Annotated in this window: 50 protein-coding genes and 2 tRNA genes (1 of these 52 running past the window's edge); 32 read left to right on the top strand and 20 right to left on the bottom strand. The window is 65.5% G+C overall.

What is annotated here, in order from left to right; genetic code table 11:
* The 5 genes from EG850_RS04040 to EG850_RS04020 all read right to left on the bottom strand — a co-directional run.
* A protein-coding gene (locus EG850_RS04040; protein ID WP_124970339.1) for an amino acid ABC transporter permease crosses the window boundary here: on the bottom strand, positions 1-690 show its 5' portion. 117 nt of this gene lie to the left of the window's left edge; 690 of the gene's 807 nt are visible here — the first part of the coding sequence; its start codon is at positions 688-690; its stop codon lies beyond the left edge, outside the window.
* 7 nt (positions 691-697) lie between these two features.
* A complete protein-coding gene (locus EG850_RS04035) occupies positions 698-1,558 on the bottom strand; it encodes a transporter substrate-binding domain-containing protein (protein WP_124970336.1) in 861 nt (286 codons plus the stop codon).
* Between the two features lie 134 nt (positions 1,559-1,692).
* On the bottom strand, positions 1,693-3,342 hold the full coding sequence (locus EG850_RS04030) for a DNA repair helicase XPB (protein WP_124970333.1): 1,650 nt from the start codon (positions 3,340-3,342) through the stop codon (positions 1,693-1,695).
* A 55-nt stretch (positions 3,343-3,397) separates the two neighbouring features.
* On the bottom strand, positions 3,398-5,164 hold the full coding sequence (locus tag EG850_RS04025) for a helicase-associated domain-containing protein (RefSeq protein WP_124970331.1): 1,767 nt from the start codon (positions 5,162-5,164) through the stop codon (positions 3,398-3,400).
* Complete coding sequence (locus tag EG850_RS04020; RefSeq protein WP_124970328.1) at positions 5,161-5,430, bottom strand: hypothetical protein; 270 nt, start codon at positions 5,428-5,430, stop codon at positions 5,161-5,163. Before EG850_RS04020 ends, EG850_RS04025 begins: the two co-directional genes overlap by 4 nt.
* Positions 5,431-5,623: 193 nt before the next feature.
* Here EG850_RS04020 and EG850_RS04015 point away from each other — a divergent pair, with 193 nt between their 5' ends.
* Complete coding sequence (locus tag EG850_RS04015) at positions 5,624-6,007, top strand: cold-shock protein (protein ID WP_124970325.1); 384 nt, start codon at positions 5,624-5,626, stop codon at positions 6,005-6,007.
* Positions 6,000-7,043, top strand: coding sequence for a DUF3027 domain-containing protein (locus EG850_RS04010; protein ID WP_185714935.1), 1,044 nt, complete (start codon positions 6,000-6,002; stop codon positions 7,041-7,043). Before EG850_RS04015 ends, EG850_RS04010 begins: the two co-directional genes overlap by 8 nt.
* An 84-nt stretch (positions 7,044-7,127) precedes the next feature.
* Here the strand turns inward: EG850_RS04010 and serC are convergent, their stop codons facing one another.
* Entirely contained in the window at positions 7,128-8,237 is a 1,110-nt protein-coding gene (serC, locus tag EG850_RS04005) for a phosphoserine transaminase (RefSeq protein ID WP_124970319.1), read from the bottom strand.
* Positions 8,238-8,324: 87 nt separating this feature from the next.
* On the opposite strand from serC, the gene EG850_RS04000 reads away from it, so the two are divergent.
* The 5 genes from EG850_RS04000 (at position 8,325) to EG850_RS03980 (ending at position 13,829) form a co-directional block, all read left to right on the top strand.
* Positions 8,325-9,014 carry a metal-dependent transcriptional regulator gene (locus tag EG850_RS04000; protein ID WP_124970316.1) on the top strand — a complete coding sequence of 230 codons (690 nt, stop codon included), beginning with the start codon at positions 8,325-8,327 and terminating at the stop codon, positions 9,012-9,014.
* A gap of 366 nt (positions 9,015-9,380) precedes the next feature.
* Positions 9,381-10,391: an NlpC/P60 family protein gene (locus tag EG850_RS03995; RefSeq protein WP_124970313.1), complete on the top strand. Its 1,011-nt coding sequence runs from the start codon at positions 9,381-9,383 to the stop codon at positions 10,389-10,391.
* 182 nt (positions 10,392-10,573) lie between these two features.
* Positions 10,574-11,656 carry a C40 family peptidase gene (locus EG850_RS03990; protein ID WP_124970310.1) on the top strand — a complete coding sequence of 361 codons (1,083 nt, stop codon included), beginning with the start codon at positions 10,574-10,576 and terminating at the stop codon, positions 11,654-11,656.
* Between the two features lie 306 nt (positions 11,657-11,962).
* The gene (locus EG850_RS03985) at positions 11,963-12,988 is read left to right on the top strand and encodes a M23 family metallopeptidase (RefSeq protein ID WP_124970307.1); all 1,026 of its coding nucleotides are present in this window, start codon (positions 11,963-11,965) and stop codon (positions 12,986-12,988) included.
* Positions 12,989-13,334: 346 nt separating this feature from the next.
* A complete protein-coding gene (locus tag EG850_RS03980; protein WP_124970304.1) occupies positions 13,335-13,829 on the top strand; it encodes an HNH endonuclease in 495 nt (164 codons plus the stop codon).
* A 10-nt stretch (positions 13,830-13,839) separates the two neighbouring features.
* Here the strand turns inward: EG850_RS03980 and EG850_RS03975 are convergent, their stop codons facing one another.
* Both EG850_RS03975 and EG850_RS03970 read right to left on the bottom strand, forming a co-directional pair.
* Complete coding sequence (locus EG850_RS03975) at positions 13,840-14,364, bottom strand: SRPBCC family protein (protein WP_124970301.1); 525 nt, start codon at positions 14,362-14,364, stop codon at positions 13,840-13,842.
* Between the two features lie 22 nt (positions 14,365-14,386).
* The gene (locus EG850_RS03970; protein ID WP_124970298.1) at positions 14,387-15,055 is read right to left on the bottom strand and encodes an AIM24 family protein; all 669 of its coding nucleotides are present in this window, start codon (positions 15,053-15,055) and stop codon (positions 14,387-14,389) included.
* Between the two features lie 251 nt (positions 15,056-15,306).
* Here EG850_RS03970 and EG850_RS03965 point away from each other — a divergent pair, with 251 nt between their 5' ends.
* Entirely contained in the window at positions 15,307-16,719 is a 1,413-nt protein-coding gene (locus EG850_RS03965; RefSeq protein WP_124970295.1) for an aldehyde dehydrogenase family protein, read from the top strand.
* Positions 16,720-16,816: 97 nt separating this feature from the next.
* On the opposite strand, the gene EG850_RS03960 is transcribed toward EG850_RS03965, so the two are convergent.
* Positions 16,817-16,891, bottom strand: a tRNA-Arg gene (locus EG850_RS03960).
* A 109-nt stretch (positions 16,892-17,000) separates the two neighbouring features.
* Between EG850_RS03960 and EG850_RS03955 the strand changes: the two genes are divergently transcribed.
* The 3 genes from EG850_RS03955 (at position 17,001) to EG850_RS03945 (ending at position 22,848) form a co-directional block, all read left to right on the top strand.
* Positions 17,001-21,176 carry an ATP-binding protein gene (locus EG850_RS03955; protein WP_124970292.1) on the top strand — a complete coding sequence of 1,392 codons (4,176 nt, stop codon included), beginning with the start codon at positions 17,001-17,003 and terminating at the stop codon, positions 21,174-21,176.
* A 90-nt stretch (positions 21,177-21,266) separates the two neighbouring features.
* Positions 21,267-21,521, top strand: coding sequence for a hypothetical protein (locus EG850_RS03950; RefSeq protein WP_124970289.1), 255 nt, complete (start codon positions 21,267-21,269; stop codon positions 21,519-21,521).
* Between the two features lie 22 nt (positions 21,522-21,543).
* Positions 21,544-22,848, top strand: coding sequence for an MFS transporter (locus tag EG850_RS03945; RefSeq protein ID WP_124970286.1), 1,305 nt, complete (start codon positions 21,544-21,546; stop codon positions 22,846-22,848).
* Positions 22,849-22,947: 99 nt separating this feature from the next.
* Here EG850_RS03945 and mscL read toward each other — a convergent pair whose 3' ends face one another.
* Positions 22,948-23,343: a large conductance mechanosensitive channel protein MscL gene (gene mscL / locus EG850_RS03940; protein WP_124970283.1), complete on the bottom strand. Its 396-nt coding sequence runs from the start codon at positions 23,341-23,343 to the stop codon at positions 22,948-22,950.
* Positions 23,344-23,467: 124 nt separating this feature from the next.
* Complete coding sequence (locus tag EG850_RS03935; protein WP_124970280.1) at positions 23,468-24,073, bottom strand: 5-formyltetrahydrofolate cyclo-ligase; 606 nt, start codon at positions 24,071-24,073, stop codon at positions 23,468-23,470.
* Between the two features lie 49 nt (positions 24,074-24,122).
* Between EG850_RS03935 and galU the strand changes: the two genes are divergently transcribed.
* From galU to EG850_RS03890, 9 genes are all read left to right on the top strand, one after another.
* Positions 24,123-25,070, top strand: coding sequence for a UTP--glucose-1-phosphate uridylyltransferase GalU (gene galU, locus EG850_RS03930; protein ID WP_124970277.1), 948 nt, complete (start codon positions 24,123-24,125; stop codon positions 25,068-25,070).
* 50 nt (positions 25,071-25,120) lie between these two features.
* Positions 25,121-25,699: a GNAT family N-acetyltransferase gene (locus EG850_RS03925; RefSeq protein WP_124970776.1), complete on the top strand. Its 579-nt coding sequence runs from the start codon at positions 25,121-25,123 to the stop codon at positions 25,697-25,699.
* 186 nt (positions 25,700-25,885) lie between these two features.
* Positions 25,886-27,217 (top strand): coiled-coil domain-containing protein, encoded by a 1,332-nt coding sequence (locus EG850_RS03920; protein WP_124970274.1) that lies wholly within the window; start codon positions 25,886-25,888, stop codon positions 27,215-27,217.
* 72 nt (positions 27,218-27,289) lie between these two features.
* Positions 27,290-28,204 carry a hypothetical protein gene (locus EG850_RS03915; protein ID WP_124970271.1) on the top strand — a complete coding sequence of 305 codons (915 nt, stop codon included), beginning with the start codon at positions 27,290-27,292 and terminating at the stop codon, positions 28,202-28,204.
* A gap of 81 nt (positions 28,205-28,285) precedes the next feature.
* Positions 28,286-28,361 (top strand) — tRNA-Ala (locus EG850_RS03910).
* 21 nt (positions 28,362-28,382) lie between these two features.
* Positions 28,383-28,943, top strand: a complete 561-nt coding sequence (locus EG850_RS03905) for a DUF7507 domain-containing protein (RefSeq protein ID WP_124970268.1) — start codon at positions 28,383-28,385, stop codon at positions 28,941-28,943.
* 168 nt (positions 28,944-29,111) lie between these two features.
* A complete protein-coding gene (locus EG850_RS03900; RefSeq protein ID WP_124970265.1) occupies positions 29,112-29,576 on the top strand; it encodes a GNAT family N-acetyltransferase in 465 nt (154 codons plus the stop codon).
* Between the two features lie 17 nt (positions 29,577-29,593).
* Positions 29,594-30,904 (top strand): DNA methyltransferase, encoded by a 1,311-nt coding sequence (locus EG850_RS03895; protein WP_124970262.1) that lies wholly within the window; start codon positions 29,594-29,596, stop codon positions 30,902-30,904.
* Positions 30,905-30,913: 9 nt separating this feature from the next.
* On the top strand, positions 30,914-31,804 hold the full coding sequence (locus tag EG850_RS03890; RefSeq protein ID WP_124970259.1) for a hypothetical protein: 891 nt from the start codon (positions 30,914-30,916) through the stop codon (positions 31,802-31,804).
* A gap of 60 nt (positions 31,805-31,864) precedes the next feature.
* On the opposite strand, the gene EG850_RS03885 is transcribed toward EG850_RS03890, so the two are convergent.
* Entirely contained in the window at positions 31,865-32,734 is an 870-nt protein-coding gene (locus EG850_RS03885; RefSeq protein WP_124970256.1) for a glutaminyl-peptide cyclotransferase, read from the bottom strand.
* Between the two features lie 59 nt (positions 32,735-32,793).
* Between EG850_RS03885 and EG850_RS03880 the strand changes: the two genes are divergently transcribed.
* The 3 genes from EG850_RS03880 (at position 32,794) to EG850_RS03870 (ending at position 38,116) form a co-directional block, all read left to right on the top strand.
* The gene (locus EG850_RS03880) at positions 32,794-33,633 is read left to right on the top strand and encodes an oxygenase MpaB family protein (RefSeq protein WP_124970253.1); all 840 of its coding nucleotides are present in this window, start codon (positions 32,794-32,796) and stop codon (positions 33,631-33,633) included.
* A 70-nt stretch (positions 33,634-33,703) separates the two neighbouring features.
* Positions 33,704-36,586 carry an FAD-binding and (Fe-S)-binding domain-containing protein gene (locus tag EG850_RS03875; RefSeq protein WP_124970773.1) on the top strand — a complete coding sequence of 961 codons (2,883 nt, stop codon included), beginning with the start codon at positions 33,704-33,706 and terminating at the stop codon, positions 36,584-36,586.
* 171 nt (positions 36,587-36,757) lie between these two features.
* Entirely contained in the window at positions 36,758-38,116 is a 1,359-nt protein-coding gene (locus tag EG850_RS03870; protein ID WP_124970250.1) for an NAD-dependent succinate-semialdehyde dehydrogenase, read from the top strand.
* A 49-nt stretch (positions 38,117-38,165) separates the two neighbouring features.
* Here the strand turns inward: EG850_RS03870 and EG850_RS03865 are convergent, their stop codons facing one another.
* Together EG850_RS03865 and EG850_RS03860 are read right to left on the bottom strand one after the other, a co-directional pair.
* Positions 38,166-38,552, bottom strand: coding sequence for an HtaA domain-containing protein (locus EG850_RS03865; protein ID WP_124970247.1), 387 nt, complete (start codon positions 38,550-38,552; stop codon positions 38,166-38,168).
* Positions 38,549-39,487: a LysR family transcriptional regulator gene (locus EG850_RS03860; protein WP_235829202.1), complete on the bottom strand. Its 939-nt coding sequence runs from the start codon at positions 39,485-39,487 to the stop codon at positions 38,549-38,551. Before EG850_RS03860 ends, EG850_RS03865 begins: the two co-directional genes overlap by 4 nt.
* Positions 39,488-39,597: 110 nt before the next feature.
* On the opposite strand from EG850_RS03860, the gene EG850_RS03855 reads away from it, so the two are divergent.
* Positions 39,598-42,606 (top strand): cytochrome P450, encoded by a 3,009-nt coding sequence (locus EG850_RS03855; protein ID WP_124970244.1) that lies wholly within the window; start codon positions 39,598-39,600, stop codon positions 42,604-42,606.
* Positions 42,607-42,702: 96 nt separating this feature from the next.
* Positions 42,703-44,103 carry an aldehyde dehydrogenase family protein gene (locus tag EG850_RS03850; protein ID WP_124970241.1) on the top strand — a complete coding sequence of 467 codons (1,401 nt, stop codon included), beginning with the start codon at positions 42,703-42,705 and terminating at the stop codon, positions 44,101-44,103.
* A 23-nt stretch (positions 44,104-44,126) separates the two neighbouring features.
* Here EG850_RS03850 and trxA read toward each other — a convergent pair whose 3' ends face one another.
* From trxA to EG850_RS03825, 5 genes are all read right to left on the bottom strand, one after another.
* A complete protein-coding gene (trxA, locus tag EG850_RS03845) occupies positions 44,127-44,555 on the bottom strand; it encodes a thioredoxin (RefSeq protein WP_124970238.1) in 429 nt (142 codons plus the stop codon).
* A 105-nt stretch (positions 44,556-44,660) separates the two neighbouring features.
* Complete coding sequence (locus EG850_RS03840) at positions 44,661-45,623, bottom strand: PRC-barrel domain-containing protein (protein ID WP_124970235.1); 963 nt, start codon at positions 45,621-45,623, stop codon at positions 44,661-44,663.
* A gap of 119 nt (positions 45,624-45,742) precedes the next feature.
* On the bottom strand, positions 45,743-46,837 hold the full coding sequence (locus tag EG850_RS03835) for a DUF4349 domain-containing protein (RefSeq protein ID WP_124970232.1): 1,095 nt from the start codon (positions 46,835-46,837) through the stop codon (positions 45,743-45,745).
* 107 nt (positions 46,838-46,944) lie between these two features.
* Positions 46,945-48,153 (bottom strand): MFS transporter, encoded by a 1,209-nt coding sequence (locus tag EG850_RS03830; protein WP_124970229.1) that lies wholly within the window; start codon positions 48,151-48,153, stop codon positions 46,945-46,947.
* A gap of 19 nt (positions 48,154-48,172) precedes the next feature.
* Complete coding sequence (locus EG850_RS03825; RefSeq protein ID WP_124970226.1) at positions 48,173-49,741, bottom strand: Mur ligase family protein; 1,569 nt, start codon at positions 49,739-49,741, stop codon at positions 48,173-48,175.
* 406 nt (positions 49,742-50,147) lie between these two features.
* Here EG850_RS03825 and nrdH point away from each other — a divergent pair, with 406 nt between their 5' ends.
* From nrdH to EG850_RS03805, 4 genes are all read left to right on the top strand, one after another.
* Positions 50,148-50,384: a glutaredoxin-like protein NrdH gene (nrdH, locus tag EG850_RS03820; RefSeq protein WP_124970223.1), complete on the top strand. Its 237-nt coding sequence runs from the start codon at positions 50,148-50,150 to the stop codon at positions 50,382-50,384.
* 11 nt (positions 50,385-50,395) lie between these two features.
* The gene (gene nrdI / locus EG850_RS03815) at positions 50,396-50,815 is read left to right on the top strand and encodes a class Ib ribonucleoside-diphosphate reductase assembly flavoprotein NrdI (RefSeq protein ID WP_124970220.1); all 420 of its coding nucleotides are present in this window, start codon (positions 50,396-50,398) and stop codon (positions 50,813-50,815) included.
* Positions 50,816-50,856: 41 nt separating this feature from the next.
* A complete protein-coding gene (nrdE, locus tag EG850_RS03810; RefSeq protein ID WP_214609507.1) occupies positions 50,857-52,956 on the top strand; it encodes a class 1b ribonucleoside-diphosphate reductase subunit alpha in 2,100 nt (699 codons plus the stop codon).
* Between the two features lie 155 nt (positions 52,957-53,111).
* Positions 53,112-54,494 carry an NAD(P)/FAD-dependent oxidoreductase gene (locus EG850_RS03805; protein WP_124970214.1) on the top strand — a complete coding sequence of 461 codons (1,383 nt, stop codon included), beginning with the start codon at positions 53,112-53,114 and terminating at the stop codon, positions 54,492-54,494.
* Between the two features lie 10 nt (positions 54,495-54,504).
* Here the strand turns inward: EG850_RS03805 and EG850_RS03800 are convergent, their stop codons facing one another.
* On the bottom strand, positions 54,505-55,146 hold the full coding sequence (locus EG850_RS03800; RefSeq protein WP_124970211.1) for a hypothetical protein: 642 nt from the start codon (positions 55,144-55,146) through the stop codon (positions 54,505-54,507).
* Between the two features lie 65 nt (positions 55,147-55,211).
* Between EG850_RS03800 and EG850_RS03795 the strand changes: the two genes are divergently transcribed.
* From EG850_RS03795 to EG850_RS13650, 3 genes are all read left to right on the top strand, one after another.
* The gene (locus EG850_RS03795; protein WP_124970208.1) at positions 55,212-56,042 is read left to right on the top strand and encodes a siderophore-interacting protein; all 831 of its coding nucleotides are present in this window, start codon (positions 55,212-55,214) and stop codon (positions 56,040-56,042) included.
* A gap of 140 nt (positions 56,043-56,182) precedes the next feature.
* The gene (gene nrdF, locus EG850_RS03790) at positions 56,183-57,151 is read left to right on the top strand and encodes a class 1b ribonucleoside-diphosphate reductase subunit beta (RefSeq protein ID WP_124970205.1); all 969 of its coding nucleotides are present in this window, start codon (positions 56,183-56,185) and stop codon (positions 57,149-57,151) included.
* Positions 57,152-57,514: 363 nt separating this feature from the next.
* Complete coding sequence (locus EG850_RS13650) at positions 57,515-57,637, top strand: hypothetical protein (protein WP_268878152.1); 123 nt, start codon at positions 57,515-57,517, stop codon at positions 57,635-57,637.
* Positions 57,638-57,671: the final 34 nt, after the last annotated feature.

Below are 57,671 nucleotides of genomic sequence, written 5' to 3'. Positions count from 1 at the left end.
CGAGAGGCGCGCCTCCATGCGTCGAGTGATCTGCTCGACGATGACGGTCATCGCCCAGTAGACGATTGCGGTGGCGAGATAGGCCTCGAAATAGCGGTAGTCGCGGCCACCGAGGATCTTCGCGAAGGCGGTGATCTCGATCACCGAGACGACGAACGCGAGCGACGATTGCTTGAGCATCCCAATGAAGTGGTTGACGAGCGTCGGGAACGCAACGACCGTGGCGTTCGGAATGGTGATGCGCGTGAGCGTTTGCCACGGCGTCATTCCGAGCGACTGGGCCGCTTCGATTTCTCGACGGTCAACCGAGAGCAGGGATGCACGAATCGTTTCGCTCGCGTACGCCGCCTCGTTGAGCGCGAAGGTGAATGTCGCGACGATGAAGGGCGAGAGCGCCAGCGCATCCCAGTTCGTGCCAAAGGTCTGGTTCGACCAGATCACGAAAATCGGCATCGCATTGATGTTGAGCAGCAGCTGCACGAGGATCGGCGTACCACGCAGGTACGAGACGATCACGGCGGCAATCTGGCTCAACACGGGCGTGCGGGCCATCTTGATCAGCGCGAAGACGAGCCCCACGATGATGCCGAAGGCCGTCGCCAGCACCGCCAAGGCGAGCGTGACGGGGATGTACGGGATCAGCTGCAGCGCGTAGCTGCCGATGGCCCCGAAATCGATGATGCTCTCCACCGGTCGATTACTCCTTCGGAGTCATGTCGGCGCCGAAGAACTCCTCGCTCAGCTCCTTGAGCTTGCCATTGGCCTTGAGTTCGGCCAGCGCCGCATTGAAGTCGGCTACCACCTGGTCGACGTTTGGCGTCTGCTTCGAGAAGGCGAGTGCCGAGTTGAGGTTGGTGCCGAAGTTCTCGACGAGGTACTCGCCGGGAAGCGCTGCAAAGGTGATCGAGGGGTCACCTTTGCTGTAGCCCTGGTAGGCGACGCGCTCGACGAAGATGAAGTCGACCTGACCGGCAATGAGGTTATTGAACTGCGATTGCAAGTCGAGCTCGGTGTACTGGATGTTCACCTGCTTGTCGGGGTGCTGCTCGTTGTAGCTTTCGAGCACCTTCGTGAAGTTGAGGCCGGGCTGACCGTAGGTAGTCTGGCCAGCGAGCTCTTCGAGTGAGGCGAACTCGGTCTTGCCGGTGTCGGTCTTCACGACCGCACCGAACTGCGCGGTGATGTAGGGGTCAGAGAAGTCGTACTTCTGCTTTCGCTCTTCGGTGACCGAGAGGTTGTTCGCGACGATGTTGTAGCGGCCCGAGTCAAGGCCAGGGAAGATGCCCTGGAAGTCGGTGGCTTCAAACTTCACTTCGTACTGCGGGAGCATCTCGTCGATCGTGCGGACGATCTCGATGTCGTAGCCGGTGAATTCGCCGTCGTCGCCGATGTAGGTGTAAGGGCGGGGTTCGCCCGCGGTCGCGACGACGAGCGTCTGCACCGCGGCGCCATCAGTGCTTTCGGCGGCTGGGTCAGCGGCCGGAGCGCAAGCGCTGAGTCCGACGATGAGTGCCGCGGCAGTGCCGAGAGCAAGAGAAAAACGGGGAGCGCGTGCCATGTTGGTGTCCTTTCAGAGGAGGAGAACACCGAGCAAGCTACGCGCATTCCAAATTACTTGCACGCGCAAGTAGCGAATGTGACCTTATGCGTCGTAATAGAGACCGACGCTCTGCGTCACAAGCAGCATCGCCGCTACGCGTCGACGTCTGCGAGCACATCCGCAGCGTCGAGAATCGAGTAGGCATACCCCTGCTCCGCAAGGAACCGCTGACGGTTCTGCGCGAAGTCTTGGTCGACCGTGTCGCGTGAGACGAGCGTGTAGAACGACGCGGTCACCCCGGTCGACGAGGGACGCAACAGGCGACCGAGGCGCTGCGCCTCTTCCTGCCGCGAGCCATACGAACCGGAAATCTGAATCGCGACCGAAGCATCCGGCAGATCGACCGAGAAGTTCGCGACCTTCGAGACGACGAGGACGCGCGCATCCCCGTTGCGGAACGCTTCAAAAAGCTCCTCGCGCTCCGCGACCGGGGTCTGGCCAGTGAGCTTCGGCACCCCGAGCTCGGCGGCGATTTCGTCGATCTGGTCGAGGTACTGACCAATGATCAGGATGCGCTCGTCGGCGTGCTTGCGCACGAGCGCCCGCACGACATCGAACTTTGCCGGGGCGCTCGCGGCAATGCGGTAGCGATCCTCATCGGATGCGCTGGCGTACGCCATGCGGTCGTCATAGGGAAGATCGACGCGGATTTCGAAGCACTCGGCGGGGGAGATGAAGCCCTGGCGCTCGATGTCCTTCCACGGCGCGTCGAAGCGCTTCGGGCCAATGAGCGAGAACACATCCGACTCGCGGCCGTCTTCGCGCACGAGCGTCGCGGTGAGGCCGAGGCGGCGGCGGGCCTGCAGGTCGGCGGTGAGCTTGAACACGGGTGCCGGCAGCAGGTGCACCTCGTCATACACGATGAGACCCCAATCGAGCGCGTCGAGTAGCGAAAGGTGCGTGTACTCGCCCTTTCGGCGTGCCGTGAGGATTTGGTAGGTCGCGATGGTGACGGGCTTGATCTCTTTGGTTTCGCCGGAGTACTCGCCGATCTCGTCTTCAGTGAGCGAGGTGCGGCGGAGGAGTTCGGCGCGCCACTGCCGGGCCGACACCGTATTGGTCACGAGGATGAGGGTGTTCGTGTCGGCCGCCACCATGGCGCCCGCGCCAACGATGGTCTTGCCGGCGCCACAGGGGAGCACGACGACGCCCGAACCGCCATCAAAGAATTGCTCGACAGCCTGGCGCTGATAGTCGCGCAGGGCCCAGCCGTCTTCGACGAGCTCAATTTCATGCGGGCTACCGGGGGTGTAACCCGCGTGGTCGTCGGCCGGCCAGCCGAGCTTCACGAGTTGCTGCTTGAGCGAGCCTCGTGCCCAATCGTCGACGCGGAAGCTTGTGTCATCGAGGCGCCCAAGCAAGAGCGGCGCGATGTGCTTGTTCGCCGCGACCTGGGTGAGTACGGCCTCATCATTCGAGCGCAGCACGAGCCCTTCGTCATCACGATCGACGACGAGGCGGCCGAAGCGGCCGACGGTGTCGCGCAGGTCAATTTCGACCGCGTCGGGCACCGGAAACTTCGCGTAGCGGTTGAGCGTCTCGAGCATCTCATCGGCGGTGTGGCCGGCGGCACGGGCATTCCAGAGCCCGAGCCGGGTGATGCGATAGGTGTGGATGTGTTCGGGCGCGCGCTCAAGTTCGGCAAAGACCGCGAGGGCGTGGCGCGCCTCCTCAGACTCTGGATGCGCAACCTCGAGCAACACTGTGCGGTCGCTCTGAACAATTAGGGGGCCAAGAGTCATAACGGACGATTGTAGTCCGGCTGGATTTTCGTCGTGTGCTGAGGCACCCGAAGCATCAGTCGTCAAGCGACACAATCGACGCGAGCGGCAGGGTCCGCTCGACTTCTGCATCCTCATCGCGAGCCCGCACGCGCTGCGGTGAGACGGCAGTGGGCACCAGCCGCAGTGTCTGCGTCTCGTTCTCGCCAACCCGCACGGTCACCGCGATTGCGGTCTTGGCGCGGCGGGCGAGTTCCAGTCGGCGACGCAGCCAAGTGCTGTGATCATCACTCACATCGCTCTCGGCCGCGAGCGTCGCGAGGTCGGCGGCGGCCTTTGCCGCGGTGGGGCCGGGCTCGGCCTCATAGCTCGGGGCGGTGATGAGCGGATGCAGAGGCAGGGCATTGCCGAGCTCATCCTCGGCAACTGCCGGGTAGCGCGCGTCGAGGAGCGTCACGAGCACCGTGTGTGCCGAGACGGTCGACTCGAGCACCTCGCCCGCCGGACGCAGCCCAAGGGCCCGGAGCGAGGCATCGACGCGCAGGGCATCGAAGAGCTTCGGGTCAAGTGCCCGGACGCTGCTGCCAGCGCGGGCCGCGCCGCGCGAGCGGTCACGCACGCGCACGAGTCCGAACCGCTCCACCGTATTGCTGACGAGATAGTCGATGGGTTGCGGGATGCCCGTGAGCGAGATCCGCTCAAGGAAACCGCGAATCTCGGCCTCATTCATCCCCTCGCCGAGCGCGTGCGCAATCGACGCGGCCGTGATGCGGTACTCGCTTGCGAGCGCGCGGCGCTCAAGCGTTGAGATGCGGCGGAGCCCCGCATCGAGATCGCCGGGCAGGGGACCGGGGGCGATGATCGTCTGATCGGGCTGCAGGTAGACCTGCTCGACCTCACGCGGGAAGGCCTCGGCAACAGCGGCCTCAGCCTCATCAACCTTGCCCGCGAGCACGAGCGCACCAGCCGCGGTGAGTTGTCCGCGTTCGGCAAGCCCGAGCAGTTCCGCTTCGAGTGCGCGAGCATCACCATCGCCCGGGAGCGTGATCGCGCTCGTCGCCGAAGTGGGTTCGTCCTCGAACGCGGGGAGGTCGGTCACCACGGCGCCGCTGTCATCGCCGGCCCCGACGTGCTGCTGTAGCGCACGAATATCGCTGAGATTGAGCTCGCTGAGCCAGGCACGGATCAGCACCGACCAGCGCTGCGATGCGGGCAGGTTAATAAATGCGCGCCCGGCCGCCGTCGGATGCCACACCTCATCGAGTGGGGCCATGAGTCCGGCGCGCAGGAGCCAGCGATACATCGAGCCGATGAGGGCTGCATCCTGGTCGAGTTCGATGGCGAGGCGACGCACCTCGACGCCGCTCATGCGCACCCCGCCGCGAGCCGCGCGCACGGCGCGCGGTGCCTCATCGAGGAGCCAGAGCGCATCGTTCGCGAGTACTGCGGATGCGTGTGCCGCGGTGGCACCCGCGGTGGTGCTCTCACTGCCGACGGCAGCGTCGAAATCCGGAAGGACCGGTAGGAGTGCATCGAGCGTCGACTGCACGATCGGCAGGAGCTCCGCATCGCCACCATTCGGCACGGCGAGCATGAGCTCGGTCGCGCGCGTCAGTGCATCCTCGGTACCCGCACGCAGACCCCGTAGCGTCGGCCAATCGAGGCCAATGAGCGTGTCAGTGACATTGCGCGGAGAGTCGAGGAGTTCGGCAAGGTCGAGCAGATCCCCGATGCCGCGCGAAGCCACCCGACGCCCGGCGAGCAGGCTCGCGAATCCGGCCTCATCAAGAGGTCGCAGCGCGGTGAGAATGCGGAGCGAATCGGGAAGCTGGCCCGCCGTCATGCGGCTCGGTTCGCCCGGCGGTTCGCGACCATGCGCATCACGATGAGCGTCACGACCAGGATGAACGCCACCGGGAAGCCGTAGTAGGCGACAGCGAGGAGCGCATCCCAGTACCAGGCCGGCGGATTTCCGAACTCGAAACCGAACGCCGGCACGAGCAAAAGCACGATCAAACTCACGAGCGCGAGCACCGCAATCACCACCGACGAGATGGCGAGAATGCGCTCAAGGCGCGAGGTGGGGGCGTCTGCTCGGGAAATGCTCACCGAACCAGCCTAATCGACGAAGCCCCGCGCACGGTCGCCCGGGTAGGATAAGCGGTGGCGCGCCCACGGGGCGCACGGCATCGGGATGCGGCGAACACGTCATCGCGCACAGGTGCTGGGCGGCGAGGAACGCCGCCAAACCATTGACATTCAGACGACCGCTGCGTGGATCGCGGCACAGAGGAGATATGCCATGCCCACTGGCAAGGTGAAGTTTTTCGACGAGGACAAGGGCTTCGGTTTCATCGCGGGCGATGACGGTCAGGAAGTGTTCCTGCACACGACCGCGCTGCCGCCCGAGGTGAAGAACCTCAAGCCCGGCACCCGGCTTGAGTACGGCATCGCCGATGGCCGCCGCGGTGCCCAGGCGCTGTCAGTGCGCGTCATCGAGGCGCCGAAGTCGGTGGCAAAGCTGCACCGCAAGCCCGCCGACGATATGGCGATCATTGTGGAGGATCTCGTGAAGCTGCTCGATCGGGTGGGCGGCGACTTGCGCCGCGGCCACTACCCGAAGGCGCAGCAGGGCAAGCAGATTGCGGCGATGCTGCGCCGCGTGGCGGATGAGCTCGATGCCTGAGACGACCGAACAGCACGACGCCGAGGCCGTGAACGACTCCGAGGCCGAGCTCGAGGTGCTCGACCTCACCGAAGACGAACTCGACGAGTTGCCGCACGAGGTGCGCATCATCGAGTCGTCGGCAGTGACTCTTGCGCCCGCGCCGCTCGAGGCGGCGCCAGCTGACCCGGAACTTGCCACGGCCATCCGGGTAGCCGAGGCCGCGCTCGATGAGGTGACCGCGCCGACGAACGTCGGTGCTTTTGTCGATGTGGTGGATGAGGGCGAGGGCGTGTTCTCGTTGCGCTTCGCCACCTCGAGCCCCGGCCACAGCGATTGGTTCTGGACCGTCACCATGGTTCGCCTCGCGGATGCGGAGGAACCGTCGGTGCTCGAGTGCGAGCTGTTGCCGGGCAGCGACTCGCTCCTCGCCCCGGCCTGGGTGCCGTGGGCCGAGCGGCTTGCTCAATACCGCGCCACGCACGACCGCCACGGCAATGTCATCGTGGCAACGGATGCTGAGGCGGGCGAGGCAGAAGGCACCGAAGGTGAGACGGCGGCATCCCGCGAGTCGGTGCGCGCGAGCGGCCGCACCCGCACCCGTCGCCGCCTGCGCCGTGACCGCGAGCGGGCAAATGGCGAGGATGCGTCGGCAGACGACTCAGCCTCCGACGACGCAGCTGACACCACCGCCGCCGACGCGCCGACGAACGACTCGGCTGCGGCGCCGCCAGCCACGGAGCCCGAGGCTGACGCACCCGCGGCCGACAGCGCATCCGAGAAGAAGCGCAAGAAGCCCAAGGTCGACAAGGTCGACAAGAAGAAGTCGGCCAAGAAGAAGTCTGACAAGTCTGACAAGGCTGACAAGTCTGACAAGGCTGACAAGTCTGGAAAGCCAGATAAGAAGGCCGACAAGCACAACAAGCAGCGCTCGCGGCTTGAAGTTACCGAGGTCGTCGCGCCCCACTCATTGCCGGTTGCCGCTGACATTCGCGAGTACGCCGACGATATGGACGATGTGCTCGACGGCGTCGAGTTCGAAGACGACGCCAGCTAGCGCGGCACTTCGAGAGCCTCAGTGCACATTCGTGTGCTGAGGCGCTTGGCGCTTTAGTGTGCTGAGGCTCTCGAAGCACGTCCCCTAGAGGCGCTCGACGACGTAGTCGATGCTCGCGGCGAGGCGGCGCACATCCTCGGGTTCGACCGAGGCGAAGGTGCCGACGCGCAGCTGGTTGCGGCCGAGCTTGCGGTACGGGTCGATGTCGACCACACCATTGGCGCGCAGGGCCGCGGTGACCGCAGTACCGTCGATCGCCTCATCAAGATCGATGGTCACGACCACCTGCGAACGGTGCTCGGGGTTGGCCACATAGGCCGAGGCCCAGGGCGTGCGCTCGATCCAGTCGTAGAGGATGCCCGAAGACTCGCGGGTGCGCGCGTCGACGGCGGCGAGACCGCCGAGTTCATTCATCCAGCGAATCTGCGATTCGAGCAACGAAAGCGTCGCGAGCGCAGGCGTGTTCAGCGTCTGTTGCTTACGTGAGTTCGCGACGACATTGGTGAGATCGAGGAAGTCGGGCACATAGCGGTCCGAGGCACCGATGCGCTCGATGCGCTCGATGGCGGCGGGCGACACCAGCGCCAGCCAGAGGCCGCCATCAGCACCAAAGTTCTTCTGCGGCGCGAAGTAGTAGACATCGCACTGCGAGATATCCACCTCGATGCCGCCGGCGGCACTCGTCGCGTCGATCATGGTGAGCGCACCCGGTGCATCTACCCGGTGTACCGGCACCATGGCGCCGGTCGAGGTTTCGTTGTGCGGGGTGGCATAGAGGTCAATTCCCTCGGCCGCTTCGAGGAAGGCGACCGAACCGGGCGCGGCGTCGCGCACATCCGGCGCCTGCAGCCACGGCGCTGCTGCGGCCTTCGCGAACTTGCCGCCGAACTCGCCAAACTTCGCGGTCTGGGCGCGCGCCTCAACAAGACCGAACGCGGCCGAGTCCCAGAATGCGGTCGAGCCGCCGTTCGCGAGCAGCACCTCATAACCATCGGGGATGCGGAATAGCGTCGCGAGACCTTCTTGTACCGCACCGACGAGCTGCTTCACCGGCGGCTGACGGTGCGAAGTGCCGAGGATGTCGCGGCCACGCGCAACGAGGTCGTCAAGCTGCTGCTGGCGCACGAGCGAGGGGCCGGATCCGAACCGGCCGTCGTGGGGGAGGAGGTCGGTGGGAATGGTGATCTCGGTCATGGCTCAAGCCTATGACGATCGGGATCGGTAGGCTGACGCTGTCCGATCTACGCAATGATCCAAGCAATACCGAGAGAGGAGTGGCTCGTGGCAAACCTCGTGGACACCACTGAGATGTATCTGCGCACCATTCTCGATCTCGAAGAAGAAGGAATTGTGCCCCTGCGCGCGCGAATCTCTGAGCGCCTTGGCCATTCTGGTCCCACGGTGTCGCAGACGATTGCGCGGATGGAGCGCGACGGTTTGGTCGAGGTGGCAGAAGACCGCCGCCTCGTGCTCACCGTTGACGGCCGCCAGAAGGCGGTACGGGTGCTCCGCAAGCACCGCATTGCCGAGGGGCTTTTGGCCAACCTCATTGGACTCGACCTCAAGCTCGTGCACGATGAGGCCTGCCGCTGGGAACACGTCATGAGTGACGACGCCGAGCGACGGATCTTTGAATTGCTCGGACGGCCCACCGAATCGCCCTATGGCACGCCCATTCCGGGGCTCGAAGAGTTTGGTGCGGAAGCTGGCGCGGATTTCTTGGCCGGCGTGCATCCGCTCGTCGATTCCAAGCTCGATGGCGAAACTCGCCTCACAGTGCGTCGTATCGGCGAGCCAGTGCAGGCCGACCTAGAGACGCTCGAATTGCTCCAGGATGAGGGTGTGCTGCCGGGCTCGGTCGTCACGGCCCAGCCGGGCGCCCGTGGGCGCGTGATGGTGTTCCGCGTGGGTGCAGAGTCGGGAATCGAACTGCCAGCCGAGGCTGCCGGCCACATTTACGTGGCGATCTAGCGCGAAAGATCACGACGAGTCACGGCGTGGTCACGAGCAGGTCACGGGTCGTGTAACATCGTCTGCGGATCTGCTTCACCCCCGCACTTCGCCGAAATCACGCCGAACTTCGCGGATGCAGCTCCCGAATCCCACGCGAATCCGCGAGTGAATCGCGGCCCGGAATCCACGTCGTTACCGGTTTGTGAGATTTTTGTCACCAAAGCGTGACATTTCCGAGATCTTTCGTTATCGTCGTATCCATCGACGAACGCATTCCGCGTTCTGGTCCGATCAGAGCGTCACTACCCGCCCTCTGAACGGCATCGCCAGAAGAACACTGGTTGGGCGGGTTGGCTTCGGCCAAGTGACGGAGAGGGTCGAATCTTGGACAACATCACGAACATCACCGACGCGCCGCTTACTCGCCGTCAGGCTCGCGAGATCGAGCGCCGCACCGGTGTGCGCCCCGTCGCATCGTCGTCGGCATTCCGCCACGACACCGGCGAGATTGTGCGCAACGAGATGACCGCGCTCGTATCGGTGCTTCCCACCGAACTCGTCGAGCGCATCGCCGAGTCGGTTGCGCCGCGCGAAGAGATCGAGATCCCCGCAGCTTTTGACGGCCGCTCGCTCACGGTGCGCGCCGCAGTTCCCGCATCGATCGTCGCCCAGCGCCGTCGCCGTACCGCTGGGAGCTTCGCGGCCGCCGCGGCGGTGACCGCAGTTGCTTCGGTCGGCCTCGCATCGGCTGGTGCCGGCGGTGACGTCGTCGCTGCTGACCACCAGGCCAACCTGCTCACCGCGACTGCCCCGGCCGAAGCTGCCGACGAGGTTGTTGACGCTGCTGCTGAGACTGACACCATCGCTCCTGCGGCGCCGGCTGTTGTGACCGAGGGTGAAACCACGGTCGCTGCCTTTGACAGCGCTGCCATTGCTTCGGTTGCCACCGCTGCGGTCGCAACCCCGAGCACCTCGACCTCGACCTCGTCGTCATCGTCGAGTGACTCGACCCCGGCGGCTGGCTCGTCGACGAGTAGCTTCGTGCCGACCGCAGGCTCGCTGCAGGAAAACATTCTTGCCGCTGCCTACGCGCAGATCGGTATCTCGGGCCTCGACTGCACCGACATGGTGCAGGATGCACTTGCTGCCGTCGGCCTCGTGACCAGCCGTTTCGACGGTGGCCCCGACCTCGGTGTCTCGTCGTTCTTCGCATTCGGCACCGAAATCTCGTGGGACCAGGCAATGCCCGGCGACATCATCATCGCCCCCGGTGAGCACGTGGCCATCTACGCCGGCGACGGTATGGCTGTGCACGGCGGCTGGAACGGCGCCGCTGACGACACCGTGCTCGCTGGCCTCGGCCCGTACAGCTATTACGTCGTGCGCGTCGGCTAGTCCGACCCAAGACGTATGTCGGGATGCGAACTTGAGTTCGCATCCCGACATTGCTTTTCCGGCCACGATTGAAGTTGAGAAATCTGGACGTGACCTGGGAATCTGATGGATGCGTGATGTTTCCGTGATCTTTTCGTCACTTTGCCGTGACCTTTCCGTGATCTTTGGCTATCGTCGTGGGCATGGATACGACGCAGACCACGAACTCCGCGCCCCTCACTCGCCGCGAGGCCCGCGCGCTCGAGCGCCAGCAGGTACTTGCTGAGGCGGCCGCGCTCGCCGCGACGACAGATCTGACGACCGGGTCGCAGGCGTCGGCGCACGATTTCAAGGTCGACACCGGACGCATTGCACGTAACGAAGCCCCGACGCTCGTTTCGGTGCTTCCGACTGACCTGCTCGAGACGGTGGCTGCGGCAGACGTCGCGGTCGATGCATCCGAGACTGAGGTTCCGGCAGCGTTCCGCGGCCTCTCGGTTCGCGCTGCGCGCCCAGCGAGTTTGCGTCGCGCACGCGGTCGGCTCGTGGGTGGGGCGGCCGCCATGGTCGCAGTGTCGGCCACTGCAGTGACGGCGTTCGCTGTCACCGGCGGTGAGGCGCCGGCCAATCACCAGGCGAGCCTGCTCACTGCAACGACACTCGACACCCCGCCGAGCACGCCGCCGGTAACTCCGACGCCCGCGCCGAGCGAAGATGCGAGCGTTGCGCCTGAGCCCGAAGTGGCGGTCGATGAGGGCGGCACGACGGTCCAGCCCTTTGCCACTGAAACTCTGCTCGCGGCCGCCGAGCCGGCTGCAACCCCCGAACCGTCCCCTGAGGCAAGTGCTGAGGCGACCTCCGACTCGAGCTGGACAGAATCGTCGGCCGGCGACTCCTCGCAGCCGGAGTCGACTGGATCGAGCGATGATTATTCGTCGGCGCCCTCGGCCTCGGCATCGAGCGGTTCGATTCTTGCGATTGCCGAAAGCTATATGGGCACGCCCTACGTCTTTGGCGGCACCAGCCCGTCCGGCTTTGATTGTGCTGGCTTCGTGTCGTACGTGCTCAATCAATCGGGCTACAGCGTCGGCACGTCCATCTCGCAACTTGCTGCGCTCGGTACGGTGACCAGTAACCCCAAGCCGGGCGACCTCGTGGTCTACGGCAACTATCACATCGGTTTCTATGGCGGCCCGAACAGCCTGCTGCACGCACCCTATGAGGGAGATGTCGTGCGTTACGGCAACATGAACTGGGCAAGCCACTATTTCGTCAGCCTCGACTAACGCAGACTCGATCAGGCGCCGCATCCTCGGCACGCCTGTTGGTGCCCACTCAGGGGTGCCAACAGGCGTTTTCCGCCTTAACATCACACGCTCGTTATCATTTCGAGATTTTTCGTCACAAAACCGTGACATTTCCGTGACCTTTCGTTATCGTGGTGTTATCGAGAACGCATACGGCGTTCAACTGCCACCGAGGCGCCGCGATCCCGCCCCCTCGGAGTGAGAAAACCGAGTCTCTCGGTGGGCGGGCGGAATCTCGGCGCGGCGCAAAGGTCAACTTCTGTGAATAACACCACGACTGCTCCATTGACACGTCGTCAGGCCCGGGAAATCGAGCGACTCACTGGCGTTCGTCCCGTCGCCGTCGCGCCAACGGTCCAGCCGGTCATCGCCCACGACTTCCGACACGACACCGGCGAAATCAAGCGCAACGAACTCAACGCATTGATCTCGGTGATTCCCGCCGAGCTGCTTGAGCGCATTGCGGAGCCGGCCGTCGCAGCCGCACCTGCTCGCATCCCGGCATCATTCGCTGGCCGCGCGATTACCGTGCGAGCCGCCGTGCCAGCCCAGATTGTCAGCCAGCGCCGTCGCCGCGTCGCCGGTGGCTTTGCTGCTGCAGCCTCGGTGGGTGCCATGGCAACGGTGGGTCTCGCCTCGGCCGCGAACGCTCCGGCGCCGGTCGAGCACCAGGCCAACCTGATGGGTGCGATGACCACCACTGAGACCACCGCCGACGTAGCAGCCTTGCCCGAGACCGCCGCAACTGAAGTTGCTGCAGCTCCCGCGCCTGAAGCCGTTGTCGAAGAGACCACGGTCGCGGCCTTTGACACGGAAGCGGTGCTTGCTGCCGCCGAAACAATTGCCCCGACAATCGCCGAGACACTCTCGCCGGAGTCAGCTATGACGCCCGCGAGCACGGCCTACTCGTCGCCGATGGGCCCAGGTGCCCAGATCACCAGTAGCTACGGCAACCGCATTCCGCCGGTGACCGGTGTGTCGAGCTTCCACCGCGGCACCGACTTTACGGTCGCCGGCGGCACCTGCGGCGCCCCGCTCTACGCGGTGAGCTCGGGCACGATCGCCGCAGCCGGCTGGTCAGGCACCTATGGCAACACCATCGACCTCGATGGCTCGGGCTCGACGACGTTCCGCTATGCCCACCTCGAAACGATGCTCGTTTCGCCCGGCCAGTTCGTGAACTCCGGCGACATCATCGGTTACGCTGGCACCACCGGCGCCTCGACCGGATGCCACTTGCACTTCGAGGTCTTCGAAGGCGGCACGAACGTCGACCCCGAGATCTGGCTCGGCAACCTCGGTCTTCTCTAGGACGATCGCTAGCTCGAATCAACATTCGAGTGAACGTTTCGTGACCGGCTGCACGCTTGGCGCGGCGAAACCGTGCGCGAGCACTCGGCCCGGGGTACTATCGCCGGGATCACACAGCGTCAGCCGCGAAAGGATCCGTCATGCGAGTCGTCACGTTCATCCCGCCCAGGGATGCACGAGGCTGCTCGGGATTCGAGCGGCACGCGCACCACGGCATAGTTGCCGGTGCGCAACTCTCCAACTTTTCACGGCATCGCCACGCGGCGGTGCCGTGTCTTGTTTCCGAGACGCTCCCGCGATCACCCCAGGAAACCCCGAATCCGCGGGGATGACCGGAAGGAACCGCATGCGCACCCTCGTCCTCAACGCCGGCTACGAGCCGCTCGCCGTGGTCAGTGACCGCCGCGCCCTCATCCTGGTACTCGGAGGGAAGGCCGCAGTGCTCGAAGCCGACGAGGCGAATCCGCTGCGCGCGACGCACTCACAATTCGCGCGACCCCGAGTGATTCTGCTCACGCGCTATGTGCGCCTGCCAATGGCGAAGCGCACCCCTGTCTCGCGCAAGGGCGTGTTGCGCCGTGATGAGCACCGCTGCGCCTATTGCGAGCGCTTCGCGAACACGATTGACCACGTGGTGCCGCGTTCACGCGGGGGAGTGGACTCGTGGGAGAACCTCGTCGCTTGCTGCCTGCGCTGTAACAACGTCAAGGGTGATCGCACGCCCGAAGAGATGGGCTGGCGCCTGCGCTGGCAGCCGGCGGCACCGGTGGCGCGACCCTGGCAGATGCGCGGTGTCGACACCGAACTGCCGGAGTGGTCGGCGTATCTGCCGGCGGCGTAGCGAGCCGGTGCTAGCGCCGCTCGCGGTGGCGGGCTCCGGGGGCGAGTTCGCCCGAGCGCATCCGGTCGCGCACGCGGGAAACGAGCGTTGCATCCTCGCTCGCGACGACGAAGTCGGCCATACGCCGGTCGAGTTCCTCGCGCAAGGATGCACGCAGCGTCGCGCTGGCAGCGTCGGCGAACAGCGGTGCCGCGTGCCGCCAGGTGAGCTTGAGTGTGACCCGGCTGCCATCCTCGTCGGGGCGCACATGCCAGCCCTCGCCATATTCGGCGAGCCACCACGGCCCCTTGATCAGCTTCGTGCTCGAGAGCTGGCCCGGGTGCCACACATCGACCTCGACAATGACGCGGCGGCCATTGCCCACGCGCTCAAACACCTGCGCTCCGGGGCCGAGTTCACGATGCGCACGGATGAGCATGCGTGACTCGACCTCGGAGTCCCAGGCAGTGCGGTCGTCACCCAGCGTGTGGGCGAGCGCGAACGCCGTTTCGGTATCGAGGGGCACCCACGCGGAAGCTTCAAGCTGTTGCGACATGCCCGCCAGTCTAGGTGCGTTGCTAGCCCGCGGGGACGTATGGGTAGCCCTCGCTCGGCTGAATCACCACGAAGCCGGGACCGTGGAAGGCGAGCTGGAACGACTCACCCGAACCGCGACCAATGAGCGCGCCCATCTTGAAGTCGTTCTTGATGGTCGGGGTGAGGTTCGCTGACCAGCACACAGTTGCCTGCGGATCGGTGTAGACGGGCATCTGCGAAGCATCGAGCACGAGCGGCACACCGTCGCTGAGCACCGCGAGCGTGCCTGTGCCGCCCACTTCGAGGTTGAACAGGCCGCCAGCGAGCATGCCGGCGTTGCCGATCATGCGCGGCTCGTAGTTGAGCGAGGCATCGAAGGCGAGCACGTGGTCGGTGTTGAGCGTGAGGCCTTCGTTTTCGAGTTCCATCATGAAGATCTCTTGCGCGGTCTTCGCGAGCCACGCTTCACCCTGGCCGCTCACGCGCATGAGGTTCTTGCCTTCACCGGTGAACTGCTTCTTGAGGAACTGGCCCATACCCTTCGAACCCTGGTGGGCGAAGTCGAGCTGACCGCGGTAGGCGACCATCGCACCCTTCTGGGCGATAGCATCCGGGCCGAAACCGAGTCGCAGCAGCTTCGGCGACTCGAGGACCCAGCGGTCGGTGGCCGGGTCGCGATGGTTGGCCTGGTCAAAGATAGGACTGCGCATGATGGTCTCCGAGACGTAGGAATGCGAAACAGATTGATTCTGCTCCTGATTTGGCGTGAGCAACTCGCCCGCAAGGATGATGCCGGGACGAATTCTTCGGAGCGATCCGCATCCCAATTGCCCGCCACTGCACGGCCCTTGTTTGTTCGCGCCCGACGGTCCGTCCGTCATTGTTTGCACGCAGGTCGCTCGCTTAGCCTCGCTGAAAGGCGCGATCGCGCGCCGCGCTCAACGAAGAGAGGCCACCCCACATGTCTTTCCAGACTATCGACGACCTGCTCGCCGCGATTCAGCCCGCCGAAGGCGGCCGCGACGCCATTGACCCCTCGACCGGCGAAGCGTTCGCCCGCGTGCCGCAGGTTACCGCGGCTGATGTCGACGCCGCGATTGACCGCGTCGCAGCCGCACAGCCCGCCTGGGCCGCACGTTCGATGGAGGAACGCAACGGCCTCCTCAACGCCGCCGCCGACGCGATCGAGGCTGCGGCCGAGCCGCTTGCCGAACTGCTCTCGCGCGAACAGGGCAAGCCGCTTAACGGCCCGAACGCTCGCTTTGAGGTTGGCGCCTGCGCCGCCTGGTTGCGCGCGAACGCGGCGTTCGCACTCGAACCCGAGGTGCTCGTCGATGACGAGTCGGGCCGTTCGGAGCTCCACTACGGACCGATCGGCGTCGTCTCGGCGATCAACCCCTGGAACTGGCCGATGATGATCGCCATCTGGCAGTGGGCTCCTTCGCTCAAGATGGGCAATACGGTCGTCTCAAAGCCGGCCTCGTCGACGGCGCTTTCGGTGCTCGCACTTGCCGCCGTGATGAACGAGGTGCTCCCAGAAGACGTGCTCGTCGTCGTGCCCGCTGGTGCCAAGGACGCCCAGGCACTCACCACTGACCCGCGCATTGGCAAGGTCATGTTCACCGGTTCGACCGAGGTTGGCCGCATCATCGCTCGTGATGCCGCTGACAACGTCGCCCGCCTCACCCTCGAACTCGGCGGCAATGACGCCGGCATCGTGCTGCCCGATGTCGACCCGAAAGCCATTGCCCAAGATCTCTTCTGGGGTGCCTTCATCAACACCGGCCAGACCTGTGCCGCGCTCAAGCGCCTCTACGTGCACGAAGACGTCTATGACGCGGTCTGCGACGCGCTCGTCGAGGTGGCCCAGCAGATGCCAATGGGTCCGGGTCTCGACGAACAGAATGTGCTCGGTCCGCTGCAGAACAAGGGCCAGTACGACGTGGTCACCCGCCTCGTTGACGCGGCTCGTGACTCGGGCGCCCGCATCCTCGTCGGCGGCAACCCCGACCACGACGCACCCGGCTACTTCTACCCGACGACGCTCGTCGCCGACATCGACAACGACAACCCGCTCGTTGCCGAGGAGCAGTTCGGCCCGGCGCTGCCGATCATCAAGTACTCGAACCTCGACGAGGTGATCGAGCAGGCGAACGCTCTCGACGTCGGCCTCGGATCATCGGTGTGGTCGAGCAACCGCGACGAGGCGATCAAGGTCGCGAGCCGCCTCGAAGCCGGCACCACCTGGATCAACAAGCACGGCGCCATTGACCCGCGCGTGCCCTTCGGCGGTGCGAAGCAGTCGGGCTACGGCCTCGAGTTCGGTGTGGACGGCCTCAAGGCCGTATCGCAGCCGCATGTGATCTCCTGGTAGCACCTCAGGAGCACTCCGCCATACTGGGCTTCGCCCGTTCGATCAGCCAGGGCTGGAAGATCGAACGGGCGAAGCTCTTTCCGCGTCGAGAACCGCATGGTGCCCCCGGCGGGGATCGAACCCGCGCCTTCCCTTTAGGAGAGGGATGCTCTATCCACTGAGCTACGGAGGCGGCCCACCAATGGTACCGGCGTCACGGCACGACGTGGCGACAGTAGGGATGCATGAAACTCCCGCCAAGCTCCCGGCCACGCGCGGCACTCTCGCCTATGTTGAACAGCGTGTGGGGTCTCTTTCGCAAGCGCAATAGTTCCGACGACACGCCGTCAGCGTCGCCGGATGATCAGACGCGCGATCACGAGACCCAAGAGATTGAATTCGAGCGGGCCCGCGATCGCGACCTGAGCGACGGTGTCGAGGTTGGTGAGCATCCGGGTGGCTGGGTTGACCAGGCCCTCGCGACCCGCGGTCAGCGCGAGGATGCTGAGGTCGATATCGACCTCGACGCACCCGTCGGCGCCGTCAACGCCAACGCTGAGACGAAGCCTGCCGCCGAGTCTGCCGCCGAACCGGTGAACCCCTTCGCGCCGCTCAACCTGCGCCGCGTCGAGGGCGCTCCTGCCGAAACCACGGCGAGCGATGCTGAAGCACCGGATGCGCCGGCCGCTGAGGCAGGCCCTGAGGCAGACGCCGAGCCCGAAACTGACGACGACGATCTCCCCACCGAAATCGCCCCAGACCTCGAGGCGGCCCGTCGTCGTTGGCGCGAGGAAATCGCCGCGCTCGGTGGCCCGAGCGCGCTGCGCAACTTCCGCGGCGACCGCGGCACCTATGTTGATCTCACGACCGCCCACCCTTCGGGTGTGGCGACGCTCCTCGCTGGCCGACCGGTCATGCTTACGAGCCTCCTGCGCGAACCGCTCGCGTTCCGAAATGCCCTGGATGCAGCAGATCTCGTCGCGCAGAAGGGTGCCGAACTCGAGTCGGCGCGCGGGCTCAGCTGTGTGCAGCTCGCGATCGGGCTTGCCTCTTGGACGACGACCGGCGGCGAAATGCGCAGCCCCGTCTTCCTCCGCGCCGCCACCCTGCGTCGCCTCGGCCGCGACTACGAGGTGCGCCTGCGCGGACGCCTCCACCCAAACGTTGCGCTCCTGCGCGCGCTCCACGATGACGGCATCACCGTGCGCGCGAGCGAACTGCTTGAGGCTGCGGGCGATGGCGATACGCTCCTGCCCGAATCGGGCTTCGAAGCACTGCGGGCAGCTGCCGGCATCCTCCCGGGGTTCCTCGTCGATGCGCGCGCGGCCCTCTCGACCTTTGGCGATGTCGCTGAGCAGCTCAGTCTCGATGCTGAGGGCGCGGCGCTTGCGCATCCGGTACTTGATGCCCTCGCCGGTGACGGTGACCTGCGCGCCCGATTGCGTGGCGCGGCCCGCACTGAGACGAGCATTGACCCTGACCGCCGCGACCCGGCCGCCGACCGACTGCTCCTCGACGCCGACACCGAGCAGGAGCGAGTCATCGACGCGGTACTCGGCGGCACGAACCTCGTTGTCGAGACCCTGCCCGGAACCGGTCTGACGCAAACCGTGGTGAACACCATCGGGCAACTCGTCGACCGCGACAAGCGGGTGCTCGTGGTGACGCCGCGGGCCGCCTCGGTTCGTGCGATTCGCAGCCGCCTGCGCGCGGTCGGCCTCGATGGTCTCGCCGTCACACCGCGCACCCTGCGCCGCGATACCGTCGCGGCGATTGCCCGCAATGAGCGTGCAGAACGACCGGCAACCGGCGAACTCGACGATGCGCTCGTGCGGCTGCGGCATGTGCTCGCCGACTATCGCGCCGCACTCGCGGCGAAGACGCCGGAATTCGGAGTTTCACCCTTTGACGTGCTCGAGGCGCTGAGTCGGCTCGAACTCCTCGATGTGCCGCCGTCAACCACCGCGCGCCTCGAACGCGACACCCTCGGCCGCCTGGCCGACCCCGAAGCGCGCAAGGCAGCGGCCGCGCAATTGCAAGAACTCGGACGCCTCGGTGCTTTCCGCTACGGCCCCGATGACTCGCCCTGGTACTCGGTTGCGTTCTCGTCGACCGATGAGGTCGCCCGCACCCACGCCACCGCGCGCGAACTCGCCGATGGTCGCGTCGCCGAGGTCATCAACGCGGGCCGCGGCATTGTCGGTCAAACCAATCTGCGCCCGCCCGAGTCATTCGCCCAGCTCGGCGTCTACCTGCGCCTGCTCGCCGACATCCGTGAAACGCTCGATCGGTTCTCGAACGAGGTGTTCGACGCCGATCTGCCGCAACTTATCGAGGCGACCGGCGGACGCCGCGAAGGTAGCGATATGCCGGCCGCGCGACGCCGCGAATTGCGCGTCGTCGCCCGCGAACTCGTGCGCCCGGGCGTGAGCGTCAACGACCTGCACGAATCGCTGAAGTATGTGCACCGCCAGCGCATCCTCTGGCACCGCTTCGTCGCCGACGGCGCGCTACCGAATGTGCCGACGGGTATCGAGCAGGTGCGTGGTAACTATCGTGCGGTCGCGGCGCTCATGCAACCGCTGGATGAACTGCTCTCGGATGCGGGTGAGGTCACGATCGCCGACACTCCGATCGCCGAACTCGATGAGCGCCTCGACGGATTCGCGGCCGAATCGGAGGTGCTTGAGACCACGGTCGAGCGCCTGCGCCTCGCCGACGAATTGCGCGGTCAGGGGCTCGGGCCTCTTCTTGCTGACCTCCTCGAACGTCACATTGAGGGCGATGAGGTTGCCGATGAGCTCGAGCAGGCCTGGTGGCAATCGGTGCTCGAGATTCAGTTGCAGGAGCAGAAGGCGCTCCTCAACGCGAACACTCGCGTGCTTACGCGCATTGAAAACGACTTCCGTCTTGTCGACCAGGCCCACACTGAGTCGAGCGCGAACCAGCTCGTCTGGCAGCTCGCGCAGACTTGGAAGGTCGACCTCGTCGACCAGGCCGATGAGGCTGAGGCGCTGCGTGAGCTCTTGCGCGCGCCCGGCGTGAGTTCGCGCCTGCTCGTCGACAGCGCGGCTCGACTCTCGCGCTCGATTGCCCAGGTGTGGCTCGCGAGCCCCTACGATGTGCCGCGCATTGACGACCGCATCCAGTTCGACACGGTGCTGCTTGTCGACGCCGCCGATATGTCGACCGCAGAGGCTGTGGCTGCAATCCGACGCGCCCGTCAGGTGGTCGCCTTTGGTGACCCGGCGACGCAGACGCCCGCCGAGTTTACGATCGCGGTGCGCCCGCGTACCGAATCGCATCCAGCTCGGGGGCTTGACGCCGCGACCGTCGCGAGCCGGGTCGCCGACTCGGTCTACGCACGCCTCGCCGAATTTCTGCCGACCATGTCGCTCACCCGCTCGTACCGGGCCGGTGGGGAAGACCTCGTTGAACTTGTCAACCAGCGTTTCTACGGTGGCCGTCTCGAATCGATGCCGTGGGCGGGTGCCTTCCTCGGCCACTCCTCGCTCACGTTCTCGTATGTGCCCGATGGCACCGGGATGCCCGACCCACGCACCGGCGCCGTCGAGGCAACTGACGCCGAGGTCACCCGCGTGGTAGAACTCGTGCTCGACCACGCCATTCACCGCCCGCGCGAGTCGCTCATGGTCATCTCAGCCTCGGCAACCCACGCCCAGCGCGTGGAACAGGCGGTGTGGTCGGCAATGACGCACCGCACTGAGGTCGTCGACTTCTTTACCGGTGCTCGCCGCGAGCCGTTCATCGTGACCACCATTGAGCAGGCCTCGGCGCTCGCCCGCGACCGCGTGATCTTCTCGCTCGGCTACGGCATCACGCCGCACGGCCGGGTGCTCTCAGAGTTCGGCGTGCTCGCAACGCCGCTCGGCGAGCGCGCGCTCGCGGTCGCCATGACCCGTGCCCGCCGCTCGCTCGTGATTGTGAGCTGCGTGCGCCCCGACCAGCTCGACCTCAGCCGCATGACCGCGGGCACCATCGAGCTCGCTGAGATTCTGCACGAACTTGAGCAGCGCACCGAACGCCCAGGGCAAACCGAGGAGCTCGACGAATCGCACGCCCCGATGCTCGTTGACCTGGCGCGCCGACTCTCGGCGCTCGGGATGCGGGTCGACCGCGACTACCGCGGCCACATTCCGCTCGCGGCCTCGTATGGTTCGCGCGCCATTGCCATCGATCTCGATGCGCACAGGATGCTCGCCTCACCGACCCTGCGCGACCAGCTGCGCTTGCGGCCAGAGCTGCTCAAGCGCCTCGGTTGGTACTACCTGCGCGTGCACGCCTTCGAACTCTTTGCCGATCCGGCCGCGGTCGCGCGTCGCATCGCCATTGCGCTCGAGGTGCCGCTGCCGGAGGAACGGGTGCCGGCAGCTGGCGAACTGCCCGCCGCCGAGGCCGAGGTGGCCACCGAGCTCGAGGATGCGGGGGAGCGGCTCGCACTCCCCGCCGCGGAATAGACCCTGCGGAATAGACGCTGCGGAATACCCAGCCCCAGACCAGGGTTATGGTCAGTGAACGACTCTTCAGCGCATCCGAATCGAGGCAGCATGTCGCGACCACGTCGACGCGTCACCACCGCACCGGTACCCGGCGCTGATCCCACGCCGCAGCGCATCCCGGCACGCGCTGGCGAGCCAGAGCGAATTAACGCGGTGCTCGCTGCCGAAGATCGCAGTGATAGCTGGGGCGATGCCGAGGTGGTGTTCGACGACGACACCACTGTCGTGCGACGCGACGAAGCTTCGGGCTCGAACGACGCGGCGCTGATAGAAAACGTGCCACCGCACAATGTCAATGTCTGACGGGCCAATGTCTGAGGCGTCAATGTCTGACCGCAACGCCGACAAGCGCGGCGACGACGCCCGCACTGACGGCTTCGAACGCCTCGCGGAGTCAGAATCGCTCGAAACCGGCTCAATCCCAATTCAGCGGATCGACGCGGGGAAACCGCTCGCAACCGAACGCATCCCTGCTGAAATCTGGACGCTCCTCGCCGCCACCTTCTTTGTCGCCGTCGGCTTCGGCCTCATTGTGCCGGTGCTCCCGCAATTCGCCGACTCGTTTGGGGTCGGCGCCACGCTCGTGAGCGTCGTGGTCGCCGCGTTCTCGGTGATGCGCCTCGCTGGTGCTCCCATCGCTGGCCCGCTCGTCGACCGTTTCGGCGAGCGGCCAATGTATGTCACGGGCCTGCTCATCGTGGCGCTCTCATCAGTCGCGACCGCATTCGCCGCCGACTACTGGCAATTGCTCATCTACCGCGGCCTCGGCGGCATCGGTTCAGTGATGTTCACCATCGCCTCGTCCTCGATGGTCGTGAAGTACTCGCCGCCGGCGCTGCGCGGCCGGGTCTCGTCGATGTGGGGCGGCATGTTCCTCATCGGCGGCATCTCGGGCCCCTTCATCGGCGGTCTTCTCGCCCAAATCGGGATGCAGGTGCCCTTTATCGCTTACGGCATCGGTCTCGTGATCGCGGCACTCATTGTCGCAATCATGCTCGGACGTGGTCGGAACGCGAATTCGACGAACGCGCCGAAGCTGCCGCCCATGCGGCTCGCCGAGGCCTTCGCGCTCCCGAGCTATCGGGCGCTGCTTTCGGTTGGGTTTGCGAACGGCTGGGCAAATATGGGGATGCGGACGGCGGTCGTGCCGCTGTTCGTGAGCCAATTACTCTCGGGGGAGCCGTGGGCAGCGGGTGCCATTGTCGCCACGGGGGCACTCGGTAATGTCCTCTCATTGCAGTGGGCCGGGCGCGCGAGTGACCGGATCGGCCGTCGTCCGCTCATCATGGTGGGCCTACTCATCGCGGCGGTCGGGCTCGTGCTGTTCGCCGTCACCGGTGCGCTCTGGTTCGCCTTCGTTGCGAGCCTGATCGCTGGCTTCGGCGCGGGCTTGGCGGCCCCGGCTACGCAGGCGGCCGTTGCCGATGTCATTGGCCGGGAACGCTCGGGCGGTAAGACGCTCGCGACTTTCCAAATGTCAGCCGATGTCGGTCAGATCCTCGGCCCGATCGTCGCCGGGCTCATCATCGACTCGGTCGGCTACACCTGGGCGTTCGGGCTCGCTTCCGTCGTACTCGTGGCACCGATTGCGATGTGGTTGCGCGCCCCCGACACCATGCAGCGCAGCTAGTAGCCGCGCCTTGCGGGAAATGCAGAACGCCCCCGACCTCGTTGGTCGGGGGCGTTCATTGCGCTCTACCGGCGCGTGCCGGCGGCGGTTACGGCGTGACTACCGCTTGTTGGCAGCGAGCAGGTCGCGGATCTCGGTGAGGAGATCGGTCTCGCTGGCGGCAGCCTCTTCCTCAACCGGCTTGTGGCCGTGCTTGCGGATGTACATCTGCTCGTTGAGCTTGTTCATCGGCAGGATGATCGCGAAGTACACGACGAGTGCGATGAGCAGGAACTGGATGATCGCAGCGATCACGGCGCCGACGCCGAGGGCGACGGGGCCGATGTTCCACACGGCGCTCGCAATGTCGTCGCTGTTGAAGACAGCGGCAATGATCGGGTTGAAGATGCCCTCGACAAGCGAGTTGACGATTGCGGTGAATGCGCCACCGATGATGACCGCAACGGCCAGCTCGATGACGTTACCGCGCATGATGAATTCCTTGAAGCCCTGCATGTGGCCCCTCCTCTTACGAGAACAAAACGCGGCGCGCGATCGGCGCAGTCCGCTACATACGTTGTATTGCCGGATTGGCAACAACAGAGTGTACGCAGATGCATGGTCTTTTTGAAACTATTTTTCAGTTTTTACGAGTACATTTAATCGTTTGTTCTTCCGTGACCACGCCATCGACGTGCATATCGTGCGGCTGGGTGGGCACCTGCTCGAGTAATTCATCCTGATGCACGAGCGCATAGGCAGGCGGCGGATCGGTCATCGACCCGAGCATCCGGTCGTAGTAGCCGCCACCCCAACCGAGCCGTGAGCCATCGCGACCGGCAAGGGCTGCGGGCAGCACGATGAGGTCGACCTCATCGAGTTCAATCGGGCTGAGCGGCTCGCCAACCGGCTCGGGGATGCGCAGGCGCGGATGCATGCGCTCCTCGCCGGTGTCAACGATCCAGTCGAGCAGACCGTCTTCGCGGGCCACCGGCAGGATCACCCGCACGCCAGCGTCACGCGCCCAGGCGAGGAACGGGCGGGTGCTCGGTTCGAGTTCGGTCGAAAGGAAGCAGGCGACGGTGCGCGCATCCAGCTCTTCGACCAGCCGTCGCAATTGCTGGGCGACCGCTTCGGCGACGAGTTCGCGTTGGGCTTGCGGCCGGGCGCGGCGACGTGCCCGCACCCCGGTGCGGAGCGCTTGTTTCTCAGCAATGAGTTCGGCATCGCGCTGTTCGGCATTCATGCGGCCAGCCTAGGCGGCACACGCGAACTCCCGCGGGTAGCATGCACCCATGGTGAACCGCGTAACGAAGGCAGTCATCCCCGCGGCGGGACTCGGAACCCGGTTCTTGCCGGCCACGAAGGCGATTCCGAAGGAAATGCTGCCGGTGGTCGATCGTCCGGCCATTCAGTACGTGGTGGAAGAAGCCGTTGCCGCCGGACTCGACGATGTGCTCATGGTGACCGGCCGCAATAAGACGCCGCTCGAAAACCACTTCGACCGCGTTGCCGAACTTGAAGAAACGCTCGACGCTCGTGGCGATGAGGCGAAGCTCGACGCGGTGCGTTTCGCGCAGAACCTTGCCGATGTGCACTATCTGCGTCAGGGAGCACCGCTCGGCCTCGGCCACGCCGTGTTGCGCGCCCGTCAGCACGTGGGGAACGAGGCATTCGGTGTGCTCCTCGGTGACGACATCATCATTGGTGGCGGCGCGTTCATGAAGGAAATGATCGACGTGCACCTGCGCACCGGCGCGAGCGTCGTTGCGGTGCAGGAAGTGCCGATGGAGCAGACCTCTTCGTATGGCGTCGTCGCGCCCTGCCTGCGAGACGGCGAGCCGGCGACGGTTGACCACGACGGCCACCCGGCGGTCTGGGTCTCGAATCTTGTCGAGAAGCCCGCACCCGCGGATGCGCCGTCGAACCTCGCAATTGTGGGGCGTTACGTGCTTCGTCCCGAGGTGTTCGAAGTGCTCGCGCGCACCGAACCCGGTCGAGGCGGGGAAATCCAGCTCACCGATGCACTGCAGGAACTGGCCGCGAACCCCGAGCGCTATGGCGGCGTCGTCGCGCTCACCCTGAACGAGCGTCGCTATGACACGGGTAATAAGGTCGATTACCTCAAAGCGAACATCGAATTGGCGGCGAAGCATCCTGAGATTGGTGCCGAGATTCGCGCCTGGTTGCGCGATGAGGCGGCGGCGCTGGGTCGCGAACCCGAACCGGATGCGGGCGCGTGAACTTACTCTCGGCCCCGTTCACGCCGACGCTCGTCGACGGCGACCTGGTGATGCGCCAGGTGCGTCCGCGCGATGCGCGGGAACTTGAGCGGGTCTTGCTTGAGCACCGCGCGTGGTTGCAGCCCTGGGAAGCGACGCTCCCGGGCGGCACTGGGCGCTGGGATGTGCGCGGCACGATCAAGGCACTCGTCGAGCAATCGCAGGCCGGCGAAACGATGCCGTTTGTGCTGACCACTCGGGATGCGATCGTGGGGCAGCTCACGGTCTCGGGCATCCAGCACGGTGCCGTGTCGTCGGCCACGCTCGGCTACTGGGTGGCGCAATCGGTGGCCGGGCGCGGCTTCACGCCAACTGCGGTGGCACTCGCAACCGACTACTGCTTCGGGATGCTCGGCTTGCACCGGATGGAGATCTGCATCCGGCCAGAAAACGCCGCCTCGCTGCGCGTGGTTGAGAAGCTCGGCTTCCGCTACGAGGGGGAGCGGCTGCGGTACATCCACATTGATGGCGATTGGCGCGACCACTATTGCTTTGCGCTCGTGCGCGAAGAGGTGCCGGGAGGCGTGCTCGCGCGGTGGCGCGAGGGGCGGGTCGACCCGTCGGTCCCCACGCACCCCGGCCGGCGCTGAGGCATCGTGCCCTGAGGTTCGCCCCAGCAGTGCGCTGAGGTTCAGCCCAGCAGTGCGCTGAGGTCCAGCCCCAGCCGTGCGCTGAGGTTCTCGAAGCGCGCCACCAACCTGTCGTAGGCCTGTGCTAGCGCAGACACACCAGTCACAATGCGTCACATTCGTCACATTGGCTCCTAACTTTGATGCATGCAGGAGTTCGGAGGCACCAGCGGGATCGCGCTCGCGCTGATTGCGTTGCTCTGGGTCGGTCTCCTTGTGCCCGGCTGGGTGCGCGAACACAATGAGCGACAGCTGCAGCGCAATGCGATTCGCCTGCAGCAAACCATCCGCGCGATGGCGGCCACCGCCGACCAGCCCGAGATCGTCGAGCTCGAAGCGAAGGCCCGCACCGTGCGCGCGCGACAGCGCGAATTGCGTCGCGCCGAGAAGCTCGAGGTGGCCTCGCAGCGAGAACAAGCCCGCCTCGAAGCTGCTCGGCGCGAACGGGAAGCGCTCGCGGCACAGGAGCGCGCGGCTCAGGAACTCCAGGAACAGGAACTTCGCGAAGAAACTTGGCGGCTGGCAGCCCAGCTGCGCACGGCGCAATTGACGGCAGAACGAGAGGCGGCGGAGGCGGCAATGACCGATGCACAGGCACGACGGGAAGCGGCAGCGCGAGCGCGGGCGGCAGCCCAGCAGGCCGAAGAGCTTGAAGCTCGGGCTGCAGGTCTCGCCTCGAGCGCGCAGGAGCGCTGGGCAAACGGCGCCTCGGGCGCCGAGCGCGCGGTGCATCGCCGCATCACCGGTGAGGTCATTCGTCCCGCAGGCAGCCTTGCACGCGAAGCGGCGGCGCGCCGCCGTCGCGGCCGCCTCGCCTCGACCATCGTCGGGCTACTCGGTGCCGTGCTCATGGTGGTCACCGGCGCTGGCCTCGCGACCGGCATGGTGCTCGGGCTCGCGATCGCCTGCGGTGTGGTCGGTGTGCTTGCCTTCGGCGGCGCGCTCTGGATGCTGCAGCGCATTAATAAGGTCGCGGCCGCGACGGTCTCGACGCCGCAGGCCGAATCGGTGGCCGAGGTTGCGATCACTCCGGTGGTCGAGCGCGCCGCATTCGTTGTGCATGACATCGAACCGAGGGCCTCGCCCGCCGCGGCCGACACCAACTCGTGGACGCCCGTTCCGGTTCCGGCACCCCTCTACTTGCAGCGCGCGACCGCCGATGAGCTTGAACCGCCGACGCCGACCGATCCGGACCGCCCGGGCCGCGAAGACCAGGTCGATCGCGACCTTGCCGCGCTCCTGCGCGAAGAGGCCGAGAAGTCGGCTGAGGCGTTGCGGGCGATGCACCGCGAAGCAGAGGGCGCAGGCTTCGGTGGCCCGGCGCGTGCTGAGGCGGGAGCGAGTCGCATCGAAGCCATCACCGTGGGCGCTGGTGAGTGGGATCGCATGGGTGACGTGGGTGCGCTCGCGGACGAGCTCGGTGCATCCGGTGACTGTGCCGACTTGGACGCCGTCCTACGTCGCCGCCGCGCGAGCTAACTACCTGCGACACGCCTGAGTTCTCGCCTAACATGGTGATCTCATCCGCTTGACGACCCTGGAGCAACACACATGGCGACATCGAAGGTCGACCCGTTCGACAGCACCGATGCTGAGCCCATTGCCGTTGATCCTGGGGAGTTTTCGGACGAGGGTCGCGAAACTGCCCGACTCGGCGCCACGAATGCACGGATGCGCGAAGGCGGGTTCATTGCCAAGTGGCGAGGGGCGTCGAACGCGCACCGGGTGCAGTGGATCTCAGCTCTGAGCATCCTGTTGATCGTGGGGCTCCTCTTGCCCGCGCTCATCTCGTATCTCGGCGCCGCGCAGCGTGCACGAATTGAGGCGTTGGAGAACTCGCCCGAGGCGACCTGGACCGTCATCACGCCCGAGGTCATCGCGGCGCAAGCGGGTGCCGATGGCCTCATTGGTTGCTACGCCATGTCGTCGTCGTTCGTGCCCGAGCCGCAGCGCGACGAGATGAAGAACAAGCTCGACGAAATCGCCGAGTCGGCATCGAAGAACGATGCGGGGCTCGTTGAGAAGCTCGTCGAAGAGGCGCGCAGCATCTTCGTCGATAAGTACTCGCTCGCCCTTGCGGACAACGTTGATCCGCTCATGCAGGAGTGGGCGTATTCGAATTGGGACACCGACGACGAGGTGTACACCGCGCAGGAGTCACTGCGCTCGCACCGCTCGATGGAACAAATCGACCTGCTCTGCGGCGATGTAGTGACGCTCGGTAACGCGCTCGCGAAGGCGCGCAGTGAAGACATGCAGTACCGCACGTCGTACATTCCGCCGGACCCGACGACGGCGCCGCCCGCAACGACCGCACCGCCGGAGACGACGGCGCCGGCCGAGACGCAGCCTCCGGCCACACAGCCGCCGGCGGAGCCCCAGCCTCAGCCGACCGTGGTCGACCCGGGCCCGCAGCCGACGAACGGTCCGCAGCCGACCGGCCCCGAGACGACACCCGCTGGATAGCTTGGTGGCGAATCGCCGCACTCGGATGCTCGACAAATTTTGTCGAGATTCGCGCCAGTGCTATTGTTGTCTCTTGTCTTCGGGGCTATGGCGCAGTTGGTAGCGCGTTTCGTTCGCAATGAAAAGGTCAGGGGTTCGAATCCCCTTAGCTCCACCAAAACCCGAATAGTTTGAAGAAATGCCCCGCATCTTTGCGGGGCATTTCTCATTGCTCGTCGAACTGAAGCTCGAGAAGTCGGTCATCGACCTGCGTGACTCCTATCTGCCGGGCGACAAGGTGCGCTACGAGTTCGTCGTGACGAACACCGGCGATGTGACGATCCGCGAGCTGGTGATCGTCGACGAGATGCTCGCAACGGCGAACGTGGCCGTTACCTGCGACGCAACTGAGCTCGCGCCAGGTGCCGCCACGACGTGCACGAGCGCCGAGTACACCGTCACTGACGCGGATGCGGCAGCTGGCACGGTGACGAACGTGGCGGTTGCGACGGGCTCGACTCCGAGTGGCGTGCCCGCGGTCTCGAATGAGGCGGATGCGGTGATCACGGTCAAGGTGCCGAGCACGCCGACCACGCCGACCACCCCGGGCACGCCGACGCCGTCGACCGCGCCGCCGAAGTCACCGACCGGCAACCTGCCCGGCACCGGCACGACGTTTAACGGCGGACTACTGCTCGCCGGAGCGCTGCTCGTGCTCGCCGGTGCGGGGGTTCTCGTTCGACGCCGCATGGCCAAGTAGCGACGGAATCAGCCGAACTGCAGGGTGCGCGCCACCCTGCAGTTCGGCTGTGTCGGCAACGCACGGTCATTGCAACTCACAGTCATTTATGACTTCCGTTCATTTAAGTTCGGGAGTACCGCCCCTGCGGTGCCACTGATTTCCAACGATGTGACTCAGGAAAGCTCCATGAACACCAAACTCACCCCGGTCATCCGCGATCTCACCCCGGCCGACGAGCCGCAGTGGCGCGAGCTCTATCGCGCCTATCGCGAGTTCTACCAACTCGAGCCCAATGAAGACGCGGTCACCACTGCCTGGCAGTGGCTCCTCGACCCGACCCACGAGTCCAGCGCGCTCGTCGCCGAATCGGGCGGCGAGATCCTCGGCCTCGCGCACATCCGTCCGGTGCCCTCGCTCTACACGGGCACCACCGGACTCTTCCTCGACGACCTGTTCACGGTGCCTGCAGCGCGCGGCCGCGGCGTGGGCCGTGCGCTCATCCGCCGCCTCACTGAGCTGGCGGCCGATGAGGGTTACGACGGCGTGCAGTGGATCACGGCCGATGACAATGCGCAGGCACAGGTGCTCTATGACGACGTCGCGACGAAGACCACCTGGGTGACCTATGAAGCGGCGCCGACGCCGCGATAGCTTGCGACAATAGCGGGATGACCACTTCGCTCCTGCGGCAATTGCCCGACCTCATTGACGAAGGCCGGACAATTGCCGATGAGGCGCGCCTCGCCAGCGTGCACCTCGAGGGGCATGACACCGCCAAGCAACTCATCACCGCCGACAACCTGGCAACGCTCTTGCGCCTCAAACCTGGCAGAGCGCGCCTCGTCTACCTCGACCCGCCCTTCGATTCGCGCGCGAACTACCGCAACCGCATCCAGACCCGCTCAGCCACGGGCGAACTACTCGTCCTCGACCAATTCGCGTATCAAGACTTTTGGGACGACGGCACCGCCGAATATTTGCGGATGCTCATCCCTCGGCTCATCGTCGCCACCGAACTCCTCGCCGACGACGGCGCCATCTGCGTGCACTTGGATTGGCATGCGAGCCACCTCGTGAGGCTCGTGCTCGATGAACTGCTCGGCCGAGACAACTTCGTCAACGAACTCGTCTGGAGCTATCGCAGCGGGGGAGCGTCACGCACCGCCTCGGTGCCACGTAAACACGACAACCTCCTGCTGTATCGCCGCTCGCCAGCCTTCCGCATCCAGCCGTTGTTCGAACGGCAGTACCTCGACAAGCCGTTCATCGGCACGAAACAGGATGCGGAAGGTCGCCACTACGTCGACACGATTCTGCGTGACGTGCTCGAAGGCTCGATCAATCTCGTGGAGCCCGGCGATGACCCGGCCAGCGCGAGCGTGCAAGCCGTCTCGGTGCGGCCGGTGCTCAATGTGTCGGCTGAGCGCACCGGCTACGCGACGCAGAAACCCGAGGGTCTGCTCGAACTCCTCTTGCGCTGGACCACTCGCCCCGGCGACCTCGTGATTGACCCCTTCAGCGGATCGGGCACCACTGCGGTGGTCGCCGAACGACTCGGCCGCAACTGGATCGCGATCGACGCGAGCGAGCGCGCGACCGTCGTCGCGCGCACTCGCCTCAACGCGCTTGGGGCGCGCTACCAGCACACGTCAATGGCGCGAGTATCGGACGGGAAACTCCACGTCGAAGCGGATGCCGGTCAAGGCACCGTGCGGCTCGTCAGCTTCGAGCCGCCCGCGGACCTCGCCGCGCGACTCAGCGGTGACCTCAGCACGGCGATCACGGGCGATGCGCTCGGCGCGCTCGCTGGCTGGAGCGCCGCGTTGGGGTCGCACACCATCACTCATTGGCGCTCAGCGACGGGTTCACTCAAAATCGAGGCTCAGTTTGACGAGCCCTTCCCACCAGACACCATCATCACTGTCGAAGGCTTCGACCTCGCTGGCCGTGCGACTGAAGCGCAACGCTTCCCGATCTAGGCTGAACGAATGCCTCACCTCCGCAAGATCTACCAGCTGGGCCGCAGCTACGCCTGGATCGGCGTCGCCATCGGCCTGTGCCTCATTGGCCCGGCACTCGCGACGGTGATGCTCGAGGGTGAAGGTCTCAGCCGCCGCGGCTATCGGAACGCATGGGCACTCTTGATTGTGGGCGTCGTGCTCGTGGTGCTCTCGTGCATCCCGCTCCTTCGCCGGAAGCCGGCCCTCGAGGTCACCGCTGACCACATCGCAATCACGCCGCACACTGCCGAGTCGGTGGTGATCGATCGTCGCCGGCTCATCTCGCTTCAGATCGAGCAGGGTTCCAAGCGCCTCGGCCCGCGGCGCATCCGCGCGCTCGTCGCCACGAGCTACGGGGCATTGCCGCAGCGCCACAAGATCGACCGCCTCGCGGTGCCGGTGTCGTGGCTCATCGATGCCCTCGCCGACACCACACCGGATGCGCAAACCCCGACCGAGGTCAAGGTCACTGACGAAATCGCGAACGACTTCGGCGACGCCTGGGTAGCGCGCAGCCACACGATTGCGCCGTTCGTCGTCGGGCCCATCGCCCTCGTCATTCTCGGGCTCGGCGGCTGGCTGGTATGGCGCGAGCTGGGCGATCTCGGGCAGGGCATCCCGGTCGGTTGGGAGAACATCACGATCGGCGCGGGCTTCGCGCTCCTCGCGCTCCTGCTCCTGTACGTCGTGACCGACCTCGCGATGCAGCTGCGCGGACGGCCACGCGTCGTGATCACCGACACCGAGTTGCGCCTATTTGAGCAGGATCGCGAGACCGTGTTCCCCTCAACGAAATCGTGGGGGTGCGACGCGACAATCTGCGCACTCGCCACCGCTGGGCACTCCTCCTCGACACACGCGGTGGCGGCGAGCACGTGATTCACGCGGGAGCGATGAAACCTGGACGTGGCGCACTGCTCCGACGCATTCGCGAGGCGATCAACCCACCGGCGTAATCGTCACCTCGTAGAGCTTCGGCCAAAGCTTGCCCGTGAGGTACCACCGGCCCGATATGGGATCGCGCGCAATCCCATTGAGCACCGCTCCGCGCTCGAGCGGCCCCGCCGACTCCGCATCGGCAAGGAGCGCACTCGCATCAAGCGTGCCGGTCACCGCCCCCGAGTCGGGGTCAATCCGGATGATCTCGGTCGAGTACCAAATGTTCGCCCAGATGCCGTCGGGCGCGCATTCGAGTTCATTGAGATCGTGCACCGGCTCGCCGTCTTGCGTCACCGAAAGCGTCAGCCCGGTGACGGCGAACGTCTCGGGATCATGCGCGGTGAGGACCTCCGTGCCGTCTGAACGCCAGAGCACGTCATGCGCCTCGTCGTAGCAAAGCCCCCAACCTTCACCCTCATAGGTGTACTGCGGCCCCGGCTCGAGATCGGGCAGTGACCAGGTGTGCGCCACCCCGTTCTGCCAGGTGAGCTGTACGACCCGATCGCCGACCACGGTCAAGCCCTCGCCAAACTCATTCGCCGCCAGTGGCCGCGACTCGAGCACCTCGCCGCTCACGAGGTCCACGAGCCGGATGGTCGATTCCCCGAGCAATCCGGTCGACTCGAGTAGCACCCCATCCGGCAACACCTCGAGCCCCTGCGTGAACGCCGCCGCATCGTGCGGATAGCTCGCCTCAATCGTGAGCGAGAACTCCTGCACCACGGGTGCATTCGCAGGAGCAGTTTCAACCGCAGTCGCCGACGAACTCTCCAGCGGCACACCTGGCCCCGCGCATCCAGCAAGCATTAGTGCAACGACGACACCCGACGCGAGCTCGACCCAGCAACGAGCCTCGTTCATCCGCGCCATCGCCGCCCCGTTCGCCTCAAGATCATCGGCCGCGCAAGCGCGCCACCTACGCTCTCAGTATGGACCCGTTCGCCGACCCCGACCCCTACCGGCGCCTCACCTCCGAGGCGATCGTGCTCGCGGGCGGCGGCACGGCGATCCTGCTCCAGCTCGCGCATCCGGCGGTAGCGGCCGGGGTCGCGCGGCACTCCGATTTTGCGGTGGCACCCATGCGGCGCTTGTGGGGCACGCTCGACTTCGTCACCGCCATCACTTTCGGCAAAGCGGATGAACGCGCCTTCGTCACGCGCCTCGTCACCTCCCAGCACGGCCGAGTCAACGGCGAGGATGCGGCGGGCCGCCGTTACGACGCGAACGATCCCGAGGCGCAGCGCTGGGTCGCGGCCACCCTTTGCTGGTCGGCGATGCGCGCCCACCGCCGCGCCTTCGGCAGGCGAACGGCGGGGGACGCCGACGCCATCGTGCGCGGCTTCGGCGCTCTCGCCACGAGCCTCGGGATGCCCGCATCCCTCTGGCCGCAAAGCGCCCGCGAGTTTGACCGCTACTTCCGAGACACCCTGGGGCACCTCGAAATCACGGCGGATGCGCGCCGAGCCCGCGACGAACTCTTCACAGCCCGTAACGTCAGCTGGTGGTTGCGGGCACTCATGCCGCTCGCCACTCGCCTCGCGGTCGACCTGCTCCCGGTCGAAATCGCGGCGGCCTACGGACACCCGCACACCCACGTTTCCCGCTTTCAGGCCGCACTCGGCTGGGCACCGCTCGTGCTCGCCAACCGCACACTGCCGCGGGCGGTGCGCATCCTGCCCAGCCGAATCGTACCCGCGCGCTTGCGGCAACGCATCCGGTTGCTCGAGACCCGCGCCAGCCGCCCCGATACCCCCGCCACCGCGCACTAACATCGAGACACGGGTGCCCAGGCAAGGAATGCGGGGCAGGCAGCGAGCGAGAGGACGTGCCGTCGTGACGATGCAGGAGACTGGCGCGAAAAGCCCGGCACTGAGCGGCGACCAGCGCGATCTCGCGCAACTCCTCCGCGATCGCATCGAGGGTGACGTTGACGCCTCGACGCTCCGCCGCGCCGAATACTCCTCCGACGCCTCGAACTACCGCCTCGTGCCCGAGGTCGTCGCCTTCCCGCGCTCGACCGACGACCTCATCGCAATCACCGAGACCTCACGCGAAACCGGCACACCGCTCACACTTCGCGGTGCCGGTACCTCGATTGCCGGCAATGCCATCGGCCGCGGCATCGTGGTTGACACCTCGCGCTACCTCAACCGCATCCACTCGCTCGACCCCGAGGCACGCACCGCCCGCATTGACCCGGGCGTCATCGTTGCCCAGCTGCAAAACGCCGCGAAGCCCTACGGCCTGCGCTTCGGCCCCGATCCGTCAACCTGGACCCGCTGCACCATCGGCGGCATGATCGGCAACAACGCCTGCGGTTCGCACTCGCTCGCCTTCGGTCGCACCGACGACAACATCATCGACCTCGACGTCATCGATGGCCTCGGCCGCCGCTACACCGCGAGCGACGACCTCAAAGTGGTGCCCGGGCTCGACGAGTTCACCCTGCGCCACCTCGCGACGATTCGCACCGAATTCGGTCGCTTTGGCCGCCAGGTCTCGGGCTATGCGCTCGAACAGCTCCTGCCCGAACGTGGGCACTCGCTCGCGAAATTGCTCGTCGGTTCAGAAGGAACGCTCGCGACGGTGCTTGGCGCCACCGTGAAGCTCGTTGAGATGCCCTCGGCGCCGGTCACCATCGCTCTCGGCTACCCGTCGATGGTCGAGGCCGCCGACGACATTCCGGCGCTCCTCGCGCAAAAGCCCGGTGCCATTGAGGGCATGGATGCACGCCTCGTCGACGCCGTGCGCCGTCACCACGGTGCCGCTGCGGTTGCCGCCCTCCCCGAAGGCGGGGGATGGCTCCTCATCGAAATGCCCGGTGCTGACCAGCTCGACGCGCTCGACCGCGCGCACAAGCTCATCGCCGCATCCTCGGCGATCTCGTCGAACCTCATCGCCGACCCCGACGAGGCGCGCCCGATCTGGCGCGTGCGCGAAGACGGCGTCGGCCTTGCCGGTCGCACCATGGACGGCGAGCAGTGCTGGCCAGGCTTCGAGGATGCGGCGGTGCCGCCGGAGCGCCTCGGCGAATACCTGCGCGAGTTCGACAAGCTCACCGAGCGCCACGGCATCGAGGGCATGCCCTACGGACACTTCGGTGACGGCTGCATCCACGTGCGCCTGTCGATTCCGCTCGAGCGCGACGGCGCCGCGATGCGCCGCTTCATGCTCGACGCCGGGCGGCTCGTTGCTGACTTCGGCGGCTCAATGTCGGGTGAACATGGCGATGGTCGCGCTCGTGGCGAGCTCCTCCCACTCATGTACTCCGACGACGCCATCGCGGCGTTCGGCGAACTCAAGGCGCTCTTCGACCCACGGAACCTCCTAAATCCCGAGGTGCTCGTGCATCCGGCCCCGCTCGACCAAGATTTGCGTCGCCCACAGGCACTGCCGACCCCGCGGGTGCGTGGCGGCTTCTCGTGGGAACACGACGCGGGAGATTTCACCAAGGCCGTGCACCGCTGCGTCGGTATGGGCAAATGCCGCGCCGACAACCGCGCCGCGGGCGGCTTCATGTGCCCGAGTTACCTCGCCTCGAAGGATGAAACCCACTCGACCCGGGGACGCGCGCGCGTGCTCCAAGAAATGGTGAACGGCAAGCTTGTCTCGAAGGGCTGGTCATCGCCCGAGGTTGCCGACTCGCTCGACCTGTGCCTGTCGTGCAAGGCCTGCGCGAGCGATTGCCCGGCCGGCGTCGATATGGCGGCAATGAAGTCGGAGACGCTCTATCGCAAATACCGGGGCAAGCTGCGGCCGATGAATCACTATGTGCTTGGCCAGCTCCCGCGCTGGGAGAAGCTCATGGTGCCGCTCGCACCGCTCGTGAACGGCGTCATGGGTATCGGCTGGTTGCGCCGCCTGCTGCTGCCGCTCGCCGGCGTCGACCGCCGCCGCACGATTCCGAAGGTCGCGGGTCGCTCATTCATGACCGACCGTAAGCGCGCGGTCGCAAGCGGTGCGGCGGTGGCCGTGGATGCGCCGCGCACTGGCCGCGATCGCGTGCTCGTGTGGGCCGACTCGTTCTCGAACGGCTTCGCCCCGAATGTCGACCACGATGTGGTGCGGGTGCTCGAAGCATCCGGCCTCGAAGTTGTCACGCCGGAACGCTCGGTGTGCTGCGGGCTCACCTGGATCTCAACCGGCCAGCTCGACGGTGCCCGCAAGCGCCTGCTTGACCTCATGGAGGTGTTCACGCCGCTCGTCGACGCTGGGGTGCCGATCGTGGGCGTGGAACCGAGCTGCACGGCGGTGCTGCGCAGTGACCTGCTCGAACTCTTCCCCGACGACCCGCGGGCGAAGCGCATTGCCGAGGCGACCTACACGCTTTCGGAAGTGCTCACCGGCAAGGCACCGGTGCGCCCGGCTGCCGAGTTCGAGCTGCCGCGCCTCGACGGGGTTGAGCTCATCGTGCAGCCGCACTGCCACCAACACGCGGTGATCGGCTTCGCCCCCGATCGGGCACTGCTTGAGGGGCTTGGCGCCGAGATTAACCAGCTCTCAGGATGTTGCGGTCTCGCGGGCAACTTCGGTCTCGAACGCGGGCACTACGAAATGTCGGTGGCGGTGGCGGGCAACTCGCTGTTGCCGGCGCTGCGTTCAAAGCCGGAGGCGATCTTCCTCGCGGATGGTTACTCCTGCCGCACCCAGGCCGACCAACTCGCCGGTCGCGAGGGCGTGCATCTGGCGACGCTGCTGGCTGACCGGCTCGGTGCTCGCTGAGGCGCTCGAAGCGAACGTGCTCAGCCGCATCCCAGGTGCGTGGTTAGAATAATGAAGACCGTTCGTATGGCGCATCCGCGCCGGCGTACTGGTACGGACAATCGCAACGAAGCGGTCGCGATCTGACGCACCAGACCAACACGCCCCATCACCACAAGGAGCACGACGCAAATGGCGCAGTTCAGCGTGATCAACCCGGCGACTCAGCAGGTCGTCAAGAGCTACGAAGCCTCGACTGACGAGCAGATCGAGCAGGCAATCGCGGCAACGCACGAGACCTACAACAACTGGTCGCGTACGACCACCCTCGCTGAGCGCGTTGCGCTCGCACAGCGCCTCGCGGAGCTCTTCGACGAGCGCAAGGATGAACTCGGCGAGATCATCAACCGCGAGATGGGTAAGCCGCTCGACCAGGCGATCGGCGAGGCCGAGTTCTCGGGCGCCATCGTCAAGGCCTTCGCTGACAACGCCGAAGAGTGGCTCGCCGACGAGGAGATCAAGGTCGAAGACGGCCTGCGCTCGTTCATCCGCCACCAGGGTCTCGGCGTGATCCTCGGCATCATGCCGTGGAACTACCCCTACTACCAGGTTGCCCGCTTCGCGGCACCGAACGTGATCCTCGGCAACACCATCATCCTCAAGCACGCGAGCCAGTGCCCCGAGTCGGCGCTCGCCCTTGAAACCCTCTTCCGCGACGCCGGCTTCCCCGAGGGCGCCTACGTCAACGTGTTCGCCACCCACGCGCAGCTCGGCACCATCATCGCCGACGACCGCGTGCAGGGCGTCTCGCTCACCGGTTCGGAGCGTGCCGGCGCAATCGTCGCCGAGCAGGCCGGTCGCGCGCTGAAGAAGTGCGTGCTCGAGCTCGGTGGCTCGGATGTGTTCTACGTCACCGACGATGTCGCTGACCTCGACGCGGCGGTGGAGTACGCCGTGGGCGGCCGCATGGAGAACACCGGCCAGGCCTGCAACGGCTCGAAGCGCATCCTCGTCGCCGACAAGGTGTACGACGCCTTCGCCGAAAAGTTCAACGCCGCCATTGGCGGGCAGTCGTACTCCGACGGCGACTTCGGTCCGATGTCGAGCGACAGCGCCACCGAGACGCTCACCGAGCAGGTCAAGCGTGCCGTCGACCAGGGTGCCGAGATTCTCGTCGGCAATAACGAGCCCGAGGGCAACGTCTACACCCCGTCGGTGCTCGGCAACATCACGCCCGACATGGACGTTTACAGCGAGGAGCTCTTCGGCCCCGTTGCGCAGCTCTACAAGGTGTCGAGCGATGACGAGGCGATCGCGCTCGCGAACTCGTCGCCCTACGGCCTCGGCTCGGTCGTCATGTGTGACGACGAGGCGCGCGCCGAGTCGATCGGTAACCGTCTCGACGTTGGCATGGTGTTCGTCAACGCTTCTGGCCTCGAGGGTGCGGATGTGCCCTTCGGTGGCGTGAAGAAGTCGGGCTACGGCCGCGAGCTCGGTAAGGGCGGCATGCTCGAGTTTGCGAACAAGAAGCTCTTCCGCTTCGCGGAATAACAACTGACCAAGAAGCGGGCCTCACCAATCGCTGGGGCCCGCTTCGTTGCTACCGCACCGCCGGCCGATCCAACTCCGTCCCCGGCCCATAGGGCCCCGCCATGAACAGATCAGCCCCGTCGAGCGTGAGCCGCGCCGACCCATCCGCAGCCAGCTTCGCAAAGGCCACCCGCCCTTGCCCGTCGTCGAGCCACAACTCGGTCGGTGCCTCAGCGGGTTCGAGCGACGGATCCCGCAAGGTCACCCGCAGCATCCCGTGATGGGCGGTGAGCACGACGCCGCCACGAAATGTGCCCGGCTCAGTCGCCGGAAACACAAACTCTCCATCGACTTCGCTCGCGCCATCCACCAGTTCGACGGTGCCATCGGGCTGGGCGCGCACATAGTCAATGAGTGAGCGTTTGATTGCCCAGTGCAGGGCAGTTGCGGTGGTCATAGGCGTCCTTCTTCTGGCCAGTTGACACTGTGGGCAAATTCGATGAGCGCACGGACGCGCGCGGGTGGCGGTCCCGCATCCGGCCACACGGCGTCGATGCCGACGGCGGGCACTGCGGGCGAGATCTCGCGGGTGACGAGTTGGTACCCCTCGTAGCTGCGGTCGTTCGCAGTGCGCTGCACCAGGATGCCGTAGCCGAGTCCGCGTGCCACGAGCGTGCGCACGGCTTCGAAGCTCGCGGTGCGGTGCCGGATGCGTGGGCTGAGCCCACGGGCCGAGAACAGTGACAGCGTGTGCGTGGTCGACGGGGGAGCGTCGAGGAGGATGAGGTCGCGATCGACGAGGTCTTCAAGTCGGAGCACCTCGCGCGCCGCGAGCGGATCGTTCGCCGCGAGGAGCACATGCGCGCGGTCGGCGAAGAGCCGCGCCCGCTTTTCGTGCCCGGGCAGGAACGAGTCGTAGACGAAGGCGAGGTCGATCTCGCCGCGGGCCATGCCGCTCGCGAGCACATCCTGGGTCGCCTCGACGAGTTCGAGCTGCACGCGCGGATGCGCGGCACCAAAGTCAGCGAGAAGCGGCGGCAACACCACCGGCGCGAGGGTCGGATAGCAGCCAATGGTGATCGGGCCGACGAGTTCACCCGCCTCGCCGCGAAGCGAGGTCGCGAGATCGTCGGCGCTCACGAGGAGTTCCTGTGCCCGCGAGAGCACGTCGGCACCGGCAGTCGTCACGGTGAGACCGTGCGCACGACGACGGATGCACAGGCTCGTGCCGAGCGCGCGCTCGAGTTCGGTGATCGCATCCGAGAGCGCCGAGGGGGAGACGTGGAGCTCGGCGGCGGCGCCCGAGATGGTGCCGTGGCGGGCGGCCGCGGCGAAGTAGGCGAGCTGCCGGAGGGTGAAGTCGGGGGCGTTCGTGACCATACGCATCCTCATCGATGAAATCGTGGTTACTGAGCGAATCTACCCGCTTTTCTACGCGAATGGAATCGCGCACACTGGAGCCATCAAGCGGTGCAACGAGGCGCCGCGATGTGGAGGATGAGATGTCTGACAACAGCGCATTCGACGCCGCACCCGAGGCCCCGACCGCCGATTGGGTACGCATCGACGAACTCATGAACGACCCCTTTCCGTCGTTCGAGCGCCTGCGCGCCGAAGGTGGCGTGCACTGGGTACCGGCCATCGGCCGCTATCTGGTGACGAGCTACGACGCGGTGCACACCACCGAGCTCGACCAGGAGATCTACTCGGCCAATGAGCAGGGCTCGCTGATGATCCGCGCGATGGGCCACTCGATGTTGCGCCGCGACGATCCTGAGCACTTCGTTGAGCGGAAGGCCTGGGAGCCGGCGTTGCGGCCGGGGGTCGTGAAGCGCGTGTGGACCGAAAAGTTCGACCGCAATGCCGACCTTCACCTCGACGCCCTCATCGCCAAGGGCCCCGGTGCCGACTTCATCACCGATTTCGCCGCGCCCTACGTCGCTGACAGCCTGCGCGATGTGGTCGGCCTCTACAACTGCACCGCCGAAGATCTCATTCGCTGGTCACAAACGATGATCGACGCCACCGGCAATTACGCCGATGACCCTGAGGTGTGGGCCGCGGGGGAGCGCTCGTTCAACGAGGTTGACGATGCGCTCGACGAGATGCTCGTGTGGCACCAGCAACATCCCGATGAGTCGGTCATCTCGCAGCTCCTGCGCATCCCCGACTACGAGATGCCGCTCGAACGCATCCGCGCGAACCTCAAGATGACCATTGGCGGCGGGCTCAATGAGCCGCGCGACGCCCTTGGCACGGCCGTGATGGCACTGCTGCAGCATCCCGAGCAGCGGGATGCGGTGCTCGCCGACCCGAGCCTGTGGCAGACCGTCTTCGACGAGACGATCCGCTGGGTCGCGCCGATCGGCATGTATTCGCGCCAGGTCACCCGCGATACCGTGCTCGCCGGGGTGCGCCTGCCGCGCGGCGCGAAGCTCGGCATCAGCCTCCTTTCGGCGAACCGCGACACTGCGGTGTGGGAGGGTGCAGCCGAGTTCGACATTCACCGCGAAGTGCAGCCGCACCTCGCCTTCGGCAAGGGTGTGCACGTGTGCCTCGGCGCTTGGGTGGCCCGCGCCGAAGTGGCGAATGTGGCGCTCCCGAAGGTGTTCGCGCGCCTGCCCGAACTCTCGCTCATTGCGGAGCGCCCGCCGGTCTCGCAGGGCTGGGTGTTCCGGGGCGTCGCCACCATGCCGCTCAATTGGGATGCGGCTGGAGCCGTCACCGCCGACGCCGCGGCCGCGCTCGAGGCAGAAACCAGCGAAGCGCCCACACCAACCCCCGCGATTGCGATCATTGGCTCGGGCCCGGCCGGATGCTTCAGCGCGCAGGCCCTGCGCCGCCAGTTCCCGGGTGCGCACCTGCACGTGTTCGATCGCCTGCCCGCGCCCTACGGTCTCGTGCGCTCGGGCGTTGCCGCCGACCACCAGGGTACGAAGTCAGTTGCCCGACAGTTCGAGCGCCTCTTTGTGCGCGATGGCGTGCACTTCCACGGTGGCGTCGAGATTGCCGACCGGGCGGAGCTTGCGGCCCTGCGAGAGCAATTTGATGCGGTCGTCGTCGCCACGGGCCTGAGCGGTGACCGAACCCTCGGCGTCGCCGGCGCCGACCTCCCCGGCATCTACGGGGCCGGCCGGATTACGCGCCTACTCAACGCACATCCCGATGAGGCGGCAGCCCCGCAGCTTGGCGAGCGGCTCGTCATCGTCGGCCACGGCAATGTTGCCATTGACCTCGTGCGCCTCATCGGCCGCGCCGAGTGCGATTTCGACGGTACCGATGTGCACGATGAGGCGCGCCGCCAGCTCGCGGGCCAGGTGCGTCGCATCCACATCGTCGGCCGCTCGCTGCCAGAGGCGGCGAAGTTTGATCCGGTGATGATTCGCGAACTCGCTGCGCTCGACGGTATGTCGCATGTGGTCCACGGTGCCGAACTCGAGGCAGTGGCCCCGGGCAAGGATGCTCGGGTCGATGCCGTGCGTGACCTTGCGGCGGCCGTGCGCCCCGACGCGTCGGTGGTGGTCGAGTGGTGGTTCGGGCTCACGCCCGCGCGGCTCGAGGGCGAGGAGGCGGTCGAGCGAGCCGTCTTCACCGGCCCCGAGGGCGAGATTGCGCTCGACACCGACTCGGTGATCACCGCCGTCGGGTTTTGTGGTGAGGGCGAGTTGCTCGTGGAGCCGGGCGCACATCCCGATGGCCGAGTCGAGCCGGGTCTCTATGTCGCCGGATGGTTGCGTCGCGGCCCGCGCGGCACAATTCCCGACCAGCGCAGCGATGCGCGCGGTCTTGCGGCGCTCGTCGCGGCCGATCTCGGCGCATCCTCGCGTGATTCGTTCACCTACGCACCGCCGGCCGGAGCCACCGACTTCACCGGCTGGCAGCGCATTGACCGAGCCGAGCGTCTCGCCGCCGCCGCAGGTCGCGTGCGCGCGAAGTTCACGAGCGTGGAAGCGATGCTTGCTGCCGCTAATGACCCGCGGTTCGACCCGCCGGTGGACGAAGCCTCCGCCGCGACGATGCTGCGCCTGCCGGCCGAGGGCGTCACGATCCTCGTCGGTAGCGAATCAGGAAACGCCGAACTCACCGCTGACCAGCTCGCTAGCGAGCTTCGCGGTGCCAGTCAAGGCGGTGGTAGCGATACACCGATCACCGTGCGCGATCTCGGATCCTTCACCCCGACCGAGCTTGACCGAGCGCAATTACATCTCATCGTCTGCTCGACCTATGGCGATGGCGAACTGCCAACGAATGCGCGGGAGTTCACCGCGGCGCTCGCCGATGCCGATCTCGCCGGTCTGCGCTTTGCGGTGTTCGGCATGGGGGATAAGTCGTACACGAAGACCTATTCGCGCGGCAGTGAACTGCTCAGCGAGGCGCTTGAGCGCGCCGGAGCAGAACGGCTCGGCGAGTACGGTCGCCACGACGCCGGCTCGGGTGATGACCCGGCTGAACTCGCGCTTGACTGGGCCGCAGCGTTGCTCGACGACGACGCGGCGGCGATTGTTGGCTGAGGGTGTGCTTCGAGGGCCTCAGCACACGGTATTGCGCTGAGGTGCTCGAAGCGCCGGCCTCAGCGTGCACCAGGGCGGGCGGTCCAAACTGGATGCATGACTGAGCCGCGCCCCGCCACCGCTCTCGACCACATCCCCACTCTCGTCGCCCAAACGCGACAGTCGTTCGTGAGCGGCCGCACGAAGCCCATCAGCTGGCGGCTCGCGCAATTGCGAGGTATCGAGGCGCTCATCGTCGAGCGGCGGCGCGAACTCTCCGTCGCGCTCGCGGCCGACCTCGGCAAATCCGAGACCGAGGCCTACCTCACTGAGCTTTCGATTGTGCGTCACGAGGCGCAACTCGCCCAGCGGCAGCTGCGCCGCTGGCTACGGCCAAAGCCCGTGGGCGTGGGCCTCGCCCTCACCCCGGCGCGCGCGTGGACGATGCTCGAGCCGCTCGGCACGGTGCTCATCATCGGGCCGTGGAACTACCCGGTGCAGCTCGTGCTCGCGCCGCTCGTCGGCGCCGTCGCGGCTGGGAATGCCGCGGTGGTGAAACCGAGCGAACTCGCTCCGGCAACGAGCGCTCTGCTCGCAAAGCTCTTGCCGAACTACCTCGATGCCGATGCGGTCACGGTGGTCGAGGGCGGTGCCGACGAAACCCAGGCGCTTCTCGCCGAACGCTGGGACCACATCTTCTACACCGGCGGCAGCCGTGTTGCCCGCATCATTGCGCGGTCGGCCGCCGAGCACCTCACGCCAATCACGCTCGAACTCGGCGGCAAGTCGCCCGCCTTCGTCGACGGTTCCGGCGATCTCGATACCGTGGCGCGACGTCTCGTCTGGGCAAAGTTCACGAATGCCGGCCAGACCTGCATCGCTCCCGACTATGTGCTCGCGACGAAGGATGCGGTGCCACGGCTCGAGCGGGCGCTCACGGCCGCGATCACTGAGCTGTACGGCCCTGATCCCATGCGTTCACCCGATTTCGCGCGCATCGTGAACCGCAGGCACTTCGACCGCCTCACCGCGTTCCTCGGCGGTGGCCGCACCGTCGCCGGCGGCACCTCCGACCCGGATGCGCTGCGCATTGCGCCGACCGTCCTCGGCGATGTCAACCCGGCGTCACCGGTGATGGCCGAGGAAATCTTCGGCCCCATCCTGCCGATCGTGCCGGTGGCGGATGCCCGCGAAGCGATCGCGTTCATCAACGCCCGCCCGAAACCGCTTGCGCTCTACACCTTCACCGCCCACCGGCGCGTCGAGCGCGCGTTTGAGCGGGGCACGAGCTCAGGTTCGCTCGTGCACGGCTTTGCCATCGCGCAGGCCTCCATTGCCGAGCTCCCATTCGGCGGCGTCGGTGAGAGCGGTATGGGCGCCTATCACGGGGAGGCTTCGGTGCGGGTGTTCAGCCATGAAAAATCGGTGGCGACGAAGCCGCTGCGGCCCGACACCCTCAAGGTCGCCTACCCGCCCTACAGTCGGGCGCAACAGAAGCTCTTGCGCGGCCTCCTCTAGCGGCCCGACCTCCTGTAGCGGACCTAGACCACCGCGCCATCCGTGCGGGGCGCGTCTCCCTCGTCGCCTTCGTCAGCAGCCTTCGCGGCACCCGACTGTTCGGCGGCGATCTTCTCGCGCACCTCATCCATGTCGACCTGCTTGACCGCGTCGATGACCTGCTCGAGGGCAGCGCCCGGAAGGGCACCGGCCTGCTGGAAGAGGAGCACACCGTCGCGGAACGCCATGAGCGTCGGAATCGACTGAATACCCATCTGCGCCGACAGCGCCTGGTTTGCCTCGGTGTCAACCTTGGTGAAGTTCACATCGGGGTGCTTCTTGCTCGCCTCTTCGTAGACGGGGGCGAACATCTGGCAGGGGCCGCACCACGAGGCCCAGAAGTCGACAAAGTGGATGCCTTCGCCCGTGACGGTCTCGATGAAAGTTGCCTCGGTGAGATCAACGGTAGCCATGGGAATAGTCCTCTCGGAAGTTTGAGCGCAAGTACGCAGATACGAGTCAAAACGCTAATACGGTGCGGGGTATTCCGCAGTCGAATCGCTGTGAGCGAATTGTGACTAGTTGCGTCGTTCGGGGTCGTTGAAGCGCTCGTCGGTGATGTCGTAGTCGAGGCCGAGATCGTCATCGGACTCCTGGGGTTGCTCGACCGGCTGCTCGACTTGTTGTTCGACCGGCTGCTCAACGGGCGGTGCGAAGGCCGCAGTGTCGTCAGTAGCAGCAGCGGCGTCGGCGGCTACCGGCTCACTCGGCGCATCGAACTCGCCGTAGGCGGGCGCCTCAGTGTCGCTGAAGCCTTCGAAAAAGCCCGGCGCCCGATCCTCATCAGCGGGTTCGACTGCCACCTCATCAACCACAATCGGCTCGTCGGCAATGGGTTCGTCGGCGAGTACCTCTTCAGGCAAAACATCGCCCGCTGGTACTTCGTCAGCCGGTACCTCATCGACTGGCGCCGCCTCAGTTACCGGCATACCGAGCGGAGCCGGTGCATCCTCGGCCACCGTCATGCGACCGGGCACGCGGTAGTGGTTGTAAAGGTCGTCTTCTTCGGCGGGGGAGAGATTCTGGTCGATCTCAGTGCGCGGTGAGGAGGTCACGACATCCTTGGCATAGGGCACGTGAATCTGCTTCGCCTCGTAGCGCGCCTCATCGAGCGGTACGAAGAACTCCTTCGTACCGAATAGGCCCGTCTTCACGGTGACCCAGTTCGGATCCTGCGTCTGGTCGTCGAGGTAAACCTGCCCGACTCGACCGATCTTTTCGTTGTTCTCGCCGAACACCGTCGACTGGAATAGCCGCAGCAGCTGCTCTTCGGCCACCGCCTCGGCAGACTGCTCGGGCGCAACCTCGGGAGTCGCATCAATGAGCGTCTCGTCGTCGCCCTGGGGCACGGCATCCGCCTCAGCAGAGGTGTCGAACTGCGTTGTTTCGAACTGCGTTGTTTCGAACTCTGACGGCTCGGCAACCTTGTCTTCGCCGGTAACCGGCCGCTGGTCGCCAGTGGGGTCATTGAGTTCAGACATGAGGTACTTCCTGATGAATCGGATTGGGCATGCTCCCGGGCCGCTGGACGCGGAAGCTTGCGTCCGAGCCTATTGCGCAAACCCTTGGCGAAGCCTCACGGTTCACAGCAAAGGTGCCGTTACTCCGATTTCGGGGGTTCGCTCGCGGCTCCTGCTTCGGGAAGCGGCGGCATCGCCGAAGCACCAGCCAGATGCGGTTCCACCTCGAGGAATGATGGATTACTCGGCGCCGGGTCGCCATCCGCAGCTTCGTTGGCAGCAGCTTCGTTGGCAGCATCCGGTGCGGCCGCGGGCTCAGCACCACCAGCAGCCGCAGCCGCCGCCCGACGCGTCCGCAACCGCGGTCGAATCGCCCAGAACCAGATCGCCAGCGCAATCAGCCCGATGATGACGATGCCCGGCAGCAGGTAGCCGAAGATCGTGATCACGCCACCGAAGAAATTCACGAGGTGCTCGAGGCCCATGCCAAGTCCGGCGAGGAATCCGGGCGGGCCTTCGCTGACTTCGCCGCGCTCATACGGGGTGGTGATCGACACATTGATGGTGCTCATCGCGACCTGGTCAATGAGCACGTCGTATTGCGCCTTGAGACCCTGGAGTTCCGCATCCCGATCGCCGAGTTCGCGCTCGATCTCGAGCATGTCCTTGACGTTCGTTGCGGCCGCGAGCATGCCCTGGAGCGAGGTGATCGAGCTTTCGAGGCTCTTGATGCGCGCCTCGAGGTCGACCTTGACGAGGGTGACATCGCTCGCGGTCGTCGACACATTGAGCACCTCGTCGCCGATGCCGCGCAATTCGTTGATGAACGCGTCGTGTTGGTCAGCGGGCACGCGGATCGACATGCTCGCGTAAGGCGAACCGCCCTCGGTGCGCTCCTCGCGCTGCTCGATGCGGCCGTGGTGGGCGACGACGAGCGATTCGAGGGCGCCCACGGCCGCGGGCACATCACTGGAGCGCAGTGAGACATCAGAGGTGACGATGATTGCCCGGTCGGCGTCGGGGCTTTCAGGCCCGACCGTGGCGTTCGGTTCAGCCTGATACTCCGAGTCGGGAGCAGCCGCGCCACCCGCATCGGGGACAGCCTGCTCCATATCAACGCGAGCATCCTCGGCAGGAGACGACGAGCCGCCACCCGCCGCGCATCCTGCGAGCAGGCCAATGCTCGCAAGCGCGAGGGTAATCGCGGCAATGAGGCGGGAACGTGTGATTCGCATATCTCATCGTCGCCCGGATGCGTCGGGCCTGCATCCGCGAATCGACGAAGTTTCCTCATCCCGCCGGGTGACGGTCACTCAGCGCAAAGCACCGGGCTGCGTGCGCGCTAGTCAGGAATGACGATCGGCATGGTCTCGGGGCGCGGCTGGAGATCGTGATCGCGAAGATCGGGCAACCAGCGAATCACCGAGACGGCGACGAGGAGTGCGGCGACGACGAAGGCGACGGCAACGAGCATCCCGCCTCGGGCGCCATCGGCGTCGATGGCCACGCCAGCGATGGCACTCGAGGCCGCCGCGCCGATGAGCATGGCGGTGCCGAGCCAGCCATAGGCCTCGGCGGTGTCGCTGAAGCGCACCGTGGCCGCCACCGCGGCGTTCGTGAGCGCAAAGAACGGGGCGCAGGCGGCACCGGCGATGAAGTAGCCGATCCAGAGGAGCGCGGCATCATCAATCAGCACGAGCGCGAGCACCGTGCCTATTACAGCGACGGCGATGCGCGTTGCGAGCGAGGTGCGGCGCATCGGCAACGAGCCAGAAATCACACCTCCGACGACCGAACCAACCGCTCCGAGCCCGAGCACCACACCCACCAGGGGGCTTTCGTGGCCGAACCGGGCCACGGCTGCCGCATCGAGCGCGCCCCAGGAACCGATCGCGAGGAAGCTCGACACCACCATGATGAGCACGACTGGTTCGCGCAGCACCATACCCATGCGGCGCGGCGAACGCGGGATGCGAACGGTGCCGATCGGCGGGGAGGTAATGAACCAGACGCCGCCAATGATGAGGAGCGCCGCCGAGGCAAGGATGCTGCCGCGCGGGCTCCAGAGTGCCGCGATCGTGGTGGTCGCGAGCGGGCCGATGATCCAGATGATCTCTTGCAGCGTCGCATCCATTGAAAACAACGCCTGGAGGCGGCGGCCGGCCACGAGCTTCGGGTAGACGGTGCGCACGGCCGGCGGAATCGGCGGCACGGTGAGCCCACCGAGGAAGGCTAGGGCGAGGAGCCAGGGGAGCGACGGCGAGGTGAGTGCGATGGCCGTGAGGGTCGCCGCGCAGACGAGCATGGTCGGCGTGAGCACATTGCGCATCCCGAAGCGGCTGAGCAGGCGCCCGCCGAGCGGCCCCGCGATGCCCTGGCCAATGCCGAAGGCGGCGAGGGTGAACCCGGCGGCGGTGTACTCGCCGAAGGTCTGCTCGACGTGGATGAGGAGCGCAATTGAGAGCATCCCCGCGGGGAAGCGCGCGAGCACCTGCGAAAACAGCAGGCGGGCGACAAAGCGCTCGCGGAGGGTCTCAACAAACTGGCGCACCGGCTCAGCCTACGCCCGTCTACTCGCTTGTTGGATCCCATCCGTGCATCGCGAGCGCGGCCCGGGCGGCATCTTTCACCGAGTAGGGGATGAGCCGCCCACGCACCTCGACATCGCGGCGGTGGCCGTGCCCGCCCACGAAAATGAGGTCGCCTTCGTTCGCGAGCGAGACGGCCTTCGCGATGCCGGTAGCGGAGTCAGCGATTTCGTAGACTTCGCGGTCGGGGAACTCGGCGTGCAGGGTTTCGACGAGCGTGCGTCGAATCGCGTCGGGGTCTTCGAAGCGCGGGTTGTAGTCGGTGACGATGATGGTGTCGGCGATTGCCGCCGAGCGGGCCATGTCAGGGCGCTTCGACGGATCGCGGTCGCCATCGGCGCCAAACACCATGAAGAGCCTGCCTGCGGTGAAGCGGCGCAGCGTCGTGAGTACGGTGCGGAATGACGCCGGCGTGTGGCCATAGTCAACGAGGATGCGCGGGCCAGGGCCGCTGGGATTCACCACATCGAGACGGCCGGGGAGTTCAATTTGCAGGCCATCGGTGGCCTGGAGCGCGGCATCGAGCCGTTCGAGCTCAACGCCGTGTTCGTGGAGTGCGACGATCGCGAGGGCAAGGTCAAAGGCAATGAACCAGCCGGGTTGGCTCACCGAGGTGGTGAGCGTGCGGCCATCGCGGTGGCGTAACTTCACCTCGGTGCGGTCGAGGGCAAGTTCGCGGGTCGTGACCTGCCAATCGGCGTCGATCTCGGGGTCGTGCGAGACGGTTGCCACTGGGATCTCAGCCTCGGCGGCAAGGCGCTGCCCCCACTCGTCGTTGACTGCGATGACCCCGCGGCGGGCGTGCTCGGGCGTGAAGAGCGGCCGTTTCGCGGCGAAGTTGTTTTCCATCGAGCCGTAGTCGTCGAGGTGGTCCTGAGTGAGGTTTGTGAAGATCGCGATGGCGAAGCACAGACCCTCGATGCGGCCGCGTTCGATGCCCTGCGCTGAGACCTCGATCGCGGCAACTTCGGTGCCCTGTTCGCGCATGGCCGCGACGAGTTGGTGCAAATAGTCGACCTGCGGTGTGGTGAGGCGGCCGCTGAGCCTCGTGGCGATGGAACGGTCACCGATGCGACGCTCGACGGTGCCGCTGAGCGCGGCGGGGATGTCGAGGGCATCGAGCAGTGCGTGCAGGAGATAGGTCGTTGTGGTCTTGCCGTCGGTGCCGGTCACGCCGATGAGCGCGGGGGAGTCGGGCTCGGTGCCGTAGACGGTCTTCGCGACATCGGCGATCACCTCTCTCGGATCGCCGACGACGAGCGTGGGCAGGCCAGCTTCGGCGGCGATGTCAGCACCGAGTTCGCCGGTGAGGAGGGCAACGGCGCCAGCGTCGCGAGCTTTGTCAGCAAAGGATGCGCCGTGAAAGCGCGCGCCGGGAACGCCGACAAAGAGCGTGCCCGGGGTGACCGCAGTGGTCGCGCTGACGACGCCCGTGACCGCGACATCGTCGCCGGCGTGCTTGGCATTCACGAGCTCGGCGATTGCGCTCAACAGGATGGGCTGAGTGTCGGTCGGCGTGGTGAACGGCGACGCAGGTGCATGTTCATTCATCGAAGTCAACGTTATGCATGTACGCGCATGGATTTCTAGGATGGATCGTCCAAGTTTTTATGTTACGAAACGGTAACGGTGTCAGTCTGTTTTCAGTTTCGAGCACGCGCAAACCACCTCCGGCCGCGCGGCGATGTCGGAGGCTCGTGGTGAAGTGCAGTTGTCCACAGGAGTTGTGGACTCGACTGTGGAGCGAATGTGCATAGGGGTACAAAACCCGTGCAGACACGCCGATTTGTGTGGAAAAACATGTGGAGAACTACACGCTTGTAATACACCATCTAGTGGTGTTAGCCTCGTCCAGCACAACATGTAGTGGTGCTTCGGTCGAAGCCACACCACGACCACATCACACGTGTTTCCCTCACTTCAGTACCTATCCACCCCTACGAGACAAGGCGTTGACATGACCATCTCCGTGTACAGCAAGCCCTCCTGCGTTCAGTGCACCGCGACCTACCGCGCCCTCGACAAGCAGGGCATTGAGTACGAGATCTTCGATGTTTCGGCCGACGAGAAGGCGCTCGAGGCAGTCAAGGAGCTCGGCTACCTGCAGGCCCCGGTCGTCGTCACCGACTCCGACTCGTGGTCGGGCTTCCGCCCCGACAAGATCAGCGAGCTCGCAGCCCTTCGCAGCGCCTAGGGGGCGAGGATGTGACCCAGCTCATCTATTTCTCAAGCGCGTCGGGCAATACCCACCGCTTTATTGAGAAGCTCGGTCGCGACGCGCGTCGCATCCCCCTCTATCTCAAAGAAGACACGATCCTGGCCGATGAGCCGTATGTGCTCTTTCTCCCCACCTATGGGGGCGGCAACGGCAAAGGCGCCGTCCCCAAACAGGTCATCAAGTTTCTCAATGTGCTCCAGAATCGAGAACTCATCCGCGGCGTCATCGTCGGCGGAAACACGAACTTCGGTGCGGCCTACGGGCTAGCCGGAGACATCGTCGCAGCGAAATGCCACGTCCCCGTGCTTTATCGCTTTGAACTTTTCGGCACTCCTAGGGATGTCGACACTGTCAATGAAGGATTGGATCAGTTTTGGCTACAGCAACCGACACTCGCGACGACGTAATTCCGCACGTCGAGGTGCACAAGAAGGGGCAGAGCTCGGGCATGGACTACCACGCCCTCAACGCGATGCTCAACCTCTACGACGACCAGGGCCGCATCCAGTTCGATAAGGACCGTGAAGCAGCGCGCGAGTACTTCCTGCAGCACGTCAACCAGAACACGGTCTTCTTTCACGACCTTGAGGAGCGCATCAGCTACCTCGTTGACAACGAGTACTACGAGCCCGAGACCTTCGAGCAGTACTCGATGGAGTTCATCGGCCAGCTGCGCGACCGCGCCTACTCGTACAAGTTCCGCTTCCAGACCTTCCTCGGTGCGTTCAAGTTCTACACCTCGTATGCGCTGAAGACGTTCGACGGCCAGCGCTACCTCGAGCGCTTCGAGGACCGCGTGCTCATGGTGGCGCTCGGCCTCGCCCAGGGTGACGAGCAGCTTGCCACCGCGCTCGTCGACGAGATGATCACCGGCCGCTTCCAGCCGGCAACGCCCACCTTCCTCAACGTCGGCAAGCGCCAGCGTGGTGAGTTCGTGAGCTGCTTCCTGCTGCGCATCGAAGACAATATGGAGTCGATTGGTCGTTCGATCAACTCGGCCCTGCAGCTGTCGAAGCGCGGCGGCGGCGTGGCGTTCAACCTCTCTAACGTGCGCGAGTCGGGTGCCCCGATCAAGCAGATCGAGAACCAGTCATCGGGCATCATCCCGATCATGAAGCTGCTCGAAGACAGCTTCTCGTACGCGAACCAGCTCGGTGCGCGTCAGGGTGCTGGCGCCGTCTACCTCTCGGCCCACCACCCCGACATCATGCGCTTCCTCGACACGAAGCGTGAGAACGCTGACGAGAAGATCCGCATCAAAACCCTCTCGCTCGGTGTGGTCATTCCCGATGTGACCTTCAACCTCGCGAAGAAGAACGAGCCGATGTACCTCTTCTCGCCGTACGACGTCGAGAAGGTGTACGGCAAGCCGTTCGGTGACATCTCGATCACCGAGCACTACGACGAGATGGTCGACGACCCGCGCATCAAGAAGACGCGCATCGACGCTCGCCAGTTCTTCCAGACTCTCGCCGAGATTCAGTTCGAGTCGGGCTACCCCTACATCGTGTTCGAAGACACGGTGAACAAGGCGAACCCGATCGAGGGCCGCATCAACATGTCGAACCTCTGCAGCGAGATCCTCCAGGTGAACTCGCCGTCGACGTACCACGCTGACCTCAGCTACGACGAGGTTGGCGACGACATCTCGTGCAACCTCGGCTCGATGAACATTGCGCTCGCCATGGACTCGGACGACCTCGGTCGCACCGTCGAGACCGCAATCCGCGGCCTCACCGCAGTGAGTGACATGTCGAGCATCGACTCGGTGCCGTCGATCCGCAAGGGCAACAGTCAGTCGCACGCCATCGGCCTCGGCCAGATGAACCTGCACGGCTACCTCGGTCGCGAGCGGGTGTTCTACGGCTCCGAAGAGGGCCTCGACTTCACGAACATCTACTTCTACACGGTCGTCTACCACGCGATTCGCGCATCCATGATGATCGCGCGCGAGCGGGGCGAGCGCTTCGGCGGCTTCGAGAACTCGACCTATGCATCCGGTGAGTTCTTCGACAAGTACACCGAGCAGGAGTGGGTGCCGCAGACCGAGCGCGTGCGCGAGCTGTTTGCAAACCAGATGATTCCCACCCAGGACGACTGGCGTCAGCTCAAGGCCGATGTGCAGCAGTACGGCATGTACAACCGCAACCTGCAGGCGGTGCCGCCGACCGGTTCGATCTCGTACATCAACCACTCGACCTCGTCGATCCACCCGATCGCCTCGAAGGTGGAGATCCGCAAGGAAGGCAAGCTCGGCCGCGTCTACTACCCGGCGCCGTTCCTCACGAACGACAACATCGAGTACTTCCAGGATGCGTACGAAATCGGTTACGAGAAGATCATCGACACCTATGCGGCGGCAACCCAGCACGTCGACCAGGGTCTGTCGCTGACGCTCTTCTTCAAGGACACCGCGACCACGCGCGACATCAACCGCGCGCAGATCTACGCGTGGACCAAGGGCATCAAGACGATCTACTACATCCGCCTGCGCCAGATGGCGCTCGAGGGCACGCAGCTCGACCAGTGCGTGAGCTGCATGCTGTAAGCGCCACCTGAAGTGGCCCCTGAAGTGCAGACTTTGGGGGCCACCTCGTTTTCCAGTAGGGCGATCTGCGCGGAAGTGCCGATTCGCGGTCGATGATGCCGATGGAGGCAACATATGCCCGGATTTGGCACATCCGCGCAGGGCACACTGGCTCAATGGACCACGACACCCGCATCCCCCGCTCATTCTGGATCGACCGTGCCCCGGCGCGCCCCGCGCAGCCGCCACTCACCGGCGAGCGCGGCGCCGACCTGGCGGTCATCGGCGGCGGTTACACGGGCCTCTGGACCGCCCTCCACGCGAAGGAGCGCAACCCCGAATCGCGCGTTGTGCTCCTCGAGGGCAAGCGCATCGGTCACGCGGCGAGCGGCCGCAATGGCGGCTTCGTCGACCCAAGCCTCACCCACGGGCTCTCGAACGGCCTCGCCCGCTGGCCCGATGAGATCGACACCCTCATTCGCCTCGGCCGCGAGAACTTCGCCGGGATGCGTGCCGACATCGAGCGCCACGGCATCGACTGCGATTGGTGCGAGGGCGGCGCGATCGCCTTTGCCCGCAATGCGTGGGAAACCGAGTACCTGCGTGAGAGCGAGGCGGAATGCCGCGCTCACGGCGAGGATGCGGACTATTTCGGCCCCGAGCGCATCGGCGAGGTGACTGCATCCCCGGCATTCGTCGCGGCGCTCAAGCAGCCCGAGCAGGCCACCGTCGACCCCTACAAGCTCGCGCTCGGCCTCCTCGATGCCTGCCTCGCCGTCGGGGTTGAGGTCTACGAAGGCACTGTCGTGAGCGATCTCGACCACGCAGGTGCAGGCCCCGTCACCATCCGCACCCGCGACGGCGCCGTGCTGCGTGCCGATCGCGTTGCCCTCGGCACGAACGCCTATCCGTCACTCCTCAAGCGGCTCTCGCTTGTGACCGTGCCGGTCTACGACTACGCGCTCATGACCGAACCGCTCACCGACGAGCAGTTCGCCGCGATCGGCTGGACCGGCGACGAGGGCCTCGCCGATGCCGGCAACCAATTCCACTATTTCCGCAAGTCCGATGATGGCCGCATCCTCTGGGGCGGCTATGACGCGGTCTACCACTACGGCTCGAAGCGCAGCGAGGCGCTGACCCAGCGCGAAGAGACCTTCGCAACGCTCGAACGGAACTTCCGCGAGACCTACCCGCAGCTCGCCGACGTGCGGTTCACGCATCAGTGGGGCGGCATGATCGACTCGTCGACGCAGTTCTGCCTCACTGCCGGCGTCGTAGCACGCGGCCGCATTGCCTACGCGCTTGGTTACACCGGGCTCGGGGTGGCGGCGACGCGGTTCGGTGCCGATGTCATGCTCGATTTTCTCGCGGGAGAGCGCACCGAGCGCACCGAGATCAAGATGATCAAGCGCCGCCCGGTGCCGTTCCCGCCCGAGCCTGTGCGCGCCCTCGGCGTGAACCTCACGCGCTGGTCAATGGCCGCGGCCGATCGCACCGGCCGCCGCAACCCGTGGCTGCGGCTCATGGATGCGCTCGGCCTCGGCTTCGACTCGTAGTCCCGGAGCCTTAGCTCTCAAGCCACCAAGTGTCGGCATCAATGAGCCAGTGATTGCGCAGCGTGAGCGCGCGTTCGATCGCCGCGGCGACCGCGGCTACGCTGAGCGAAATCGCGAACCATTCCGGCAGCACAATCGGCGAGGTGAAGGTGCCGATATTCGCCGCGACCCAATCGAATTTCGAAATTGCCTCGACCAATGTCAGCGCGAGTAGCCCCAGGCTTGCGAGCAGAATCACGATGGCCGTAATGCCGATGACCCGGCTTGCCTCTGGATGCTGTCGCGCGAACCATGCCCGCCACGCTTCTGCAGTGCCCGGCATCGGCCGCAACGCCTGCTCCTGCCCGTCGGGTGTGACGAAGTGCACCCGCGACATGCCGTAAATCCCCATTTCCGCCTCGATCTTGCCGCCCGGTACGCGAAACTCGGCGGGTGAGGTGCCGACGGCGATCTGCTTGCCGTCGTGGTAGAGCTTCAGGCGCTCCGAAAAGTCGAAGTAGTCGACGTCGACTGCGTACTTGCCAGCACGATCTACGGCCGGGTCGGGGCTGAGTTCAAAGATCGACCGGTAGATGAACTGATGCCGCTTCATGTTCGGTAGTGCACTGCCATCGCCGGGTTTGTTGTTGCGGTCGCGGTTGCGGCGGGACATGCGGATCAGTGTAGCGAGGCCCGTTTGCTAACTTAGGTATACCTAACTTTCAAACAAAGGTCGTCATGCAGAAACTTGCCAGCCCCGCCGTCGATTCGGTTCGCCTCCCGTTCAAGACCCGCCGGATGCGGCTGGAATCGATCGAATCGAACGGTTCGGCATTTGTGACCTGCTGGTTCTCGGGTGATGATCTGCGCGATCTCCAGTCGCCGGGCGCGGGTGACCACATCAAACTGCAGGTGCCGGATGCATCAGGTCACCTCGTCGTGCCCGCGTTCGACGAGGCGGGGGAGCGGCTCGCGAATCGCGCCGACCTCGCGTTGCGAGACATGACCCCACGCATTGTGGATGCGGCGGCCGGCCGCCTGCGCATCGACTTTGTGCGTCACCAGGGTGGCGTCATCGGCCCGTGGCTCGAGCGCGCGGCCGTCGGTGACGAACTCGCGTTTGTGGGTCCGCGCGGTTCGCGTCGCATCGTCGAGGCGGTCGACGAGGTGCGTTTTGTCGCCGACCTCACCGCGCTTCCGTCGGCTGAACGTCGCTTCGACGAGCTTCCCGACACGGTGACCGGCGAACTCCACCTCGTGGTCGATACCGCAGCGGATATCGACGCCATCAGCGTGCCCGAGCGCATCCGCATCATCACCCATGAACTCGGTACCGACGGGGTCGCAGGCGGCTGGCCCGGCGTCGCAACCGCACTGGAGGCGAGCCTTGCGAGCATCAAGCCGACTCAGCGCATCCTGATTTGGGCGGCCGGCGAAGCGAGCGGTGTCGCGAGCATCCGTGCGGTCGCAAACGCCATCGCACGCGAGGGCGTGTTCGGCGCGTTTAACGGCTATTGGCGCGCGGGCGAAGCTGAATATGACCACCACGCACCGCTTCCTGAGCTGTAATTTGTGCCAAACCTCAGCGAGCTGAGGCTGAAGACGCGCGGGTTAGAACGCAGGGCTAGACTCGGCGGACGGGTCGGCAAGCGATCCATATTTTTAGCGGCGATAACGCGCCGATTTCTTGTCATCGGAGGAACATTCACATGGGTGATCACCTGCTCGACCAGGTCGAGGCGATCAACTGGAACCGCATCGAAGACGAGAAGGACCTTGAGGTCTGGAACCGTCTGACGAACAACTTCTGGCTGCCCGAGAAGGTGCCGCTGTCGAACGACGTGCAGTCGTGGGCGACGCTAACCGAAGAAGAGCAGACACTGACGATGCGCGTGTTCACCGGCTTGACGCTGCTTGACACGCTGCAGGGCACGGTCGGTGCGGTCTCGCTCATTCCGGATGCGTATACGCCGCACGAAGAGGCGGTCTACACGAACATTGCATTCATGGAGTCGGTGCACGCGAAGAGCTACTCGTCGATCTTCTCGACGCTGGCGAACACGCCGCAGATTGATGACGCGTTCCGCTGGGGTGCTGAGAACCCGCAGCTGCAGCGCAAGGCGAAGATCATCATGTCGTACTACCACGGCGATGACCCGCTGAAAAAGCGCGTCGCGTCGACGCTTCTCGAGTCGTTCCTGTTCTACTCGGGCTTCTACCTGCCGCTCTACTGGTCGACGCGGGCGAAGCTCACGAACACGGCTGACCTCATCCGCCTCATCATTCGCGACGAGGCCGTGCACGGCTACTACATCGGCTACAAGTACCAGCAGGGCCTTGCGAAGGAGTCGGAGGAGCGCCAGCAGGAGCTCAAGGACTACGTGTTTGAGCTGCTGTTCGAGCTCTACGAGAACGAGGTGCAGTACACGCACGACCTTTACGACGGCGTTGGCCTGTCGGAAGACGTGAAGAAGTTCCTGCACTACAACGCGAACAAGGCGCTCATGAACCTCGGCTATGAGGCGATGTTCCCGCAGTCGGTGACCGACGTGAACCCGGCGATCCTGTCGGCCCTCTCGCCGAACGCGGATGAGAACCACGACTTCTTCTCGGGCTCGGGCTCGTCGTACGTGATCGGCAAGGCCGAGGTAACGACGGATGATGACTGGGACTTCTAGAAGTTTTCTGAGAAGCCTCGGCTGAAAAGCCTGGTCAACGGCCCGGATCCGCGAAATCTCGCGGGTTCGGGCCGTTTTTGTGCCCTCTGTTCGACGACAGAGGAGAACAGAGATGACCAGGAATGTCCGTTCGGAGTGGCACGTGGATGGCACGCGCACACCTTCCCCATGGAAGCGAGGAGGCCAGCCACCCGAAATTTGGGGTTGGCACACCGCCGAGGCCGTGCCACTTCGTGCCATAGGAAGCTCGGGTGATGCCCCACGATCCGCGGAAACACGCGGGTTTCGGTGTTCACGCGGATCTAGTGGCACGGAGTGGCACGAGGGTCCAACCGCGTCCATCCGAGTACACGGGAGGGCACCATGAGCGGGACGAAACGCGAGGCATGGGGCAGCTTGCGCAAGCTCCCGTCGGGTCGCTGGCAGGCCCGCTATCCCGCGCCAGATGGCGAGATGTACCCGGCGCGAACCGAGGACGACGCTTGACCCCTGATCTTGGACACGCTGATTCCAGCATGAA

Source organism: Gulosibacter macacae, from assembly GCF_003865375.1.
GTDB classification, from domain to species: Bacteria; Actinomycetota; Actinomycetes; order Actinomycetales; family Microbacteriaceae; genus Gulosibacter; species Gulosibacter macacae.
This window is presented reverse-complemented; position numbering and strand designations above follow the sequence as displayed.

Coding starts and splice junctions, on each gene's coding strand:
- galU (WP_124970277.1), top strand. CDS start 24,123: ATGGTGAACCGCGTAACGAAGGCAGTCATCCCCGCGGCGGGACTCGGA.
- EG850_RS03875 (WP_124970773.1), top strand. CDS start 33,704: ATGCAGGAGACTGGCGCGAAAAGCCCGGCACTGAGCGGCGACCAGCGC.
- EG850_RS04010 (WP_185714935.1), top strand. CDS start 6,000: ATGCCTGAGACGACCGAACAGCACGACGCCGAGGCCGTGAACGACTCC.
- EG850_RS04030 (WP_124970333.1), bottom strand. CDS start 3,342: ATGACTCTTGGCCCCCTAATTGTTCAGAGCGACCGCACAGTGTTGCTC.
- EG850_RS03970 (WP_124970298.1), bottom strand. CDS start 15,055: ATGCGCAGTCCTATCTTTGACCAGGCCAACCATCGCGACCCGGCCACC.
- EG850_RS03800 (WP_124970211.1), bottom strand. CDS start 55,146: ATGTCCCGCCGCAACCGCGACCGCAACAACAAACCCGGCGATGGCAGT.
- mscL (WP_124970283.1), bottom strand. CDS start 23,343: ATGCAGGGCTTCAAGGAATTCATCATGCGCGGTAACGTCATCGAGCTG.
- EG850_RS13650 (WP_268878152.1), top strand. CDS start 57,515: ATGAGCGGGACGAAACGCGAGGCATGGGGCAGCTTGCGCAAGCTCCCG.
- EG850_RS03975 (WP_124970301.1), bottom strand. CDS start 14,364: ATGTCGCAACAGCTTGAAGCTTCCGCGTGGGTGCCCCTCGATACCGAA.
- EG850_RS04025 (WP_124970331.1), bottom strand. CDS start 5,164: ATGACGGCGGGCCAGCTTCCCGATTCGCTCCGCATTCTCACCGCGCTG.
- EG850_RS03825 (WP_124970226.1), bottom strand. CDS start 49,741: ATGAATGAACATGCACCTGCGTCGCCGTTCACCACGCCGACCGACACT.
- nrdE (WP_214609507.1), top strand. CDS start 50,857: ATGGACTACCACGCCCTCAACGCGATGCTCAACCTCTACGACGACCAG.
- EG850_RS03935 (WP_124970280.1), bottom strand. CDS start 24,073: ATGAATGCCGAACAGCGCGATGCCGAACTCATTGCTGAGAAACAAGCG.
- trxA (WP_124970238.1), bottom strand. CDS start 44,555: ATGGCTACCGTTGATCTCACCGAGGCAACTTTCATCGAGACCGTCACG.
- EG850_RS03905 (WP_124970268.1), top strand. CDS start 28,383: ATGCCCCGCATCTTTGCGGGGCATTTCTCATTGCTCGTCGAACTGAAG.
- EG850_RS03835 (WP_124970232.1), bottom strand. CDS start 46,837: ATGCGAATCACACGTTCCCGCCTCATTGCCGCGATTACCCTCGCGCTT.
- EG850_RS03795 (WP_124970208.1), top strand. CDS start 55,212: ATGCAGAAACTTGCCAGCCCCGCCGTCGATTCGGTTCGCCTCCCGTTC.
- EG850_RS03880 (WP_124970253.1), top strand. CDS start 32,794: ATGGACCCGTTCGCCGACCCCGACCCCTACCGGCGCCTCACCTCCGAG.
- EG850_RS03855 (WP_124970244.1), top strand. CDS start 39,598: ATGTCTGACAACAGCGCATTCGACGCCGCACCCGAGGCCCCGACCGCC.
- EG850_RS03850 (WP_124970241.1), top strand. CDS start 42,703: ATGACTGAGCCGCGCCCCGCCACCGCTCTCGACCACATCCCCACTCTC.
- EG850_RS03965 (WP_124970295.1), top strand. CDS start 15,307: ATGTCTTTCCAGACTATCGACGACCTGCTCGCCGCGATTCAGCCCGCC.
- EG850_RS03890 (WP_124970259.1), top strand. CDS start 30,914: ATGCCTCACCTCCGCAAGATCTACCAGCTGGGCCGCAGCTACGCCTGG.
- serC (WP_124970319.1), bottom strand. CDS start 8,237: ATGACCGAGATCACCATTCCCACCGACCTCCTCCCCCACGACGGCCGG.
- EG850_RS03900 (WP_124970265.1), top strand. CDS start 29,112: ATGAACACCAAACTCACCCCGGTCATCCGCGATCTCACCCCGGCCGAC.
- nrdH (WP_124970223.1), top strand. CDS start 50,148: ATGACCATCTCCGTGTACAGCAAGCCCTCCTGCGTTCAGTGCACCGCG.
- nrdF (WP_124970205.1), top strand. CDS start 56,183: ATGGGTGATCACCTGCTCGACCAGGTCGAGGCGATCAACTGGAACCGC.
- EG850_RS03950 (WP_124970289.1), top strand. CDS start 21,267: ATGTCGCGACCACGTCGACGCGTCACCACCGCACCGGTACCCGGCGCT.
- EG850_RS03870 (WP_124970250.1), top strand. CDS start 36,758: ATGGCGCAGTTCAGCGTGATCAACCCGGCGACTCAGCAGGTCGTCAAG.
- EG850_RS03990 (WP_124970310.1), top strand. CDS start 10,574: ATGGATACGACGCAGACCACGAACTCCGCGCCCCTCACTCGCCGCGAG.
- EG850_RS03925 (WP_124970776.1), top strand. CDS start 25,121: ATGCGCCAGGTGCGTCCGCGCGATGCGCGGGAACTTGAGCGGGTCTTG.
- EG850_RS04015 (WP_124970325.1), top strand. CDS start 5,624: ATGCCCACTGGCAAGGTGAAGTTTTTCGACGAGGACAAGGGCTTCGGT.
- EG850_RS03920 (WP_124970274.1), top strand. CDS start 25,886: ATGCAGGAGTTCGGAGGCACCAGCGGGATCGCGCTCGCGCTGATTGCG.
- EG850_RS03865 (WP_124970247.1), bottom strand. CDS start 38,552: ATGACCACCGCAACTGCCCTGCACTGGGCAATCAAACGCTCACTCATT.
- EG850_RS03945 (WP_124970286.1), top strand. CDS start 21,544: ATGTCTGACCGCAACGCCGACAAGCGCGGCGACGACGCCCGCACTGAC.
- EG850_RS03885 (WP_124970256.1), bottom strand. CDS start 32,734: ATGGCGCGGATGAACGAGGCTCGTTGCTGGGTCGAGCTCGCGTCGGGT.
- EG850_RS04035 (WP_124970336.1), bottom strand. CDS start 1,558: ATGGCACGCGCTCCCCGTTTTTCTCTTGCTCTCGGCACTGCCGCGGCA.
- EG850_RS03895 (WP_124970262.1), top strand. CDS start 29,594: ATGACCACTTCGCTCCTGCGGCAATTGCCCGACCTCATTGACGAAGGC.
- EG850_RS03860 (WP_235829202.1), bottom strand. CDS start 39,487: ATGAGGATGCGTATGGTCACGAACGCCCCCGACTTCACCCTCCGGCAG.
- EG850_RS03805 (WP_124970214.1), top strand. CDS start 53,112: ATGGACCACGACACCCGCATCCCCCGCTCATTCTGGATCGACCGTGCC.
- EG850_RS03915 (WP_124970271.1), top strand. CDS start 27,290: ATGGCGACATCGAAGGTCGACCCGTTCGACAGCACCGATGCTGAGCCC.
- EG850_RS03980 (WP_124970304.1), top strand. CDS start 13,335: ATGCGCACCCTCGTCCTCAACGCCGGCTACGAGCCGCTCGCCGTGGTC.
- EG850_RS03840 (WP_124970235.1), bottom strand. CDS start 45,623: ATGTCTGAACTCAATGACCCCACTGGCGACCAGCGGCCGGTTACCGGC.